At 69.3% G+C, this 56,003-nt stretch carries 56 protein-coding genes (2 of these 56 only partly in view); 35 read left to right on the forward strand and 21 right to left on the reverse strand.

Features of this window, described 5'->3' with window-relative positions; all coding sequences use genetic code 11:
- From ACIBG5_RS13300 to ACIBG5_RS13310, 3 genes are all read left to right on the forward strand, one after another.
- Nucleotides 1-964, forward strand: partial view of a methylmalonyl-CoA mutase gene (locus ACIBG5_RS13300; RefSeq protein WP_396391786.1) — the 3' portion only. It extends 617 nt beyond the left edge of the window; only the last 964 of its 1,581 coding nucleotides appear in the window; its start codon lies off the left edge, out of view; it ends in the stop codon at nt 962-964.
- Nucleotides 965-1,030: 66 nt separating this feature from the next.
- Nucleotides 1,031-1,660 carry a hypothetical protein gene (locus tag ACIBG5_RS13305; RefSeq protein ID WP_396391787.1) on the forward strand — a complete coding sequence of 210 codons (630 nt, stop codon included), beginning with the start codon at nt 1,031-1,033 and terminating at the stop codon, nt 1,658-1,660.
- An 80-nt stretch (nt 1,661-1,740) separates the two neighbouring features.
- Nucleotides 1,741-2,751 carry a hypothetical protein gene (locus ACIBG5_RS13310; protein ID WP_396391788.1) on the forward strand — a complete coding sequence of 337 codons (1,011 nt, stop codon included), beginning with the start codon at nt 1,741-1,743 and terminating at the stop codon, nt 2,749-2,751.
- Nucleotides 2,752-2,755: 4 nt separating this feature from the next.
- Here ACIBG5_RS13310 and ACIBG5_RS13315 read toward each other — a convergent pair whose 3' ends face one another.
- A complete protein-coding gene (locus ACIBG5_RS13315; protein WP_360438817.1) occupies nt 2,756-3,943 on the reverse strand; it encodes an amidohydrolase in 1,188 nt (395 codons plus the stop codon).
- Nucleotides 3,944-4,176: 233 nt separating this feature from the next.
- On the opposite strand from ACIBG5_RS13315, the gene ACIBG5_RS13320 reads away from it, so the two are divergent.
- From ACIBG5_RS13320 to ACIBG5_RS13365, 10 genes are all read left to right on the forward strand, one after another.
- Nucleotides 4,177-5,238 (forward strand): BMP family protein, encoded by a 1,062-nt coding sequence (locus ACIBG5_RS13320; RefSeq protein WP_396391789.1) that lies wholly within the window; start codon nt 4,177-4,179, stop codon nt 5,236-5,238.
- 115 nt (nt 5,239-5,353) lie between these two features.
- Entirely contained in the window at nt 5,354-6,862 is a 1,509-nt protein-coding gene (locus ACIBG5_RS13325; RefSeq protein ID WP_396391790.1) for an ABC transporter ATP-binding protein, read from the forward strand.
- Nucleotides 6,862-7,971 carry an ABC transporter permease gene (locus ACIBG5_RS13330; RefSeq protein ID WP_396391791.1) on the forward strand — a complete coding sequence of 370 codons (1,110 nt, stop codon included), beginning with the start codon at nt 6,862-6,864 and terminating at the stop codon, nt 7,969-7,971. Before ACIBG5_RS13325 ends, ACIBG5_RS13330 begins: the two co-directional genes overlap by 1 nt.
- On the forward strand, nt 7,968-9,230 hold the full coding sequence (locus tag ACIBG5_RS13335) for an ABC transporter permease (protein ID WP_396391792.1): 1,263 nt from the start codon (nt 7,968-7,970) through the stop codon (nt 9,228-9,230). The genes ACIBG5_RS13330 and ACIBG5_RS13335 overlap by 4 nt, the downstream gene beginning before the upstream one ends.
- Before the next feature lie 4 nt (nt 9,231-9,234).
- Entirely contained in the window at nt 9,235-9,630 is a 396-nt protein-coding gene (locus ACIBG5_RS13340; protein WP_131516977.1) for a cytidine deaminase, read from the forward strand.
- Nucleotides 9,630-10,907, forward strand: a complete 1,278-nt coding sequence (locus ACIBG5_RS13345; protein ID WP_396391794.1) for a thymidine phosphorylase — start codon at nt 9,630-9,632, stop codon at nt 10,905-10,907. The genes ACIBG5_RS13340 and ACIBG5_RS13345 overlap by 1 nt, the downstream gene beginning before the upstream one ends.
- Nucleotides 10,908-10,962: 55 nt before the next feature.
- On the forward strand, nt 10,963-11,598 hold the full coding sequence (locus ACIBG5_RS13350) for a hypothetical protein (protein WP_396391795.1): 636 nt from the start codon (nt 10,963-10,965) through the stop codon (nt 11,596-11,598).
- A complete protein-coding gene (locus ACIBG5_RS13355; protein WP_396391796.1) occupies nt 11,592-12,551 on the forward strand; it encodes a hypothetical protein in 960 nt (319 codons plus the stop codon). The genes ACIBG5_RS13350 and ACIBG5_RS13355 overlap by 7 nt, the downstream gene beginning before the upstream one ends.
- An 88-nt stretch (nt 12,552-12,639) precedes the next feature.
- The gene (locus tag ACIBG5_RS13360; RefSeq protein ID WP_396391797.1) at nt 12,640-13,278 is read left to right on the forward strand and encodes a hypothetical protein; all 639 of its coding nucleotides are present in this window, start codon (nt 12,640-12,642) and stop codon (nt 13,276-13,278) included.
- Nucleotides 13,272-14,252 (forward strand): hypothetical protein, encoded by a 981-nt coding sequence (locus ACIBG5_RS13365; protein WP_396391798.1) that lies wholly within the window; start codon nt 13,272-13,274, stop codon nt 14,250-14,252. Before ACIBG5_RS13360 ends, ACIBG5_RS13365 begins: the two co-directional genes overlap by 7 nt.
- Before the next feature lie 48 nt (nt 14,253-14,300).
- Here ACIBG5_RS13365 and ACIBG5_RS13370 read toward each other — a convergent pair whose 3' ends face one another.
- The 4 genes from ACIBG5_RS13370 to ACIBG5_RS13385 form a co-directional block, all read right to left on the reverse strand.
- Nucleotides 14,301-14,897 carry a hypothetical protein gene (locus ACIBG5_RS13370; RefSeq protein WP_396391799.1) on the reverse strand — a complete coding sequence of 199 codons (597 nt, stop codon included), beginning with the start codon at nt 14,895-14,897 and terminating at the stop codon, nt 14,301-14,303.
- Nucleotides 14,898-15,021: 124 nt separating this feature from the next.
- Nucleotides 15,022-15,201, reverse strand: a complete 180-nt coding sequence (locus tag ACIBG5_RS13375) for a hypothetical protein (protein WP_396391800.1) — start codon at nt 15,199-15,201, stop codon at nt 15,022-15,024.
- Between the two features lie 57 nt (nt 15,202-15,258).
- The gene (locus ACIBG5_RS13380; RefSeq protein WP_396391801.1) at nt 15,259-15,432 is read right to left on the reverse strand and encodes a hypothetical protein; all 174 of its coding nucleotides are present in this window, start codon (nt 15,430-15,432) and stop codon (nt 15,259-15,261) included.
- Nucleotides 15,432-17,336 carry a hypothetical protein gene (locus ACIBG5_RS13385; RefSeq protein WP_396391802.1) on the reverse strand — a complete coding sequence of 635 codons (1,905 nt, stop codon included), beginning with the start codon at nt 17,334-17,336 and terminating at the stop codon, nt 15,432-15,434. Before ACIBG5_RS13385 ends, ACIBG5_RS13380 begins: the two co-directional genes overlap by 1 nt.
- 171 nt (nt 17,337-17,507) lie before the next feature.
- Here ACIBG5_RS13385 and ACIBG5_RS13390 point away from each other — a divergent pair, with 171 nt between their 5' ends.
- Nucleotides 17,508-17,813, forward strand: a complete 306-nt coding sequence (locus ACIBG5_RS13390) for a hypothetical protein (RefSeq protein WP_396391803.1) — start codon at nt 17,508-17,510, stop codon at nt 17,811-17,813.
- Between the two features lie 155 nt (nt 17,814-17,968).
- Here ACIBG5_RS13390 and ACIBG5_RS13395 read toward each other — a convergent pair whose 3' ends face one another.
- From ACIBG5_RS13395 to ACIBG5_RS13415, 5 genes are all read right to left on the reverse strand, one after another.
- Nucleotides 17,969-18,511, reverse strand: coding sequence for a hypothetical protein (locus tag ACIBG5_RS13395; protein ID WP_396391804.1), 543 nt, complete (start codon nt 18,509-18,511; stop codon nt 17,969-17,971).
- Entirely contained in the window at nt 18,511-20,415 is a 1,905-nt protein-coding gene (locus tag ACIBG5_RS13400; RefSeq protein ID WP_396391805.1) for a DUF6571 family protein, read from the reverse strand. The genes ACIBG5_RS13395 and ACIBG5_RS13400 overlap by 1 nt, the downstream gene beginning before the upstream one ends.
- A gap of 1 nt (nt 20,416) precedes the next feature.
- The gene (locus tag ACIBG5_RS13405; RefSeq protein ID WP_396391806.1) at nt 20,417-20,740 is read right to left on the reverse strand and encodes a hypothetical protein; all 324 of its coding nucleotides are present in this window, start codon (nt 20,738-20,740) and stop codon (nt 20,417-20,419) included.
- Between the two features lie 71 nt (nt 20,741-20,811).
- A complete protein-coding gene (locus tag ACIBG5_RS13410) occupies nt 20,812-25,368 on the reverse strand; it encodes an FtsK/SpoIIIE domain-containing protein (RefSeq protein ID WP_396391807.1) in 4,557 nt (1,518 codons plus the stop codon).
- 64 nt (nt 25,369-25,432) lie between these two features.
- Entirely contained in the window at nt 25,433-26,374 is a 942-nt protein-coding gene (locus ACIBG5_RS13415; RefSeq protein WP_396391808.1) for a hypothetical protein, read from the reverse strand.
- Between the two features lie 221 nt (nt 26,375-26,595).
- Between ACIBG5_RS13415 and ACIBG5_RS13420 the strand changes: the two genes are divergently transcribed.
- Genes ACIBG5_RS13420 through ACIBG5_RS13465 form a run of 10 tightly spaced genes read left to right on the forward strand, consistent with a single transcriptional unit; the run spans nt 26,596 to nt 35,590 of the window.
- Nucleotides 26,596-27,309 carry an SAF domain-containing protein gene (locus ACIBG5_RS13420; protein ID WP_396391809.1) on the forward strand — a complete coding sequence of 238 codons (714 nt, stop codon included), beginning with the start codon at nt 26,596-26,598 and terminating at the stop codon, nt 27,307-27,309.
- A complete protein-coding gene (locus ACIBG5_RS13425) occupies nt 27,310-28,110 on the forward strand; it encodes a hypothetical protein (RefSeq protein WP_360438760.1) in 801 nt (266 codons plus the stop codon). It abuts the gene before it with no gap.
- Complete coding sequence (locus tag ACIBG5_RS13430; protein WP_360438757.1) at nt 28,110-29,417, forward strand: ATPase, T2SS/T4P/T4SS family; 1,308 nt, start codon at nt 28,110-28,112, stop codon at nt 29,415-29,417. Before ACIBG5_RS13425 ends, ACIBG5_RS13430 begins: the two co-directional genes overlap by 1 nt.
- Nucleotides 29,414-30,298, forward strand: a complete 885-nt coding sequence (locus ACIBG5_RS13435) for a type II secretion system F family protein (protein ID WP_360438754.1) — start codon at nt 29,414-29,416, stop codon at nt 30,296-30,298. Before ACIBG5_RS13430 ends, ACIBG5_RS13435 begins: the two co-directional genes overlap by 4 nt.
- A complete protein-coding gene (locus tag ACIBG5_RS13440) occupies nt 30,295-31,212 on the forward strand; it encodes a type II secretion system F family protein (RefSeq protein WP_393393082.1) in 918 nt (305 codons plus the stop codon). The genes ACIBG5_RS13435 and ACIBG5_RS13440 overlap by 4 nt, the downstream gene beginning before the upstream one ends.
- 28 nt (nt 31,213-31,240) lie before the next feature.
- Entirely contained in the window at nt 31,241-31,450 is a 210-nt protein-coding gene (locus ACIBG5_RS13445) for a hypothetical protein (protein WP_396391810.1), read from the forward strand.
- 9 nt (nt 31,451-31,459) lie between these two features.
- Nucleotides 31,460-31,888, forward strand: a complete 429-nt coding sequence (locus ACIBG5_RS13450; RefSeq protein ID WP_396391811.1) for a TadE/TadG family type IV pilus assembly protein — start codon at nt 31,460-31,462, stop codon at nt 31,886-31,888.
- Nucleotides 31,875-32,315 (forward strand): TadE family protein, encoded by a 441-nt coding sequence (locus ACIBG5_RS13455; protein ID WP_360438742.1) that lies wholly within the window; start codon nt 31,875-31,877, stop codon nt 32,313-32,315. Before ACIBG5_RS13450 ends, ACIBG5_RS13455 begins: the two co-directional genes overlap by 14 nt.
- A complete protein-coding gene (locus tag ACIBG5_RS13460; RefSeq protein ID WP_360438739.1) occupies nt 32,312-32,761 on the forward strand; it encodes a pilus assembly protein TadG-related protein in 450 nt (149 codons plus the stop codon). The genes ACIBG5_RS13455 and ACIBG5_RS13460 overlap by 4 nt, the downstream gene beginning before the upstream one ends.
- Nucleotides 32,762-32,770: 9 nt before the next feature.
- Nucleotides 32,771-35,590: a BTAD domain-containing putative transcriptional regulator gene (locus ACIBG5_RS13465; protein WP_396391812.1), complete on the forward strand. Its 2,820-nt coding sequence runs from the start codon at nt 32,771-32,773 to the stop codon at nt 35,588-35,590.
- Between the two features lie 30 nt (nt 35,591-35,620).
- Here the strand turns inward: ACIBG5_RS13465 and ACIBG5_RS13470 are convergent, their stop codons facing one another.
- The 7 genes from ACIBG5_RS13470 to ACIBG5_RS13500 form a co-directional block, all read right to left on the reverse strand.
- Nucleotides 35,621-36,277, reverse strand: coding sequence for a hypothetical protein (locus tag ACIBG5_RS13470; protein WP_396391814.1), 657 nt, complete (start codon nt 36,275-36,277; stop codon nt 35,621-35,623).
- Nucleotides 36,278-36,376: 99 nt separating this feature from the next.
- Nucleotides 36,377-36,976, reverse strand: a complete 600-nt coding sequence (locus ACIBG5_RS13475; RefSeq protein WP_396391815.1) for a uridine kinase — start codon at nt 36,974-36,976, stop codon at nt 36,377-36,379.
- A 46-nt stretch (nt 36,977-37,022) separates the two neighbouring features.
- On the reverse strand, nt 37,023-38,480 hold the full coding sequence (locus tag ACIBG5_RS13480) for an FGGY family carbohydrate kinase (protein ID WP_396391816.1): 1,458 nt from the start codon (nt 38,478-38,480) through the stop codon (nt 37,023-37,025).
- A 10-nt stretch (nt 38,481-38,490) separates the two neighbouring features.
- Complete coding sequence (locus ACIBG5_RS13485; protein ID WP_396391817.1) at nt 38,491-39,957, reverse strand: mannitol dehydrogenase family protein; 1,467 nt, start codon at nt 39,955-39,957, stop codon at nt 38,491-38,493.
- Nucleotides 39,954-40,799 carry a carbohydrate ABC transporter permease gene (locus tag ACIBG5_RS13490; RefSeq protein ID WP_396391818.1) on the reverse strand — a complete coding sequence of 282 codons (846 nt, stop codon included), beginning with the start codon at nt 40,797-40,799 and terminating at the stop codon, nt 39,954-39,956. The genes ACIBG5_RS13485 and ACIBG5_RS13490 overlap by 4 nt, the downstream gene beginning before the upstream one ends.
- Before the next feature lie 76 nt (nt 40,800-40,875).
- A complete protein-coding gene (locus tag ACIBG5_RS13495) occupies nt 40,876-41,838 on the reverse strand; it encodes a carbohydrate ABC transporter permease (protein WP_396391819.1) in 963 nt (320 codons plus the stop codon).
- Between the two features lie 12 nt (nt 41,839-41,850).
- Nucleotides 41,851-43,191, reverse strand: coding sequence for an ABC transporter substrate-binding protein (locus tag ACIBG5_RS13500; RefSeq protein ID WP_396391820.1), 1,341 nt, complete (start codon nt 43,189-43,191; stop codon nt 41,851-41,853).
- A 150-nt stretch (nt 43,192-43,341) separates the two neighbouring features.
- On the opposite strand from ACIBG5_RS13500, the gene ACIBG5_RS13505 reads away from it, so the two are divergent.
- Nucleotides 43,342-44,295, forward strand: a complete 954-nt coding sequence (locus ACIBG5_RS13505) for a sugar-binding transcriptional regulator (protein ID WP_396391822.1) — start codon at nt 43,342-43,344, stop codon at nt 44,293-44,295.
- A gap of 4 nt (nt 44,296-44,299) precedes the next feature.
- Complete coding sequence (locus ACIBG5_RS13510) at nt 44,300-45,088, forward strand: phosphotransferase enzyme family protein (RefSeq protein WP_396391823.1); 789 nt, start codon at nt 44,300-44,302, stop codon at nt 45,086-45,088.
- Here ACIBG5_RS13510 and ACIBG5_RS13515 read toward each other — a convergent pair.
- A complete protein-coding gene (locus tag ACIBG5_RS13515; RefSeq protein WP_396391824.1) occupies nt 45,077-46,348 on the reverse strand; it encodes a sensor histidine kinase in 1,272 nt (423 codons plus the stop codon). The two genes, ACIBG5_RS13510 and ACIBG5_RS13515, sit on opposite strands and share 12 nt — an antisense overlap.
- Entirely contained in the window at nt 46,345-47,037 is a 693-nt protein-coding gene (locus tag ACIBG5_RS13520) for a response regulator transcription factor (protein WP_396391825.1), read from the reverse strand. The genes ACIBG5_RS13515 and ACIBG5_RS13520 overlap by 4 nt, the downstream gene beginning before the upstream one ends.
- Nucleotides 47,038-47,161: 124 nt before the next feature.
- Between ACIBG5_RS13520 and ACIBG5_RS13525 the strand changes: the two genes are divergently transcribed.
- From ACIBG5_RS13525 to ACIBG5_RS13550, 6 genes are all read left to right on the forward strand, one after another.
- A complete protein-coding gene (locus tag ACIBG5_RS13525; protein ID WP_396391826.1) occupies nt 47,162-47,422 on the forward strand; it encodes a hypothetical protein in 261 nt (86 codons plus the stop codon).
- Nucleotides 47,419-48,405 carry an AAA family ATPase gene (locus ACIBG5_RS13530; protein ID WP_396391827.1) on the forward strand — a complete coding sequence of 329 codons (987 nt, stop codon included), beginning with the start codon at nt 47,419-47,421 and terminating at the stop codon, nt 48,403-48,405. Before ACIBG5_RS13525 ends, ACIBG5_RS13530 begins: the two co-directional genes overlap by 4 nt.
- Nucleotides 48,402-49,343 (forward strand): DUF58 domain-containing protein, encoded by a 942-nt coding sequence (locus ACIBG5_RS13535; protein WP_396391828.1) that lies wholly within the window; start codon nt 48,402-48,404, stop codon nt 49,341-49,343. The genes ACIBG5_RS13530 and ACIBG5_RS13535 overlap by 4 nt, the downstream gene beginning before the upstream one ends.
- Nucleotides 49,340-50,278, forward strand: coding sequence for a VWA domain-containing protein (locus tag ACIBG5_RS13540; protein ID WP_396391829.1), 939 nt, complete (start codon nt 49,340-49,342; stop codon nt 50,276-50,278). Before ACIBG5_RS13535 ends, ACIBG5_RS13540 begins: the two co-directional genes overlap by 4 nt.
- A gap of 234 nt (nt 50,279-50,512) precedes the next feature.
- Nucleotides 50,513-51,217 carry a S1C family serine protease gene (locus ACIBG5_RS13545; RefSeq protein WP_396391831.1) on the forward strand — a complete coding sequence of 235 codons (705 nt, stop codon included), beginning with the start codon at nt 50,513-50,515 and terminating at the stop codon, nt 51,215-51,217.
- Between the two features lie 117 nt (nt 51,218-51,334).
- Nucleotides 51,335-51,847 carry a YkvA family protein gene (locus ACIBG5_RS13550; protein WP_396391832.1) on the forward strand — a complete coding sequence of 171 codons (513 nt, stop codon included), beginning with the start codon at nt 51,335-51,337 and terminating at the stop codon, nt 51,845-51,847.
- A 1-nt stretch (nt 51,848) separates the two neighbouring features.
- Here the strand turns inward: ACIBG5_RS13550 and ACIBG5_RS13555 are convergent, their stop codons facing one another.
- Both ACIBG5_RS13555 and ACIBG5_RS13560 read right to left on the reverse strand, forming a co-directional pair.
- Nucleotides 51,849-52,112 carry a hypothetical protein gene (locus tag ACIBG5_RS13555; RefSeq protein ID WP_396391833.1) on the reverse strand — a complete coding sequence of 88 codons (264 nt, stop codon included), beginning with the start codon at nt 52,110-52,112 and terminating at the stop codon, nt 51,849-51,851.
- On the reverse strand, nt 52,109-52,846 hold the full coding sequence (locus ACIBG5_RS13560; RefSeq protein ID WP_396392041.1) for a sulfite exporter TauE/SafE family protein: 738 nt from the start codon (nt 52,844-52,846) through the stop codon (nt 52,109-52,111). The genes ACIBG5_RS13555 and ACIBG5_RS13560 overlap by 4 nt, the downstream gene beginning before the upstream one ends.
- Nucleotides 52,847-52,934: 88 nt before the next feature.
- On the opposite strand from ACIBG5_RS13560, the gene ACIBG5_RS13565 reads away from it, so the two are divergent.
- The 3 genes in view from ACIBG5_RS13565 to pepN are tightly spaced (at most 25 nt apart) and all read left to right on the forward strand, a layout consistent with a single transcriptional unit that may run on beyond the window.
- Entirely contained in the window at nt 52,935-53,816 is an 882-nt protein-coding gene (locus ACIBG5_RS13565; RefSeq protein WP_360438676.1) for a LysR family transcriptional regulator, read from the forward strand.
- Nucleotides 53,813-54,301: a hypothetical protein gene (locus ACIBG5_RS13570; RefSeq protein WP_396391834.1), complete on the forward strand. Its 489-nt coding sequence runs from the start codon at nt 53,813-53,815 to the stop codon at nt 54,299-54,301. Before ACIBG5_RS13565 ends, ACIBG5_RS13570 begins: the two co-directional genes overlap by 4 nt.
- A gap of 25 nt (nt 54,302-54,326) precedes the next feature.
- A protein-coding gene (gene pepN, locus ACIBG5_RS13575; RefSeq protein ID WP_396391835.1) for an aminopeptidase N crosses the window boundary here: on the forward strand, nt 54,327-56,003 show its 5' portion. 765 nt of this gene lie beyond the right edge of the window; the window shows 1,677 of its 2,442 coding nt (coding positions 1-1,677); its start codon is at nt 54,327-54,329; its stop codon lies off the right edge, out of view.

The following is a 56,003-nucleotide window of genomic DNA, read 5'->3' on the forward strand; positions in this document are numbered from 1 at the left end:
GATCTCCGGCTACCACATGGCCGAGGCCGGCGCGACGCCCGCGCAGGAGATCGGCTTCACGCTCGCGGACGGGATCGAGTACGTCCGGGCCGCGGTCGCGTCCGGCCTCGACGTGGACGAGTTCGCGCCCCGGCTGTCGTTCTTCTTCGTCGCCCGGACCACGCTGCTCGAGGAGGTGGCGAAGTTCCGTGCCGCCCGGCGGATCTGGGCCCGGGTGATGCGGGACGAGTTCGGCGCCAAGAACCCGAAGTCGATGATGCTGCGGTTCCACACCCAGACCGCGGGCGTCCAGCTCACCGCGCAGCAGCCCGAGGTCAACCTGGTCCGGGTCGCCGTTCAGGGACTGGCCGCCGTACTCGGTGGGACGCAGTCGCTGCACACCAACTCGTACGACGAGGCGATCGCGCTGCCGACCGAGAAGGCGGCCCGGCTCGCGCTGCGCACCCAGCAGGTGCTCGCCTACGAGACCGATGTGACTGCCACCGTCGACCCGTTCGCCGGCTCGTACGTCGTCGAGTCGCTGACCGACGAGGTGGAGGCGGCCGCGGTCGAGTTGATGGATCAGGTCGAGGAGTACGGCGGTGCGGTGGCCGCGATCGAGAAGGGCTTCCAGAAGCAGGAGATCGAGCGGTCGGCGTACGCGATCGCGCTGGAGATCGACTCGGCCGAGCGTGTCGTCGTTGGGATGAACAAGTTCAGGATCGCCGAGGAAGAGCCGTACGAACCGCTCCGGGTCGACCCCGCGATCGAGGCCCAGCAGGTCGAACGCCTGGCCAAGCTCCGCGCCGAACGCGACCAGCCGGCCGTCGACGAGGCCCTGGCTGCCCTGAAGACGGCGGCCGAAGGCAACGCGAACTGCCTCTACCCGATGAAACGGGCCCTCAAGTCCCGAGCGACCGTGGGCGAAGTCTGCGACACCCTCAGGGATGTGTGGGGTGTCTACGTCCCCGCTGACACCTTCTGACTCCAGCCGATATGGTCCGCTCGAACGCTAGCGTTGAGTGGACCTGCGGGTCGAGAGGGGTTGGGGATGGGGCGTCGAGGTATGGCGGTCGTCGGGGTGGTGCTGGGCTTGCTGATGTCCGCCGGTTGCGGCCCTGGCGACGACGAGGGTGGCGGGCTGCCGACGCTCGGCTCGGACTCGAGCGGGCCGACCAGTGCCAGTACAACGATGGGCGAGACGTCCGCGACTCCGACCGAAGGGTCGTCCAGCGGCGGCCCGCCGAACACGATCGCGGTGCACCGGCGCAAGGTCGTGGCGGCGTCGACCTCGGACAAGGCTGCCGCGGACGCGTTCATCAAGTACATCGAGGTCCGGCTGACGGCGTACCACAAGGTCCAGGTGGACCTCGACGCACTGGGTAAGACCGCGACCGGGGCCGCGCTGAACGCCGTTCGGTCCGACGTCGCGGGACTGCGCAGTCGCGGCCAGCACACGGTCGGCGAGGTCTGGGTTGACGTCCCCAAGGTGACCGCGCGCGGGTCGGCCGCGACGCTGACCTCCTGCATGGTGAACACCACGGTCGACGTGGACGCGAAGGGCAAACCGCTCAGCGCGCCGAAGTCGTTCTACAACATCACCAGCACGCTCGAACTGGGCGGCGGGAAGATCTGGCTGGTCAAGACGATCACCTTCGGTGGCGACAGGCCCTGCCATTGACGCAACCGATCCGCGTCATAGAACGTCAGAACCCACGTCTCGATCGTGTGGTACCACCAGAAACTGGGGAGAGTTTTGCCATGAAGCGCACAGTATTCGCCACCGCCCTGGCGGGACTTGCAGCGGCGGCGGTCACGGCCGCGCCGGCGCACGCCGGCGGAGGGCTCGAGCAGTCCGGTGACGGTGGCTACAAGATCTCGGTCAGCGTGACGATCACCAGCGACTCCGGCGGCGTCGTGAAGAGCGGCGGTACGTCGCTGGCCGTCGCGCCGACCTGCTGGTGGGAGCTGTACAACCCCGACATCGGGGGGAACGACGCGACCACGCCCGAGGGCTTCCAGAAGTTCTACGACGAGTCGATCCCGCTGCTGAGCGGGCACGCCGCGGCTGGCCGGCTGTCGATACCGGACGCCGACGAGGTGAAGCGGGTGACGGAAGCAGCGAAGAACGGAGCGAAGTACCGCTGGTACAGCCTGCGGTGCCAGCAGGGCCACAACGGTGTTGACGAGGGCTACACCAAGTCCGGCGGCAACTACTACGGCACCGAGATCGGCATCGGCTTCGCGGCGTTCGTCGACGGCCAGGTGCCGGAGCCGTATGTCGCGCCGGAGGATCTGGCCACCTCGTTGTGGGACGTCGCCCAGCAGGGGCTGACCGACCCGGCCATCGACCGCAACCCGAAGGTCACAGGGAACGGCGGCGCCACACTGGTGAACGTGCCGACCTGGTTCTGGGTGACCAACCCGGCCACCGCGCTCGCCGACGACGGCAAGCTGCACCTGACCGCCACCGCCGGGAACACGACGGTGACGCTGGATGCGCAGAGCAACGGTGTCGCCTTCACCTCACCGGCCGGTTCCACGTCGTGCTCGGTCAACCAGGCCAAGTACGCGTACGGCTCGGGTGCCTCCGAGGGCTCGGCCTGCACGATCTCGTTCGACCGGTCGAACGCCGGCTGGCCGGTGACCGCCAGCACCACCTGGGGCGGCACCTGGTCCGGTAACGACGGCTCCGGCGCGGCGCTGCCGGAGGTCTACCACTCGACCACCGTCAACGTTCCGGTTGTCGAGGTTCAGGTTCCGAACCGCTGAGCCTTCAGTCCAAGAGGGCGCAGGACGCCAGAACCGTCATCCCGACGGTGATGGCGTCCTCGTCCGGGCAGAAGCCGGGCGTGTGCAGGTCGGCGGCCGCGTCCACACCGAGGGGACGAACCCCCAGCCGGGCCATCGCTCCCGGAACATGCTCGAGGTACCAGGCGAAGTCCTCGCCGCCCAGACTCTGATCGGTCGCGGCCACCGCGTCGGGCGTGATCGCCTCGCTGACCGCACGCTGGAACACCGCGATCGCCTCCGCATCGTTCATGACCGGGGGTACGCCGTGTGTGACCTCGGTGCTGACCTCGACGCCGTACGGAGCGATCAACTGCTCCGCCAGTAGGGGGATCAGATCGGCGGCCAGCTTCCAGGCGCTGACGTCCAGGCACCGCACGGTGCCTTCGGCCTCACCACGGGACGGTATGGCGTTCGCGGCCGAGCCGGCGGTGATCCGGCCCCAGACCAGTGACAGGCCGGCCCGCGGGTCGACGCGGCGCGACAACGCGGCCGGTAGCTCGGTGACCAGGGTGGACAGGGCGTAGACCAGATCGCCGGTGAGGTGGGGCCGGGAGGTGTGACCGCCTTCGCCGGTCAGCCGGACCAGGACACGGTCCGACGCTGCCGTCAGCGCACCGACCCGGAGCCCGACCTGCCCGACCTGCAGTCGGGGATCACAGTGCAGGCCGTAGATCCGTCGTACCCCTTCCAGACCGCCGGCCGCGATCACACCGAGCGCGCCACCGGGCATGACCTCCTCAGCCGGCTGGAAGATCAGCCGGACGCGGTGGGGCAGCAGCCCGTCGGCGGCCATCCGTGCGAGCACCTCGGCGGCGCCGATCAGGATCGCCGTGTGGACGTCATGACCGCAGACGTGCGCCACGCCTTCGTACGTCGACCGAAAAGGGGAATCGACACCCTCCGTCACCGGCAGGGCGTCGATGTCGGCGCGAAGCGCGACGCAAGTGTCGCCGGAGCCGATGTCGCAGATCAGACCGGTGCCCGTCGGCAGCACTTGCGGGGACAGTCCGGCTGCCACCAGCCGCTGCCGGATCAGCTCGGTGGTCCGCACCTCGTGCCAGCCGAGCTCCGGGTGCGCGTGCAGGTCGCGACGTACGGTCACGATCTCGTCCCGGACTGCGGCGACACGGCTCTGCAGGTCGCTGAGCAGCAGCTGCTGCGAAATGGTCATTGGGGAATTCTCGCATCGCAGCGGCGGAACAACGGCCCGGGCTCAGGCACCGGACCGATCCGGTCAGCGCCACCTCACCCGCCGCGTCGGCGTTCTGGCTGAGCGTCACCACCGAAACTACGATTGAGTAACGAGCATTTCAGTGACGCATCGTCAGTGGCTGGGGGGTCTCGCCGGGTCTATCGTTTCGCTGCGAACGCCTGCACGGGGCGATCAGGGATCGAGGAGGCATCTTGCGGCACACGAGCAAGTTGGCGGCGGTCGCCATCACAGTGGCGCTGATCTTGGCGGGCTGTGCGAAAAAGAACGAGGACGCGGCTGCCTCCGGGGGGAGCGACGAACTGTGCGCCGACAAGTCCGGGGCGGGTCCCAAGATCGGCCTGGCCTACGACATCGGCGGCCGTGGTGACCATTCCTTCAACGACCTGGCCGCGGCCGGTGTGAAGAAGTCCCTCGACGAGTTGGACGCCACCTGTGAGGAGTCCGAGGCTGCCGCACAGGAGCCTGACTCCGCGAAGGAAGAGCGGCTGCGCACCTTGGCCGAGGCGGGCTTCAACCCGATCGTGGCGGTGGGCTTCGTGTACACCGAAGAGGTGAACAAGGTCGCCAAGGAGTACCCGGACAAGAAGTTCGCGGTCGTCGACGGATTCGCCGAGGGCCCGAACATCACCAACCTGGTGTTCTCGGTCGAGCAGGGCTCGTTCCTGGTCGGTGTCGCCGCCGGTCTCAAGACCAAGGCGAAGCACGTCGGCTTCATCGGAGGTACCCGGGGACCGATCATCGACCCGTTCGCGGCCGGTTACAAGGCCGGCGTGGCCGCGGTCGACCCGAGCATCAAGGTCGACATGAAGTGGCTGTCCGACAAGGGCGACGACAAGGCGTTCGCGAACCCGGGCGGGGCGAAGACTGCCGCCACCGCGCTGTACGACGCCGGCGCGGACATCGTCTTCCACGCCTCCGGCCTGTCCGGTAGCGGCCTGTTCGACGTCGTCAGCACGAAGCCCGACGGCATCTGGGCGATCGGCGTCGACTCCGACCAGTACCAGACCGCGACGCCCGAGCAGCAGAAGCACATCCTGACGTCGTCGTTGAAGAAGGTCGACGTGGCCGTCTTCGACTTCGCGAAGGCGTTCAAGGACGGCACCACCAAGCCGGGCTACGACCTGTACGACATCAAGCGGGACGGTGTCGGGTACGCGACCAGCGGTGGCTTCCTCGACGACGTGACCCCCAAGATCGACGAGTACAAGGCGAAGCTGATCTCCGGCGAGCTCAAGGCACCGTCGAAACTCTGACGTGTGAAACCCTCGGGCTCGGGTCGATGACGCGGTAGCGTTGCGGCCCGGGCCCGAGGCTCGTCGCGGCGACAACGAGGTCGCCGCAGATCTGGGAGCGTGTGACATCGACACCATGACTCAGACGATGGCCGTCCGGCTGAGGGGAATCGGCAAGAGTTTTCCCGGTGTGGTGGCCAATCACGACGTCGACATCGAGGTCCGGACCGGCACGGTGCACGCCCTGGTGGGCGAGAACGGCGCCGGCAAGTCGACGTTGATGAAGATCCTGTACGGCGTGCAGAAGCCGGACGAGGGGACCATCGAGATCGGCGGCGAAGAGATTGTCCTGAACTCGCCGGCCGATGCCATCCAGCACGGCGTCGGCATGGTGTTCCAGCACTTCATGCTGGCGGACAACCTGACCGTGCTGGAGAACGTCGTCCTCGGCGCCGAGAAGCTGTACGGGATCGGCGACAAGGCCCGGGCCAAGATCAAGGAACTGTCCGATTCCTACGGCTTCGGCCTGTCGCCCGACCACCTGGTCGAGGACCTCGGTGTGGGCCAGCGGCAACGGATCGAGATCCTCAAGGTCCTCTACCGCGGCGCGAAGATCATCATCCTGGACGAGCCGACCGCCGTGCTGGTGCCCCAGGAGGTCGACGCGCTGTTCGGCAACCTGCGCGAGCTGAAGGCCAAGGGGTTCACGCTGCTGTTCATCTCGCACAAGCTGGACGAGGTGCTCGCGGTCGCCGACGACGTCACAGTGATGCGGCGCGGGACCACGGTCGCCGCCGTCCAGCCGAAGGACGTGACCGCCCGCCAGTTGGCAGAGCTCATGGTGGGCTCGGAGCTGCCCTCGCCCAGCACCGAGGAGTCGACCGTCACCGACGACGTCCAGCTTGCGGTCGAGAACGTGACGCTGGCCGTGGCAGAGCGGAACCTGCTCGACGACGTGTCGTTGCAGATCCACCGCGGCGAGGTGCTCGGCATCGCCGGTGTCGAGGGCAACGGCCAGACCGAACTGGTCGAGCTGGTGATGGGAATCCGGCCGGCGACCTCCGGCCGGGTCCTGCTCGGGACCGAGGACATCACCGGCTGGTCCACCGCGGCCCGCCGCAACGCCGGCATCGGGTACATCCCCGAAGACCGCCAGCGGCACGGCCTGCTGCTCGACTTCCCGCTCTGGGAGAATCGGATCCTCGGCCACCAGGACCGCCCGCCGACCGTGCGCGGACCGTGGATCAACAAGGCCGGCTCCCGCAAGGACAGTCAGCGCATCGTCGACCAGTTCGACGTCCGGACGCCGTCGATCGAGACCACCGCCCGGGCGCTGTCCGGCGGTAACCAGCAGAAGTTCATCGTCGGCCGGGAGATGAGCGGCGACCCGGTCCTACTGATCGCGTCCCACCCCACCCGGGGCGTGGACGTCGGTGCCCAGGCCGCGATCTGGGACCACATCCGCGACGCCCGGCGGCAAGGTCTGGCCGTGCTGCTGATCTCCGCCGACCTGGACGAGCTGATCGGCCTGTCGGACCAGATCCAGGTCATCCTGCGCGGCCGGCTGGTCGGCGAATTCGACCCTGACACGGTGACCCCGGAGCAGCTCGGCTCCGCGATGACCGGTGCCGGAGAAGAGGAGTGATGGGCAAGCTCGACCTACGGCGGATCGTCCTGGCGCTGGCCGCGCCGGTGCTTGCCATCGTCGTCTCGCTGGTGATCACCTGCCTGATCCTGCTGGCGGCCGGCAGCTCGGTCTCCGGCTTCCTGAGCACGATCTTCTCGGTCCCGGCCGAGCGCAACATCATCAACATCCTGAACAACGCGTCGATCCTGTATCTGTCCGGCCTGGCGGCCGCGATCGGGTTCCGGATGAACCTGTTCAACATCGGTGTCGAGGGCCAGTACCAGATGGCGGTCTTCGCCGCCGCGGTGTTCGCCGCCCAGGGCTGGTTGCCGGGGCCGATCAACGTGATCGTCTCCATCGTCCTGGCGATGCTCGTCGGCGCGATCTGGGCTTCCATCGCCGGTGTTCTCAAGGTCACCCGGGGCGTCAGCGAGGTGATCTCGACGATCATGCTGAACGCGATCGCCCTCTCGCTGACGGCGTACCTGCTCCGAAAAGTGGGCGTGTCGACCGGCAGCAACCTGGCCACCAAGGAGATCCCGAAGGACAGCTGGATGCCCGGGCTCAAGTTGTTGCCCGGGGCCCCGAACGAGCTGCTCGGCCTGTCCCTGCTGGCCCTCCTCGGCGGGGTCGGCTACGCCATCCTGCTGAACCGGTCGAAGTTCGGCTTCGCGCTCCGGGCCACCGGCACGTCGGCCAGCGCGGCGGTTGCCAGCGGCATCGACGTACGGCGGATGGTCGTCGTCTCACTGATGATCTCGGGCGCGGTGGCCGGCCTGATCGGGCTGCCGCTGCTGTTCGGCAACTCGCACAGCTACGGCACCACCTTCCAGGCCGGCATCGGCTTCGCCGGGATCGCGGTGGCACTGCTCGGCCGCAACAACCCGATCGGCATCGCGTTCGGCGCGCTGCTGTTCTCCTACCTGACCGAGCAGAGCAACCTGCTCGAGATCAATGCGCAGGTCTCGCCGGACATCGTCGCGATCAGCCAGGGCGTCATCGTGCTCGCCGTCGTCATCGCCTACGAGGTGGTACGCCGGTACCGAAACGCACTGGAACAGCGGCAGGTGGCAGCGGAACTCAGTAGCTCGGCTCCGGCCGGGGCGACCCCGGAGGCGACCCGATGACGATGGCTCCCGAAGAGCTCCGGCCCGCCGGACCCCCGTCCGAGGCATTCGTGCGGCGGCGGCAGATCAGCATCTGGGTCTGGCTGCTCGCCGGCGTGGTGCTCATCTCCGCGGTCCGCGTGCTGACCGGCGCCAACGAGGTCGACTCGGCCGGCACCATGCGCGAGACGGTCAACGCCTCGGTCCCGATCGCCCTCGCGGCGCTGGCCGGTCTGTGGTCGGAACGCGCCGGAGTGGTCAACATCGGCCTCGAGGGCATGATGATCCTGGGCACCATCGGTGCCGGGTACTTCGGCTACTGGTACGGCCCGTGGGCCGGGATCGTCGGCGCGATGGTGTTCGGCATGATCGGCGCCGCCCTGCACGCGCTCGCGACCGTGTACTTCGGGGTCGACCACATTGTCTCAGGTGTCGCGATCAACATCATCGCGCTCGGCACGGCCGCCTTCCTCGCCGACACCTGGTTCTCCGGCCTGCGCGGCGGTGGCCCGACCCAGTCGCCACCGCTGGACGCCCCGCTGTCGATCACGATTCCCGGGATCTCCGATGCGATGACGACATTGCAGGGCAAGCACTGGTTCATCGTTTCCGATCTGGCCTCGCTCGTGGCCGCCGTGACCACCGAGCTGTCGAGCATGACTGTGCTGGCAGTGATCCTGATCGTCGGCAGCGCGCTGCTGCTGTGGCGGACGGGGTTCGGCCTGCGGCTGCGGTCCTGCGGTGAGAGCCCGGTGGCGGCGGAGAGCCTGGGCGTGAACGTGTACCGCTACAAGGTCATCGCCGTCCTGACGTCCGGTGCGATCGCCGGGTGCGGTGGTGCGTTCATCGCGCTCGTCTCGTCCGGGATCTACCAGAACGGGCAGACCGGTGGACGTGGCTACATCGGCCTGGCAGCGATGATCTTCGGCAACTGGCGGCCGGGCGGTCTGGTGATGGGTTCTGTGCTGTTCGGCTACACCGACGCCCTCCAGCTCCGGGCCGGTGGTGAGGCCGTGCACGCGCTGCTGATCCTGGTCGCGGTCATCCTGCTGGGCGTGGCGGTGCTGCAGTTCCGGCGTGGGCTCAAGATCGCCGCCGCCACCTCGCTGGTGATCGGGGTCGGCTTCGCGGTCTGGTTCTTCACCACCGACACGGTGCCGGCCGACTTCACCCGGATGACGCCGTACGTGACGACCCTGCTGGTGCTCGGGCTGGCCGCCCAGCGGCTCCGGATGCCTGCCGCCGACGGACTCAGATATCGACGCGGTCAGGCAGGTTAGCGCCGTGCCGGGGGATGTCGACTGGCCGGCGCTGCGGGCGATCGCCGTCGAGGTGATGGGGCGCGCCTATGCGCCGTACTCCGGGTTCGCGGTCGGCGCGGCGGCGTACGTCGACGACGGGCGCATCGTTGCCGGGTGCAACGTCGAGAACGCGTCGTACGGACTGGCCCTGTGCGCCGAGTGCGGCCTGGTGTCCGAGCTGCACCGCACCGGCGGCGGCCGGCTGGTCGCGTTCACCTGCGTGGACCAGCACGGCGACCTGCTGACACCGTGCGGGCGGTGCCGCCAGTTGCTGCACGAGAACGGCGGGCCGGACCTGCTGCTGGAGACGCCGACCGGACCGCGGCCGCTGCGTGAGCTGTTGCCCGACGCGTTCGGGCCCGAGGACCTGGAGAAGTAGTGAGCTTCGACGCGGTGGATGTCATCCGCACCAAGCGGGACAAGGGCGAGCTGAGCGACGGTCAGATCGACTGGGTGATCGACGCCTACACCCGGGGCGACGTCGCGGACGAGCAGATGTCGGCGCTGGCGATGGCGATCCTGCTGAACGGCATGAACCGCCGCGAGATCGCCCGCTGGACGGCGGCGATGATCGCCTCCGGCGAGCGGATGGACTTCGCGAAGCTGTCCCGGCCGACCGCGGACAAGCACTCGACCGGGGGCGTCGGCGACAAGATCACGTTGCCGCTGGCACCTGTCGTCGCCGCGTGCGGCGTCGCCGTACCGCAGCTGTCCGGCCGCGGCCTCGGCCACACCGGCGGCACCCTGGACAAGCTCGAGTCCATCCCGGGCTGGCGCGCCGCGCTCTCGAACGACGAACTGATGCGCCAGCTGGACGAGGTCGGCGCGGTGATCTGCGCCGCCGGAGACGGCCTCGCGCCCGCGGACAAGAAGCTGTACGCGCTGCGGGACGTGACCGGCACGGTGGAGGCGATCCCGCTGATCGCCAGCTCGATCATGAGCAAGAAGATCGCCGAGGGCACCGGTGCGCTGGTGCTGGACGTGAAGGTCGGCTCCGGTGCCTTCATGAAGGATCTCGCCGACGCCCGCGAGCTGGCCGAGACCATGGTTGCCCTGGGCACGGACGCCGGTGTGAAGACCGTTGCCCTGATCACCGACATGTCGGTCCCGCTCGGCCTGACCGCGGGCAACGCGCTCGAGGTCCGCGAATCCGTCGAGGTCCTGGCCGGCGGCGGCCCAGCGGACGTGGTCGAACTGACGATCGCGCTGGCGGCCGAGATGCTGGCCGCGGCCGGCGTCACGGACGTGGACCCGGCCGAGAAGCTCCGCGACGGTACGGCGATGGACGTCTGGCGCACCATGATCGCGGCCCAGGGCGGCGACCCGTCCGCCGAGCTCCCGGTCGCCCCCGAGCAACACGTCGTACCGGCTCCGGCCACCGGCGTACTGTCCAAACTCGATGCCCTCGGCATCGGCGTCGCCGCTTGGCGCCTGGGTGCCGGCCGCGCCCGCAAGGAGGACCCCGTCTCTCCGGTCGCCGGCGTCGAACTCCACGCCAAGCCCGGCGACCAGGTGACCGAGGGGCAGCCACTCCTCACCCTCCACACCGACGACCCGGCCCGCTTCGACCGCGCCCTGGAGTCCCTGGCGGACGCCGTCGAGGTCGCAGCGTCGTACGACCGGACCCCGCTGGTGATCGACCGCATCGGGGCGTGACCTGGCCCTCTCCGACGGTAAGGTGTCCGCAGCGACCGGATAGTCGGAGGTGTCTGTGGTTCGCGCACGGCTTGCTGCCCTGCTGCTGGTGCCGATGATGGTGCTGCCCGCAGCCTGTGGTGGATCGGACGACACAGGTGGCCTGCCAGAGGCAAGTTCGGATTCGAGCGGTCCCTCGAGCAGTACCCCGGCCACGACGCCGGCCTCGGCCGCAACGCCTACGGCGGGGCCGACCACCAGCACCCAGAAGTACGGCGCGCTGACCCTCGTCATCAACCACAAGCCGGCCCCGCCGGCCGCCGCCGCCCTGGCGCTGCAGGCGTACGACGCCTTCGAGCGTGCCTCGCACAAGACCCAGGCGACGAACGTCGAGGATCCGACCCTGGCGACATGGGGCGCGGCCGCTGCCCTGCAGGACGTCCGAAGCATCCTGCAGAGCCAGAAAACGCAGAAGGTGCGCACCGGTGGCGCGATCACTGTCACCACCAAGGTGGTCAGGACGAGCGCTGCCGCCGCAGCATTGGACACTTGCTACGACCAGTCGAAGTCGGTGCTGGTCCGGGCCAACGGGACGACGTACGTGGGACCTGGGGCCAAGAAGGATCCCAAGCTCAGCGCGAGCGTCATCCTCGGCAACATCGCCGGTGTCTGGAAGGTGACCGAGTACAACCTCAAGGCGGAACCATGTTGATCCGACGACTGGCGATCCTGACCGCACTCGGAGTGGCGGGCGTGGTGACAGCAGCACAGCCCGCCTTCGCCGACCGCACGACGCCGACACCGGGTGCCGGCGGCAACACCATCAGCATCACCGTCACCGGGACCGGTGTCCGTAGCGGTTCGGGCGGACAGGGCGGGACCCAGACGGTGTCGACGCCGGTTCCTTGCATGTACATCCAGAGCCTGACCGGCAAGGAGTACTACGAATGGGTCAAGGGCGGCGGCACCATGGGCCGCGGACCCAACGGTGACACGATCGATCCGTACCCGGGGTACGAGAAGTACAAGGACGACGACAAGGGCCACTGGTACGGCGGCATGTGCTCGTCGGCGTCCTTCGGTGACGACCTGGATGGGTTCTTCAAGTACTCCGACGCCTGGTTCGCCGAACACAGGGGCGTCTACGTGCCGGCCGGTGGCACGCCCCCGATCCCGCCGGTGCCGCCCGAGATCCTGCGCAACGTTGCCTTCGACGCCCTGACCGTGCCGGCGCCGCGCCTGGACTGGAACCCGAAGCACAACGGCGATGCCGCGACCCTCGTCAACCTCGACACCTGGGTCTGGCTCACGGACCGCACCACCAACTACTACGTCGAGGCCTCGGTCAACTCGATGGTCGGCCGGATCTCGGCCCGCGTGGATGCGGACCTGACCGGCATGACCGTCTCGGCCCCGAACGCGGACACCGTCACCTGCCCGGACGCCGGCGTACCGTACGCCCCCGGCGCCACCGGCCAGTGCGCCATCACCTTCCACAAGGCCAGCGCCGGTGGTGGCACCAGCCCCGTGACTGCGAAGACCAACTGGCACACCACGTGGTCCTCCAACCCCGGCGGTCCCCAGGGCGACACCCCCGAGCAACTCGACCCGGCCCCCGGCACCACCAACATCCGAGTGGTAGAGGTCCAGGTCCCCAACCGCTGACGGTGTTCGGCCTCTGAACCCCGACGTCGTGGTGAACCGTTGAGCGGGTAACGTGTTCCCGGCTCTGTGCCTATCGACGGAGGTTTCTGTGTCCCGCTCGCGTCTGGCCGTACTACTGCTGGCCCCGCTCGCGGTACTGCCGGCAGCCTGTGGTGGCGACGACACCGGTGGCCTGCCGACGGTCACGGACTCGTCGGCTCCTACGTCGGCGACGCCGGGCACGCCGTCCGCGACCATGAGCGCGAGCCCAGCCCCGACGACGCAGCCGACACGCGCGGCCGCGAAGTACGGGAACCTGACGGTGGATCTGCGGCGACCCTCGGGACTGCCTGCCGCCGCCTCCGCGGCCGTCGTCACCTTCCAGCAACTCCATGTGGCCTTCGGTGCCCTGGCGGCGGGTGCGAAGCCGCCGCAGCCGATGTCGGGGGTCGCGGAGCCCGTGGTGGTGAAGTACCTCGACGCGGTGCTGAAGCCGCAGCTGGGGCGGAAGGAACGCTCGGGCGGCACGATGACCGTCCGCGTCACCAAGGCGCAGGCCGTCGGTGAAGTTGCCGCGGTCAACGGCTGCCTCGACCAGTCCAAACTGATCACGTATCGCGCGAACGGCACGAAGTACGTCGACGCGAGTATTCGAAGGAATCCCACCCTGACCATCCAGGCCACCCTGTCCCGCTCGACAGGGGTCTGGCGAGTGACCAACTACGCCCTGAAGGAAGCTCGATGCTGAAACTGCGCACCGCTCTGGTGACCACCGGACTCGGCGTCGGCCTGCTGCTGACGTCGGCCGGACCCGCCCTCGCCTTCGATCCGCCGCCCGGCACGACCCCCACCACGAGCGGCGGCACCATCGTCATCACCGTGAGCGGAACGGGGGTGCGGGGTGGCAGTGATGGGCACAGCGCGTCGCGGACCGTGTCGGTGCCCGCGCCGTGCTACATGGAGCCTGGGATGACCGGCAAGGAGTACTACGAGTGGGTCAGCAGCGGGAAGGCCAACGCCGACTGGCATCACACCGGTGGTGAACTGGACGGACCGTTCACGCCGTACCCCGGATACGAGCAGTACAAGGACGACGACAAGGGCCACTGGTACGGCGGCGTCTGCTCGTCCGAGACGTTCGGCGACGACCTGGACTCGTTCTTCAAGTTCACCGACGAGTGGTTCGCCAACCACAAGTCGGTGTACGTCCCGGCCGGACAGAATCCGCCCACCCCGCCGGTCCCGCCGCAGCTGCTGCGTGACGTCGCGTCGCGCGAACTGACCATCCCCGAGCCGGCCATCGACTGGAACCCGAAGCGCACCGGCGACGGGTCTACGCTGGTCAACCTGGACACCTGGGTCTGGGTGAAGGACCGGGTCGACGATCTGTACGTCGACGCCACCGCGAACTCGGTGACCGGCACGCAGACCGCCCACGTCGACGCCAAGCTGTCGACGCTGACGGTTTCCGCGCCGGGTGCGGGATCGACCACCTGCAACGGCATGGGTACGCCGTATGCCGCAGGCGCCGCCAACCCGTGCACCATCCAATTCACCAAGGCCAGCCCGCTCGGCGGCACCACGCCGGTCACCGCCACCACTACGTGGGGCGCGACCTGGTCGTACAACGGCACGGACATGGGCGCGATCCCGCAGCAGCCCGCGCCGCAGAGCTACACCACCAACATCGGCGTGCTGGAGGTTCAGGCCGTCGCTCGTTGATCCAGGCAACAGGACCCGGCCCGGTAGCTCCGAGCCGGGTCTTTGCTGTTATTCGGCGGCGGTCTTCTGGGTGAGGGCTTGGGCGTCGGCGGGGAGGGTTGCCACTGGGTCGGCGGCGACGTCGGTGGTGGTGTGGGTGACGAGGACGGAGACGATGCTGTCGGTGCCTCGGCGGGACCAGGCGCGCTCGGAGTGGGCCACCTGGCTCTTGGTGCGGAGAAACGTCTCGTAGCCCGTCACGGTCGCCGGCAGGTCCTCCAGCAGGCCGTAGCCGCCGTTCGGGGGACCTGTCATCCGGCCGACGCAGCTCTTGTTGCCGGCGACAAGGAGATTCCAGTCCTTGGCCAGCAGCGCCGCGTCCTGGTAGGTGTAGAGGAACGACTTCACCACAGTCCCGCCGGCCAGGGCGTACTGGACGAACTGCGTCTGATCCGCGTGCTCCTGCAGACTCATCGCGCCGCCGAGCGTGCACCCGTTCGGCGGTACGCCGTCCTCGCCCAACGGCTCCTGCTGCGGCGAGCCCGGCAGATCACCCGACTTCACCAGACCGGCCACGGGCGCGGGCGGTCCCAGCGTCGGTGGCTGGTCGTTCCCACAAGCGGTCAACACCGTCGCGCCGGCCAGGATGAGGGCGGGCAGCACCACACGTCGCGACGCACCAATCACTGGCGGGTCGCAACTTTCAGCGCGAGTTTCCTGGTAGCCATCGAGAAAATTATCGGCCTTCAGCCCGCCGACGTACAGGACCCCCGACAGAACGTGACCTTTGTCAGCGCGGTGCCGGAAGATCAGGGCAACCGGCGACCTCGGCGATGTGCTGGGCCAGGGGCTTCATGAGTTGGACGCGGTCCTGCGGGCGGCTCTGGACCGCGCCCAACGCGTTGTCGGCCGCCGCGCTGTCCCTCAGGCGGACGGTGAAGTCACCGATCTGCTTGCCGTCGGAAAACACCCGGCATTCCGTCCGCGGCAGGCCGGTTCCAGGGTCGACGGGATACTCGATCGGCAGCTACGCGCCGCTGATCGTCCCCACCAGCCCCGGTGCGCCGCTCGCGTCGAACCACCAGGAGGCCATCGTCACACCGCAGATCTTCGCATCGGCGGACGGCGGCTGCGCCTCCTGTTCGCAGGCGGTCAGGCCCAGCAGCAGTACCGCTGCGGCGACACCGAGGCGGCGATCCATCAATTGTCGCCGTACTTCTTCTGGTAGGCGTCAAAGGCGTCGTCGATCTCCCCGGTGACGTCCGAGGTGGTTCCGGTCTGGGCGTCGGCCTCGGCCAGGACGCGCCGCAACTCCTTCTCGCTCAGCTGCTCCGGTGCTTTGGGATGACCGTTCTCCTCTGGCCAGTCCTTGATGCCGGTGGGAACGTCATGCTTCTCCATTGCGTACAAGGCCTGCAGTTGCGTCAGGGACATGGTGTGCGCCTGGCCCTCGTTGGCCGACTTGATCGCGTCGGAGGTCTTGTCGGCCGTGTAGCCGTCGACAATGGCGTCCTTCACCGCGCCCTTGACCAGGTCGCCGATCACCGGGACCTTGTCGGTCTTGACCAGGTCGATCGGCGACGTGAAGAGCTGTGCGATCTTCTTGCGCTCCTTGGCCGCTTCCTCCTGGCCGTCGATGTCGCCGTTGACCAGCCCGTCCGTCATGAACCCGGCCAGCGTGGCGCTCTCATGACCCGCTTTGTGCATGGACCCCTTGTCCTCGGCCTGGTGCTCGGCGGCGTAGTCGAAGCGCGCGGCGTTGAGGATCGACGTGGCCCTGCCGACCGCGGACGCAGCGGCCTCGTTGCCGCCGATGTCCTCCAACGCGCCACGCAGGTGCTTCTGGTCCAGGTTGATGCCGAACTCCGGGATACCGGACTCCTTGCCGAGACCGTAGCCGTAGGGATATTCCCCAGCACCCCACGAGTGAACTCCAGGGGTCTTCTCTCCGGCGCTCTGGTCGTGCACCCGGTCGGCGTCGGCGATGTAGGTCGCGATGATGCCGCCGACTTCTTCCTTGATGCCGTCGAGCGGCTTTCCCTTGTCGCCGATGTCGTACAGCAGGTCCGAGGAGATCTCGGCGGCCTTCTTGGCCACGTCCTTGTTCTCGCTGTACGCCGCGTCGGTGGTGGCGACACTCAGGACCTTTCCGGCCTGGGTGCTGAGGTGGTCGGAGTCCTGGCGCTCGACGGTGAAGTAGTGCCTCAGGTCCTTGTTGCCCATCACGGCCTGGGCGTCGCGGGTGCTGTTGTCGGCGACGTTCAGGTACTCGCGCAGCGGGTTGATCTCCTTGAAGCTGTCCTCGCCGAAGTGCCGGTAGTCGGGATCGTTGTAGATCTGGCCCCAGATGGTCGGATCGTTGTGCTCGCGGTCCTTGAGCGCGGTACCCATCGACTCGAAGATGGCCGGGTCGACGTCCTTGCGGGACTTGTCGATGTAGTGCAGCAGGATCGCCGCTGCCCACGGGTCCTCGGCGACCTTCGTGCCCCACGACGGGTCCATCTTGTCGGAGGCGGTGGAGAACATGCCGGCCAGGCCCTTGCCCATCTGCTCCTGCAGATCGATCAGCGCCGTGTGCTCGTCGCCGACGTTCATGGTCCGCTGCCAGTACCCGTTGCTGTTGCGGCCGAACACATCCTTCAGCTTGTTCATCACGTCGGTCAGGCCCTTGGGGCCGAGACCGTTCATGACCTGGCCCGAGACGTCCTTGTCGTCCTGATAGCGCTGCAGCAGCTTGGCCAGCGCCGCGGCACGTTTGCGGTCGTCGACGCTGTCGATGTCGAGGTCCTTGAGCTGCTTGCCCATCTCGTCACCGAGCGCCCGCTTGACCGCCGCCAGCGTGTCACCGTCCTTGACCGAGTACGTCGCCTGTCCGTCGCCGTCGACGTCGAGCAGCCGGGCCAGGTCGAGCCGGGTCTGCAGCTCGGGCTTCTGCTCGGTCAGCCACTTGGTGGTCTTGCCGAGGTCCCCATCCTCCAGTGACGACAGCGAGATCGGCGTGTTGCTGCTCGCCGACTTGCGGTTCGAGTCCACGGCAGAAACCAGGTTGTCCAGTTTCTTCAGTGCGGAGTCGAGCAACTTGATGTCGATCTTGATGTCAGCCATAGCACCCCTCGTCACATTCGGTCACACAAGGTTACGGGCGAGGAGGTTCAGCCGACCCCTGAAAAGGTCATTGGTGGCAAGCGCCACACAGCCGCGGGATGACCCCTCGGAGCCGTATGTTTTTCTTATTCGAGGAGGTCTCACGAGGGGGCCCCTGATCGGGAGGTTGAGATGGCGCAGGCCAACATTGCGGATCTGGAGAACCTGTACGACAAGCTGGTCGCGAGCATGAACTCGGCCGACCAGATCGTGACCGATGTCGACGGTGCACACTCCCGGGCCGCCGAGGAGTGGCACTCGAAGGGTGCTACCGAGTTCGCGACGGCGTGGGTGGACTTCAAGAGCTCGCTGACGAACATGTGCCAGGCGTTCGCGGCCGCCGCGAACGACGTGGCGTTCCAGCAGCAGCACTTCAAGATCGGTGCGAAGGAAGAGGGCCAGCACCGCGACCTCCCGAAGGTCACCTCCCCCCGCTGATCCAGTCCGTCGAGAGGCCCTGCACACCAGGTGGTGTGCAGGGTTTTTCGTTGTGTCAGGCACCGGCTAGGCGCCACGGCGTACCGCGGTGGAGACATGAGAAAGGTCCCGCACACCAAGCGGCGTGCGGGACCTGGGCCCGGGAAGCTGTCAGGTCAGCTAGGCGCCGCGGGGCCGGGACAGCCGGCGATCGGTGCGATGTGCTGGGCGAGGTCCTTGACCAGTTGGTCGCGGGTGTCCTTGTCCTTGGGCGCGAAGAGCTCGACCTTCAGAATGGTGGTCTTGCAGGTCCACCAGGCCCGACCGACGTCTCCGGTCTCGGGCTCGACCGCACCCGATCCGTCGGCGACGGTGAACTTGCCCGCATCCGGGTACTTCCTGATCGATCCGTTCGTCCCCTGGATCTTGATCTTGGTGGTCAGCTCGGCCCTGAAATTCGCGACTTCCTTGCCCTCGGAGAAGACCCGGCACTCCGCCGACTTGTAGGTACCGTCGGTCTGCCCGGGGTTCGTCAGCGGCACGTTGCCCTTGCTGACGCCCTGCAGGTCCGGCGCCCCGGTGGCATCGAACCACCAGGTCGTCATCGTCTTGCCGCAGATCTGCGCGTCGGCCGCGGGAGGCGCAGCCTCCTTGTCCCCACAAGCGCTCAGGCTCAGCAGAAGCGTGCCTGTCGCTGCGAACAGGAGGCTGCGACGCATCAGTTGTCTCCGTACTTCTTGTTGTAGTCGTCCCAGGCGTTCTCGATCTCGCCGGTGACGTCCGAGGTTACCCCGGTCTGGCCGTCGGCCTGCGCCAGGACCCGCTGCAACTCCTTGTCCGTAAGGTGCTCCGGACTCTTCGGCTGACCGTTCTCCTGCGGCCAGTCGTCGATGCCGGTGGGTACGTCGTGCTTCTCCATCGCGTACAGCGCCTGCAGCTGGGTCAGCGTGATGCCCTTGCCCTGCTGGTCGTTGGCGTCCTTGATCGCGTCCGAGGTCTTGTCCGCCGTGTAGCCCTCGACCAGCGCGTCCGTGACCTCGCCCTTGATGAAGTCACCGATGACCGGGACCTTGTCGGTCGGGATCAGGTCGATCGGCGACGTGAAGAACTCCGCGACCTTCTTGCGCTCCTCGGCCGCGTCCTCCTCGCTGTCGATGTTGCCGTTCACCAGCGAGTCCGTCATGAAGCCCGACAGGGTGGAACCTTCGTGAGCGGCTTTGTGCATGGCGGTCGGGTCGCTGCTCTGGTGTGCGGCGGCGTAGTCGAAGCGAGCCTGGTTCAGGATCGACGTAGCCTTCCCGACCGCCGACTTGGCGGCGTCGTTGTCGCCGATGTCCTCCAGCACACCGCGAAGGTCCGCCTGGTTCAGGTTGATGCCGTACGCGGGGATGCCGGACTCCTCGCCGAGTCCGTAGCCGTAGGGGAAGTCCTTGTCCCCCCACAGGTGGTATCCGGGATCCTTCTCGCCGGTCCCACCCTCGTGGACGCGGTCGGCGTCGGCGATGTAGGTGGCAATGATGCCGCCGACCTCTTCCTTCACGCCGTCGAGCGGCTCCGCGTCTCCACCGAGCTGGTGCAGCAGGCTGGACGAGATCTTCGCAGCGTCCATCGAGTACTGGTAGTTGTCGCTGTACGCCGCATCCACCGTCGCGACCTTCAGCACCTTGCCGGCCTGGTCGCTCAGGTCGTCGTAGTCCATCCGCTCCGACGTGAAGTACTGCAGCAGATCGTCGTTGCCCATCACGGCCTGGGCGTCGCGGGTGGAGTTGTCGGCGACGTTCAGGTACTCGCGCATGGGGCTGAGTTCGCTGAAGTGTTCGTTGCCGAAGTTCCAGTAGTCCGGGTCGCTGTACATCTGCGACCAGATCATCGGGTCGTTGCGCTCGCGGTCCTTGAGCTCGGTGCCCATCGCCTCGAAGACCATCGGGTCGATGTCCTTGTGGGCCTTGTCGATGTAGCGCATCAAGACGCTGGCCGACCACGGGTCCTCGGCGATCTTCTTGCCCCAGTCGCCGTCCATGTACACCGAGGCGCTGGAGAACATGCCGGCCAGGCCCTTGCCCATCTGCTCCTGCAGGTCGATCAGGGCGGTGTGCTCGTCGCCGGGGTTGTCGGAGTTCTGCCAGTACTGGCTGCCGTACTGGCCGGTCATGTTCCGAAGCTTGTTCATCACCTCGGTCACACCCTCCGGGCCCAGGCCGTTCATGACCTGCCAGGGGATGTCCGGGTCGTTCTGGTAGCGGTTCAGCAGCGAGGCCAGCAGGGCCGCCCGCTTGCGGTCGTCGACGCTGTTGACGTCGAGATCCTTGAGCTGCTTGGTCATCTCGTCGCTGAGGCCGCGCTTGACCTCCCACAGCTGGTCGCCGTACTCGACCTTGTACGACGCCTGGCCGTCACCGTCGACGTCCAGCAGTCTGGCCAGGTCGAGCCGGGTCTGCAGCTCGGGCTTCTGCTCGGTGAGCCACTTGGTGGTCTTGCCGAGGTCGCCGTCCTCCAGGGACGGCAGTGAGATCGGCGTGTTGCTGCTCGCGGACTTGCGGTTGGAGTCCACGGCAGAAACCAGGTTGTCCAGCTTCTTCAGCGCCGAGTCGAGCTTGTTGATGTCGATCTTGATGTCGGCCATCTCACATGTTCCTCATCGACCACTGCTTGGGCCAGGCGTTGCCTCGCCAGTCGTTCTCCGGCACCTCGTCCGGCTCCTTGCTCCACGCCGCGTTGACCACGCTGACCGCGTCGTCGAACGCTCCGAGGATGGTGCCGGTCTTGCCGCGCAGCGTGTTCGAGAACTCGGTTGCGCTGGTGCAGGCCCAGCCACCCGAGGAGAGATCACTCAGCAGGCTGTCGGCCGGGTTGCCGGACCCGTGGTAGATCGCGTCCCGGGCGTTCGGGATCACCGAGGTCTTGCAGTTGTTGAGCGTGCCCTTGTACGCGTTCTGCTCTTCCGCCATGCCCACCCCTCCGTCGTCAGGTATGCCACAGATTAGTAAAAGCCAGGGTCAGATCGCCGGGTTCTCGCAGGTCAGCCCTCGATCGGCACCTGCGCCCAGCTCCAGCCGCCCGGCCGTGCGAACACACCGCGGCCGATCGGAAGGCTGGCGGTCGCCGATCGCGGCAGCCTGACGTTGAGGATCTCACCGTCGCTGGACGATCGCGGCGCCAGCAGCAGGCCGGTCCGGCCCTTGCGGATGTCCGCGGTCAGTCCGCGGTAGTAGCCGCCGACCTCGTCGATGCCGCAGGCCACGATCACGGAACTGCCGGAGTCGCGGAGGGTCTGGTAGTGCGTCGCGACGGCCGTGCTGATGGCGTGATCCGGGCCGAGGACGTCGAAGTCGTCGAAGACGACCAGATGGCGGGGGCCGAGGGACCGCAACGCGTCCTCGAGGTCGCCGACGGAGGCGTCCGCGTGGAACTGTCCCCGGGTCTTGCGGCCCTTGAAGTTGCGCAGGGGCGACAGCCGGGGGGTGATGATCAGGGTCCGCCAGCCCTTGGCGTCCGCCTCCCGCAGCATGAACTCCACGGCCGTGCTCTTGCCGGATCGGGGCGGTCCGCTGATCAGGAACCCGGCGCCGTCCTGGAGGGCGTCGTACCTGAGCAGCGTCAGCGTGTCGCCGCCCACGCCGACGGAGATCTGGCTCTGCGCCGGCTGGCTGGTGGACAGCTCCATCGCCTGGGCGGTGGTGATGCTCAGGGGCAGCTCGTCGACGCGGCGCGGTTTCAGAGGGAGTGGGATCTCGCCGGCCAGCTCGGCCGCGTTCCGGCCGATGTCCTGCAACGCACCGACCTGCGCGACACCGGTCGGATCCTCGGTCAGCAAGGCGATCTGGACCTCTCGCGGCCGCTCGCCACCGCGGAACGCGCGCCCCGGCGGCATCGAGGTCGGTACGTCGCGACTGCGCATGCCGATCGCGGAGAAGTCCCCGGCCTCGGGCATCCGCAGCATCAGCCGGTCCTCGACGAGCGCGGAGACCCGGCCCAGGACACCGCTCCGGTCGGTCCCCAGGACCACGCGAATGCCGACGCCGGCACCCTCCTGCAGGACCGAGATGAGCAGGTCGATCATCGTGCCGCCGTCGACGGACTCGTACGCCGCGGTGAAGCCTTCGAGGCGGTCCAGCAGCACCACCAGGTACGGCAGCCGATCGTCCTCCGGCACGGCCGCGCGCTGCTCGGTGATGTCCGCGAAACCCTGCTGGGCCAGCAGTTGCTGGCGGCGGGTCACCTCGGAGTTGAGCAGGTTCATCAGGCGGTACATCCGGTCCACCTGGTTGCGCTGGACAACGGCTCCGGTGTGCGGCAGCGACAGCATCGGCAGCAGCGCGCCGTTGCCGGCGTCGATGCCGTACAGGTGGACGTCGCGCGGGTCACAGAACCGGCCGATCGCACCGGCGATGCAGCGCAGCGCGGTCGAGCGGCCCATCCGGCCGGCTCCCGCGATCACCAGGTGGCCCGACTTGCCGAGGTCCCACACCTCGGTGGCCTGGGCCTGCTGGTGCGGGATGTCGGCGAGGCCGATCGGCAGCGGCGGCACCACGCCGGTCTTCCGCTCCGGCAGGCTGAGGTCGTCGAGCGTGAGCTGCTCCTCCAGCGCCGGCAGCCACGGCGAGGGGATCGGCGGGATGGCCATCTGTGCGGTGGCAGCGTCGATCGCCCGGACCAGGCTGGTCAGGTCGGTCGGCGTGGTGATGTCGTCCTCGTCCTCGACCACCTGGACGGCCTGGTTCCGCGCCGCTGAGTCGGCGTCGAACGGGCGTACGGCGACGTCGCTGCGGACCTGCACTCCCCGCGGCCGGCCACCGACGCGGGCGGACTGGAACGGGATCAGGGAGGAGTGGCCGAGACGGGCCAGCGCGCGGCCCGGTGTCGACTTGGAGATGTGCGCCGCGTCGGAGGCGTCGATGACGTCGGACGAGTCCTGCTGGTCGGTGACCCGCAGCGCGATCCGCAGGTTGGTGTTCGACTTGATCTCGGCCGAGACGACGCCGGACGGACGCTGCGTGGCCAGGATCAGGTGTACGCCGAGCGACCGGCCCCGGCGGGCGATGTCGACGAGACCGTCGACGAAGTCGGGCAGCTCCTGGACCATGGCCGCGAACTCGTCGATGACCAGCAGCAGCCGCGGCATCGGGGCGTCGCCGTCCTCCTTGGCCGCCAGGTAGTCGTCGATGTCCTTGGCGTCGGCGTCCGCGAGCTGATGCTCCCGGCGGCGCAGCTCGGCGCCGAGCGACTCCAGCGCGCGCGTCGTCAGGTGGCCGTCGAGGTCGGTGACCATACCGACGGTGTGCGGCAGCAGCTTGCAGTCCTTGAACGCCGCACCACCCTTGTAGTCCACCAGGACGAAGGTGAACTCGTCCGGACGGTTGCCGACGGCAAGCGAAGCGATGATGGTCTGGAGCAGCTCGGACTTACCGGAACCGGTGGTACCGGCGACCAGACCGTGCGGACCGTCGGTGCGGATGTCGAGGCTGAACGTGCCCTCCACACCTTCACCGACCACGGCTCGGGTGGTGCGGCCGCCGCTCTTCCACCGCTGCGCGATGTCGTCCCCGGTCGGGTCGTTCAGACGCAGTACGTCGAGCAGCCGCGACGAGTCCGGCAGCGACGACGCGGCGCCGTCGGCGGTGGCGTCCCGCACCGGCGCGAGCGCCCGCGCCAGCCGGTCGCACCAGCTGGCCGGCACCAGGTCGGGCTGGATCGCCTCGACAGTCGCCTCCTGGGTGGTCGCCAGGCTCACGCCGTACTGCGTGCCGATGACGAGCGCACGGCACTCTTCGGGGAGCTGCCGCTGGTCCTCGTCGAGACAGATCGCGAAGATGCCGTACCGCGGACCCTGCCGGAGCAGGGTGACCACGCCGCTGTTGCGCCGCAGTTCGTTCGCGCCGTCGAGTACGACGACGATCTGGTCGGGGAGCGGGACCTGCTGCTCCTCGAGCTCACGCCGCTGGTCGATCTCGGCGAGCAGTTCGTTGACGCGGCGCGATGCCGTCTCGGCGTCGGTGGCGACGGAGGCGACGGCGACCCCGGCGTCGCGGCGGCGCAGGTGCGGCAGCCAGGGCGTCCACGACCACGCGTCCCGGTTGGCGCCGTACGTGATGACAGCCATCCGCAGGTTCGCCGGGCTGTGCAGGGTGGCGAGCTGGAGCAGGATCGACTGCGCCACGGTCTGCCGCAGCTCCGGCGGTCCGGCGATGCCCACGACTCCGGCCTTCGCCAGCGGCAGCACAGCCGGTACGTCGGGAGCGGTCCAGCGCAACGGACCCTCGTGCTGCATCCGCGACGAGTCCTTCACGGTCACCGCGCTGGGCACGTCGGCGGTGCCGACCCGGACCACCAACCAGTCCGGGTCCTGCGGCCGGCGTTCCCACAGCCGGGCCCGGGGTCCGTTGGCGAACAGCAGCAGCGCGGCGGGATCCGGCCAGTTGTGCCGGCGGGAGGAGCGTTCGTCCAGCAGGCTGTCGAACGCGTCCTGCTCCACCCGGCGGAGCTGCTCGTGGTACTCGGCCAGCTGGCGGGTGTACTGGACCTTCTGCATCCGCCGGGAGCTGGTGAAGTTCGCGATCATCATCAGCGGGGAGATCGCCGCGAACATCAGCGTGTACGTCGAATGCGTGATCAGGTACGTCGCCCCGCTCATGAACACCGGCGCGATCACGATGAGGAACGGGATCGGCATCTTGTCCGGGCGATGCGGCACACCGGGCAACGAGAACTCGGTCTTCCGCTCCTCCGGCAGCAGCCGGGGCGGACGGCTGAAGTCCATCGTCGCGCCCTCCGCGGTCGGGACCAGCGACGCGTCCGGAGTGGTCACCGGCGACAGCTCGAAGTACTGGTGGCCGATGCCGAGCACGCTGCCCGGCTCCCACTCGACCTCCCCGGTGACCGGCTCGCGGTCGATCCGCAGATAGGGCAGCGCGTCCTGTGGGCTGATGGTGTCGCGGGACGTGCTGAGCCGCTCCATCGCCTGCTTCTTGCGCTGCCACCAGCGCTTCTTGGGCGGAGGCGGGAGCTGGTCACCGACGATGATCGGACCGTCCAGCGGGACCCGGCGGTCCGGCGCCGGGACGGTGCCGAGCTCTTCCATGCCAGGCCGGATCATGACCCGACCGTCGACGCCGACCTCCAGGTACGCGGCCACTTCGGGGGAGTCCTCGACCAGCGGCAGGGCCGAGTGATCCATTCCGAGGACGTACGAGCCGACGCTGAGCCGGTGCACCAGGCCGGCGCCGTACCCGCCGGTGCAGCACAGGTCGACGATGCCGCTCGGCTCGACGCCGGGGTCGGCCACCGGAGCGCCGATGCCGATGACCGCACCATGCCGGACCGGGGATGCCTTCAGCAGACCGTTGTCCGGCAGTTGCCGGCCGCGCAGGAACAAGGGCGGACGGGAGGCGTCGAAGCCGTTGGCGCTCGGGGCGCTGCTGAGCAGCCGGATCGAACCGTCGTCGGAACCGGCCGGCGGGCGGCCGTCCGGCGCCAGGGCTCCCGCCAGGTCGCCGATGGTGGTGTCGTCCTCGGCGTCGATGGTGAGATCCCGGGCCACACCGGTCCGGGCGTCTACGGCGGTCAGGAACAGCAGCACTGTCAGGGCTCCCTCATCGGCCTCTCGAACCTCCGCAGTCTAGGACCGTGCAGGGGGCGCGGGTTCAGCCGGACAGCAGGGCGGTCCGTTCGGCGGTGAGCGCCTCGGTCTCGGCGAGGATCTCGGTACGGCGGACGGCGAGGTCGTCAGCCACTTGGCGGACCACGTCCCGGGTGCGGGGGATCTGCTTGCGCGTCTGCAGTACGAGGACGAACGCCCTCATGTCGTGACCAGGGCGGTCCAGCCAGACGTCGAGCAGCCGAGCGCCGGCATCCAGCGGCAGCCCGGACCGCAGTGGCCGGCGTTCGCCGTACGTCCGGAGCTCGTCGCTCAGCTTGGACAGGCAGCGGTCGGCGTACGCCGCGGCGCTGTCGACGGCCTGCAACTCGTCGAACTTCGCCTTGCCGGCCAGGATGCCGCCGCCCGCCAGGTCGCCGGCGGCCGCCGGCATCGCCCGGCCCACCAGGAACTCGAGGGTGTCCAGGGCGCGATCCGACCCGCCGACGCTGGTGAGCAGGTCGTCGGTCTCGCGCAGCCGGACGGCGAGGTCCTCGAGCTCGGTGGCGATCACCCGCAGGCGGTCGGCGGTGTCGTCCCCGGCCGTGAGCAGGCCGGATTCCTTGTCGTCCAGCGCGGCCGCGTAGTCGTCGGCGACCAACTGCAGGTCGTCGTGCCGGTCTCGTGCGTCGTCCAGTTCGGTGCGGGTCTCCTCGAACCGGCGGCGGGCGTCGTCGTACCGGTCCTCGGCCTCGTAGAGCTCCGCGCGGAGGGCGTCGAGTTGCTGTTCCTGGCCGCGGCCGAACAGCGATCCGAGCCAGGATCCGGTCCGCCGCTCCAGCCGGTCCAACTGGTCGTAGCCGTGGGCAACCTTCTTGTCCCAGTGCCTGGTCTCGGCGTACAGGCCGTCCATCCGGCGCTGCAACCGGTGGATCGTCTCGCTCAGCGGCTGCAGCTCCGCGCGGGCAGAGCGGCCCGCCGCGATGCGTTCGTCCATGCGATCCGCCATACCGGCCATTCGACCATCGCGCGGGTCCACCGCCCGGATGACCCCCGGAAAGCGATGACGGAGAGTAAGATCACGGGTGCTGAGGGTGCCCGGTTTCGGACTCCGGGTCCGGTGCGAGATGACCCCGGACAGGCGGTAGGGTCAGAGGCTGCCAGACGAGGGCTAAGCGCCGAATCCGGTGCCGGAACGGCCCGTGAAGGATCCAGAAGGAAGTAGGGCAGATGTCCACCACCGGCACCGAGATGGTCGACCGGCAGCGCCAGCGTGCCAACCGAGCCTCGAACCGTACTCCGGGCGGAAGACTGCCGACCGCGTCGAAACGGCGCCGGCCGACCCTCGCCGCGCTCGCGGCTCTGCTGATCGTCGGCGGCGCGCTGATCGCCGGTGTGCTCGCGGTCCGGATGGACGAGCGGGTCGCGGTGGTGCAGGTGGCGCGCGACGTCAGCGTCGGGTCGAAGATCACCAAGGAGGACCTGGCCCAGACCCGGGTGTCCGGTGACAACCTGAACCTGATCCCGGCCGACGACGTCGACAAGATCCTCGGCAGGTACGCCAAGGTCAACCTGGTCAAGGGCCAGTTGCTCGACGGCCTGCAGACCACCAAGTCCTCCCCGATCGCGGACGACAAGGCCGCGGTCGGCGTCGTCCTGCTCGACGGCCGGGTGCCGGCCACCGGACTGCTGCCCGGCGACGAGGTCCAGCTGATCAGGATCGGCCAGGGCAACACCCCGCCGGCCGAGCTGGGCGATGCCGTCGTCCTGGACTCGCCGCAATCCGCCGACGAGGGCAGTGGCCTGGGCAAGGACACCGCCGACGCGCAGACCGCGACGATGCTGGTCGACCGGGCCGACGTCAAAGCCATTACCGATGCCTCAGGCAACAACCGGATCGCGGTCGCGCTGCTGAAGAGCGGCTCGTCACTGGGAGACAAGTAGATGGGCTTGTACGTCATCGCCTCGGCGAAGGGCTCGCCAGGGGTTACTACGACGTCCGTGGTCCTGGCCGGCGCTTGGCCGGTGGAGCCGGTGCTGGCGGACCTCGACCCGGCCGGAGGCGATGTCGCCCTGCGGTATCGGGACGAGGCCGGCGCGCCGCTCGACCCGGATCGGGGACTGCTGTCGCTGGGCGCCGGCGTCCGCCGGGGTAGCGGCGAGGCGCTGCTGACCGACCATGTCCAGCGCGTCTCTGGCGGCCTGCAAGTGCTGACCGGTGTGACGTCGCCGAGCCAGGTGCAAGGCCTCGGCCCGGCGTGGCTGCACCTGGCCCGCCTGCTGCGCTCGGACCCCGAGGGCCGCGACGTGATCGCGGACTGCGGCCGATTGATGCCAGGCTCCGCGACCGTGCCGGTGCTGCAGAACGCGGACGCCGTACTGATGGTGGCCCGTCCGACGGTCGAGGGGCTCGCGCATCTGCGGGAGCGGCTGCACAGCTTCGCCGACGTACTCCAGTTCGGTCAGTACGAGGCAGTCCCGGTGGGCGTCGCGCTGGTCGCGTCGTACCGGGACGGCCGGGTGACCGGCGACGTGCAGTCGATCCTGGAGCGCTCGCGGTTGCCGGTCTCCGTGCTGGGCATCATCGCCGAGGACGAGAAGGCCGCCGAGGCCATCCGGCTGGGCGACGGCCACCGGGCCCGCAAGTCGCTGCTCGTGCGGTCGGCTGCCGAGGTGGCCGAGCGGCTGCACCGGCTCGGCCGCCCGGCGCCGACGCCACAGAACGCGGAATGGGGTGTCGCCTGATGGACCAGTCGCTGGTACGCCGCCTCCGTGAAGAGGTCGCCGAGGTCCTGGCCAGGCAACGCCGGGAGGACGCCGCCAACGGCCTGCCACAGATGTCCGCGGAGGACGAGCGCCAGTTCGCCCGGGCGGTCGTCGGCCGGGTGATGGAGACGCACGCCCGGGCCGAGATCGCCGCCGGCCGGACCCCACCGGGAGCGGCCGAGGAGCACGACCTTGCCGACGGCATCCATGCCGCACTGTTCGGCGTCGGCCGGCTGCAGCCGCTGCTCGACGACCCGATGGTGGAGAACATCGACATCAACGGCTGTGACCGGGTCTTCATCGGGTTCGCCGACGGCCGCGAGGAGCTGGGCGACCCGGTCGCCGAGTCCGACGACGAGCTGGTCGAGCTGATCCAGACGCTGGCGGCGTACTCCGGCCTTGCCAGCCGGCCGTTCGACTCGGCCAACCCGCAGCTCGACCTGCGGCTGCCCGACGGCAGCCGGCTGTCGGCGCTGATGGGTGTCTGCCCCCGCCCGTCGGTCTCGATCCGTCGCGCCCGGCTGAGCCGGGTGTCGCTGGAGATGCTGATCGAGTACGGCACGATGACGCCGGACCTGGCGTCGTTCCTGTCCGCGGCCGTCGCGGCCCGCAAGAACATCATGATCGCGGGCGCCACGAACGCCGGGAAGACGACGCTGCTGCGGGCGCTGGCCAACGAGATCCCGCCGGACGAGCGCCTCATCACGGTCGAGCGTTCGCTGGAGCTGGGCCTCGGCGAGTTCGAGGACCTGCACCCGAACGTGCTGGCGACCGAGGAGCGCCTGCCGAACAGCGAGGGCCAGGGCGCCATCGTGATGGCCGAGCTGGTCCGCCGGTCGCTGCGGATGAACCCCAGCCGGGTGATCGTCGGTGAGGTGCTCGGCGACGAGATCGTCACCATGCTGAACGCGATGAGCCAGGGCAACGACGGCTCGCTGTCGACCATCCACGCGAACTCGTCGCTCGAGGTGTTCAACCGCATCTGCACCTACGCGATCCAGTCGGCCGAGCGGCTGCCGGCCGACGCCACCATGATGCTGATCGCGGGCGCGATCGACTTCGTCGTGTTCGTTGAACGACGCAACGACTTCTCCTCCGGTGGCGGGCTGCGCCGGATCATCACCTCGGTCCGCGAGGTCAACGGTGTGGACGGCCGGGTGCTGTCCAGCGAGATCTTCCAGGCGGGGCCTGACGGCCTGGTCCAGCCGGCCGCGCCGATCAGCTGCCTGGCCGAGCTCCAGGCGGCCGGGTACCAAGCGAGCGCTCCGGCCGGGTGGGCCTCGTGACCGTCCCGTCATTGGACCTGATGCTGATCGTGCTGCTGGGCGCGGTCGTCGGCGGCGCGATCCTGATGCTCGTCTGGGCGCTGATCCCGCAGGCCGGACCCGAGGTGATGCGGGGGCCGTCGTCGATCGTCACCCATCTGCGGACCGCGGGCACACGGCTCCCGGTCGCTGTCGGTGCGGCGCTGCTGGTGCTGTTGCTGACCCAGTGGCCCGTCGCGGCCGCGGCGACCGGAGCACTGGCCTTCGCCTGGCCGGCCCTGTTCGGTGGCGCGGCGGCGGAATCGAAGGCGATCGCCCGACTGGAGGGGCTCGCGGCCTGGACGGAGTCCCTGCGTGACACTGTGGCCGGCGCGGTCGGCCTCGAGCAGGCGATCCCGGCGACGGCGTACGCGGCATCTCCCGCGATCCAGACGGAACTGACCGCGCTCGCGGATCGTCTCAGGGTGCGTGTGCCACTCCCGCAGGCGTTGCAAAGGTTCGCCGACGAGATGAACGACTCCAGTGTCGACCTCATCGTCGCCGCGCTGATCTTGAACGCGCGTCTGCGTGGCCCGGGCCTGCGCGACGTACTGAGCTCGTTGTCGGAATCGGCCCGTGCGGCTGTCGAGATGCGGCAGCGGGTCAACGCCGGCCGCCGTAGTACTCGGCGCAGCGTCCAGATCGTCATGGTCGTGACCGTGGCGTTCGTGCTCGGCCTGTCCCTGTTCAACCGCAAGTACGTCGAGCCGTACTCGACCGCACTGGGTCAGCTCGTGCTGATGATGATCCTCGGGCTGTTCGCGGTCGGCTTCCTGTGGCTGCGCCGGCTGGCCAGCTTCGAGACCCCGCAACGCTTCCTGCATGCGCGGGACCGGGTGCCGGACGGAGGTGGTCGCGGATGACGCTCGTCATGCTCGGCGGCGCTCTGGCCGGACTCGGAGTGCTGGTCCTGATCCGTCTGGTCGGCAACTCCGCGCCCAGCGGTGCGGCCGGTCTGTTGCAGCTCGACGCGGACATGCGCCGCTACCGCAACGAGGTCAGCCTCACAGCCGATCGGCGGCACCAGGAGGAGTCGCTGCGGATGCGGCGGCTGGGTTCTGGCATGCGCCGCGCGCTCGAGGCGCGGGGCATCCGGGTGCCGGTGTCGCTCTCGGCCGACCTGGGCATCGCCGGCCGGTCGCTGGAGACGCATCTGGCCACCAGCCTGGTCGGCGCCGTGGTGGGTTTCGTCGCGCCGACGGTGATGCTGGTTCCGCTGAGCATCGTCGGCGCCGGGCTGCCGGGCTTCGTGCCGATCTGGCTCGGGATCGTCGGTGCGGTGGTCGGTGCCATCCTGCCGACGCTGCAGCTGCGGACCAAGGCTGCGGACCGGCGCCGCGACTTCCGCCATGTGGTCAGTGCCTTCCTGGACCTGGTCGCGATGAACCTGGCCGGTGGCCGCGGTGTGCCGGAGGCGTTGTCGTCGGCGTCCGGGATCAGCGACGGCTGGGCGTTCGTCCGGATCCGGGACACGTTGGAGACCGCCAGGCTGCAGGGGGTCACCCCGTGGGCGGCGCTCGGCGAGCTCGGCGACGAACTCGCGATCGACGAACTGCGTGACCTGTCGGCCGCCCTCGCCCTGGTCGCCGAGGACGGCGCCAAGGTGCGGGACTCGCTGGTCGCCCGTGCGGTGTCGATGCGCCGGCGCGAGCTGGCCGACACCGAAGGCCGTGCCCAGGCGCGGTCCCAGTCCATGTTGATGGCCCAGATGTTGCTGTGTGTCGGCTTCCTGCTCTTCCTGACGTATCCAGCTGTTGCCCGGGTGGTCGGACTGTGAACCGTCCCACCGGTCCCGAGGAGGGAAAATGATGATGCTCAACCCCAACAACCCGACCGTCATGTTCATGCGGGTGCTGATCGCCGCGCGCATCCAGCGTGCCCGCCGGCTCGAGGGTGGTGCGTCGGCGCTCGAGTGGGTGCTGATCTCGGCGCTGCTCATCGGTGTCGCGCTGGCGGTCGGAAAGATCATCCTGGACAAGCTGACCAAAAAGGCCGACAGCCTGGACCTGGGCTGACCGACGGCGATGACGGTTCGGCGGTGGGCCCGGGCGATCCGGGGCAGGTGCACCCGTACACGGCGGGACGAGCGCGGCGCGAGCAGCGTCGAGCTCGTTCTGTACGCGCCGATCCTGATGCTGGCGATCTTCCTGACCATCCAGTTCTCGCTGATCTACCTGGGCAACCAGGCGGCCTCGGCCGCGGCGCGGGAGGCGGCCCGGGTGGCCCGGACCTCGCTCGACCGGGGCAAGGCGGAGGCCGCCGGCCGCGCCTACACCGACCACATCGGCCAGGGAATCCTGGAGGACGTGCAGGTGACCGTGACACCGGTCGGCACCGATCAGGTGCGGGTCGAGGTCACCGGGCACGCGCAGAAGATCACGCCGTTCCTCGATCCACCGACCGTCACCCAGGTCGTGCAAGGCCCACTGGAGGAGTTCCGTGCGGACAACTGACCTGAGCCGTGTCTCCGGTCGTCGCCGCCGTCGCCGGACCGATCGCGGTTCGATGGCGGTGGAGATCGTGCTGCTCGCGCCGGTGATGATGGCCTTCATGATGCTCGTCGTGGCCGGCGGCCGGTACGTCGCGGTCCGCGGCGACATCGAGGCGGCCAGCCGGGACGCGGTCCGCGCCGCCAGCCTGGAGCGGACGGAGGCAGCCGCCCGGGCCACCGCCGTCGACACCGCCGACGCCCAGCTGCAGGACGTCGGCCAGTGCCAGAACGCCACCCTGAGCGGGAACTTCGTGTCCGGCGGGACCATCACGGTCAGCATCACCTGCCAGGTCTCGTACGACGGCCTGGGCCTGATCGGGCTGCCCGGGTCGAAGTCGGTCACGATCGAGAGCTCGGCCCCGATCGATCTGTACCGGAGGACCGGATGAACAGGCTGCTCCGGCGGCTCCGCCACGCCGCCGCCCGCGGGCGGGCGCGTGGTGAGCGTGGATCCGCCACCGTCTTCATGCTCGGCTTCGCCGCCGTCCTGCTGGTCGGCGCCGGGCTGGTCGTCGACGGCGGCCTGGCCCTGAACCAGCGCAGCCGGCTGACCGACGACGCCGAACAGGCCGCCCGCGCCGGCGCCAACGCGATCGACGTGCCCGCACTGCGCGACCGCGGCGAGCTGGTGGTCGACTCCGGCCAGGCGCGCGCGGTGGCCACCAACTTCCTCGCCGGGCGCGGCTACACCAACATCCGGGTCACCGTGAACGGGAACCAGGTGACCGTATCCGCCGACACCACCGTCGACACCGCGATCCTCGGTCTGGTCGGTATCAACAAGTTCGATGTGCACGGCACCGCTGTCGCCGAGCCCGAGACCGGAATCGGCTAGGAGACACCCATGACTCAGCAGAAGGCCGGCCGATTCGTCGCGAGCCCACCGGACCCGTCGCGCTTCCACCAGCAGCGGCCGCCGGAACCGCGTTCGGCGGGCCAGACCGCGCTCGCCGCGCTCGCACTCCTGCTTCTCGTGATCGGCGTACCGCTGGCCCTGTGGGTCCTGACCGGCCCGCCGCCGTTGCCGTCGGGCTGGCCGAGCCGCGAGGACCTGACCGCACCGATCGGTGTGGACGCACTGCTGACGGTGCTGCGCGCCGTCGTGTGGATCGCGTGGTTGCACTTCGTCGTGTGCGTGATCGCCGAGATGGCCAGTGCCGTCCGTGGCCGTGGTGTCCCGGTGGCAGTCCCGCTCGGCGGCGGCAGCCAGCGACTCGCACGCATCCTCGTCAGCGCCCTGTTGCTGACCGGTATCGCGGCCGGCCAGGCCGCGGCGGCGACCGGGCACGGTTCCAGTGGGCCGACGGAGAACAAGTCTCAGGTCACCATCAGCGCGACGACGCAGCAGCAGCCCGCGCCGGAGGAGAACGCGCAGGTCGACCACAACCGCTTCGGTGGAGCTCCGACCACGACGACGGCGACGAACCAGAACAATCCGCTGGCCGGCAAGAAGGTCTACACGGTCAAGGCACCGGTCGGGCACCACCACGACAGCCTCTGGGACATCGCCGAGAAGCACCTCGGTGACGGCCGCCGGTACAAGGAGATCTACGAGCTCAACAAGGAGCGGGTCCAGCCCGACGGCAGTAACCTGCACCTGGCCCGGCTGATCATGCCGGGGTGGGACCTGATCATGCCCGAGGACGCCGTCGGCGTCAGCCGGGTGCCGCTGGAGACCGCGACGCCGCCGGCCACGGTGACGACGCACACCGAGCAGCCCGGCAACACCACCACGACAGAGTCCGGTTCGACGGTCCAGCAGGGGGCGCAGACTCCGACGATTCAGCAAGGCGAGGAAGCCGGTACGACGACTGCCGGGGACCACCACGCGGTCCACGCCGGCGACGCGCAGGAGGACGCGCGCTGGCGGCTGCCCGCCGACCTGCTCGGCGGCGGACTGGTCGGCGCCGGACTGCTCGGCCTGCTGCTGATCGAGCGGTACCGGCGGCGCGGACGTGATCCGGAGGCAACGGCCACCACAGCCGAGGTGGCGCTGCGGGTCGGTGCCGACCCCGAGCGCTCCGACGCACTCGACCGCGTGATGCGGGCGCTGGTGCGGCAGTGCGAGGCGGCCGGTCAGCCGTTGCCGCCACTGTTCGGTGCGCTGGTTGACGACGACGGCGTGGAGCTGCTGCTGGCTCCGGCTCAGGGCAACCCGCCCGCGCCGTGGCAGGACATCGACAACGGCCGGCGCTGGCGGATCTCCGGGACCGACATTCCGACCGACCGGTCCGGCCCCGCGCCGTTCCCCGCTCTGGTCTGCCTGGGCCGGGACGAGTACGACCGCGACGTCCTGGTCGACCTCGAGGCGGCCAGCGGTGCGCTGAGCCTGGAAGGTGACCCGGTGGTGGCCCGTGAGGTCGCCACGTCGGTCGCGGTCCAGCTGGCGACCAACCCGTGGACCGACATGCTGCGCGTGACGACCTCCGGTCTGCCGGAGGCGATCGAGGACGTGCTCGGCGAGCGCCTGCGGGTGGTGGACGACATCGAAGCGGTCATCCCGGACCTCGAGCGGGGCACGGTGGAGACCGAGGTGCTGGCCGGCCGGGTCAACCGCTCGGCCGACGCTGCCCCGCAGTACGTCGTACTCGGTGCACCGCCCCGCGAGGACACCGCGAACCGGCTGGGCGCGCTGGCGGCGCGGACGCGGGCCGGGTTCGGCCTGATGGTCGCCGGTGCTGTGCCGGGCGCGCGGTGGCAGCTGCGGGTGGACGAGTCGGGCACGTTGCGCATCCCCGCGCTCGGCCTGACGCTGTCGGCCAGCCGGCTGTCCGAGCCGACCGTCGACTCCCTCACCGAGCTGCTGGGTGCCGCGCGGACTCCGACCCCGACGCCGACCGGGTCGAGCCGGGTCCGGCTTCCCGGCAGCGGCCGGACCGGCGACGACTCGAGCTGGTCGACCGCAACCGTGCGGATCGGCGTCCTCGGACCGCTGGACGTCCGGGCGCCCAACCGGCTGGAGGCGGAGCGGGTCCCGCTCGCCACCGAGATCGTGGCGTTCCTGGCCCTGCACCCCGGCGGCGTGCACCCGAGCGTGCTCGGCGCCTCGGTCTGGCCGCGTGGGGTCACGCCCGAGGTTCGGGACGGTGCCGTGGAGCGGGTGCGCCAGTGGCTGGGTACCGACACCGTCGGCGGTCACCACCTGCGCCAGGACGCCTCGGGCCGGCTCGCGCTGGGTCCGGAGGTCGCTGTCGACTGGGACTGCCTCACCGAGCTGGCCCGACGCAGCCGGACCGCCCAGACTGTCCGGGACGAGCGCGAGCTGCTGCGTCGCGGCCTGCATCTGGTGCGTGGCGCTTTCCTCAGCGACCGTCCCCGCGGCGGCTACTCGTGGATCGCCCGGGTGCATCTCGAGCGGCTGGTGCCGGACGTCGTCGTCGACGCCTCGCACCGGCTGTGGGAGCTGGCGATGAACGCGGACGACCCGGCGGGTGCCGTGAGCGCCGTACAGGCCGGTCTGCGCCTCGCCGAAAGCTCCGACCTGCTGTGGCGCGACCTCCTGACCGCCGAGTTCCGGTACGGCGGTACGGCGGCGGCCGAGCGGATCGTCGAGGCACTCGGCGACCGCATCCAGCGGTACGGCCTGGTCCTCAGCCCCGAGACCGAGGCCCTCATCGAGGACATCCTGCCCGCAACGGCTCCGCGCTCCCGCCACGCCGGCTGACGAGTACGCCGGCCCGATCCGGGCCGGCGGTCAGCTGTTGCTGGTGGTGAGGCGGGCCCGTTGTTCTCTGGCGATGGCCTTGAGCAGGGCGGTGTCGGGCTCGGGATCGGTGCCCAGGGCACTGGCCTGGCGGACGCTGAGCTGGACGACCAGGGTGTTCACCACGAAGCTCACCTCCGCGATCGCCTCGGACTGCCCGGTTCCGCCGTCGTACTGGACCTTGGCGTCGCTCAGCGCGCCCGGGACACCGAACGAGTGCTCGTGGGTGTCCTGGTCCCAGAAGCCCTGCTGCAAGGTCTCCGCCTTGGCTGCTGAGGCCGCCTTGAACAGTTGCACGGTGAACTGCTTCTTCTTGTCCGCGCTGACCCGGGACGCGCGGTAGCCGTCGGCGAAGCCGGCGTTGAGCAGCAGCGCACGATCGACAGCGGGTACGGCGGACCAGTTGGACAGGAACGTGGTCGCGGTGAACGGCCCGGCAGCACTGCGCGGATCGGCGACATATCCGCGGGGTAGGACGACCAGCCCGGCCAGAGCGCTCTTCGGCGCCTTCTGCACCGCGGCACCCGAGGACTTCGCGGCCGGGGTCTGCACGGTGCCGACCGTGGCTCCGGCGTCGTTCCCGCAGCCGGTCACCCCCAGCAGGAGTGCGGTCACTACAGCGGCAACGCTTGGCGCAGTCCGCGTCACGGTGTTTCTCCGTCCGGCTTCTCGCCCCCGAGAGCTTCAGAAGGTCTCCGGGCCAGATGTCATCAGAGCCAGGTGAACGGATGGCGAACGCCTTGCAAATCAGAGGGATCGCGACTCGGTGAGCAACGTCTCGATCCGGCGCCGGGCGGCCTTCGGGTGCAGGGGTTCGCAGCCGGCGTCGATGCAGCGGCGGACCACCTGGGGATCGTCGCGGAGCAGCAGCAGACCGCGGCGGAGAAGGGTGAACGGCGGCTTGCGATGTTCGCGCAGATCGCGCTGGAACCGCCGGGCGAAGGTGACGAGCCGGTGGTGCCGCAGGCAGATGGCAGCGGCCAGTAGGCCGCGATCACGCAGCCGGCCGGTGATCTGGTCGGCGAAGATGCCTTCGGCAATGATCAGCGGCGAACCCTTCGTGCTGACCGGCCGGTGACCGACCGTGCCGTCCGCGGCGATGTCGTAGATCGGCAGTTCGGCCGAGCCCGTCGTACACAACTGCTCGAGGGCTGCGATCGCGCGGTCGCCGTCCCACGAGCGGGGGTCGTCCCAGTCCACGATCCCCAGCGGGGAGCGCGGCATCGCCTCGTCGTCGCCGTCGCGATAGAAGTCGTCGAGCCGGACCACCGGCAGCCCGACCAGTTCGGCCAGCCGCGACTTCCCTGCTCCGGAAGGCCCGGCCAGCAACACCACACGCGAACTCACCGCCACATTCTCCGCTACACCCCGGTCAGCCCCCCGGGGCGGGGAGCTACCGGTTGTACGGCGTGGACAGCAGCGGGACGGTGTTGGTCAGGACCTGGCCGTAGAGGGCGCGGACCTGCGCTGCGTCGGCGTCGGACATCACCGACGGCTCGGGCTTGCCGACCGGGACCTGCCAGGTCGGCGGGGCATCGGCACCGGACAGTGCCCAGGCCGCTTGCCGGGCAGCACCCAAGGCGACGTACTCGGCAGGCTCCGGGAGGATCACCTCGGCGCCCAGGAGCGCAGGCGCCAGTGCCTGGACCGCGCGGGACCGGGCGGCGCCGCCGAGCAGGAGCACACGGTGGACCGGGAGGCCCTGAGCGCGGAGGGCGTCGACAGCGTCGGCCAGGCCACACAGCAGGCCTTCGACCGCGGCGCGGGCCATGGTCGCGGGCTGGGCGGTGGCGCGGGTGAGGCCGTAGATCAGCCCGGTGGAGTGTGGGAGGTCCGGCGTACGCTCGCCGTCCAGGAACGGCAGCAGGACGAGGCCGTTGCTGCCGGACGACGTCAGCGCGGCCTCATTGAAGGCGTCCAGGTCCAGGCTGAGCAGTTCGGCGGTCGCGGACAGGACGCGGGCGGCGTTCAGCGTGCATACGAGCGGCAGGTACTCGCCGGTGGCGTCCGCGAAGCCGGCTACCAGAGCGGTCGGGTCGGCGGTCGGGTGGGTCGAGCGGGCGAACGCCGTACCGCTGGTGCCGAGGGACACGGCGACGTCACCGGGCTGGAGGTCGAGGCCGAGCGCGGCTGCTGCGTTGTCGCCCGTGCCGGCGGCCAGTACGGCGCCGGACGCGGTGTGGCCCACGATCTCCGCCGGACCGGCCACCCGCGGGAGCTTCAGCGAGCGGCCGAAGGCGAGCTCGACCAGGTCCGGCCGGTAGCTGTTCGTCGCGGGCGACCACCAGCCGGTGCCAGAGGCGTCACCGCGGTCGGTGGTGATGCCGTCGATGCCATGCCGATCGGCCGCCAGCCGATGCGTCATCCAGTCATGCGGCAGCACGACTGCGGCCGCACGGGCCAGCGCCTCGCGCCGTGTCGCGTCGCCGGGAGCAGTTGCGTCGGCATCCCGCACCCACCGCAGCTTGGTGACGGTGAACGAAGGCACCGGGACCGACCCGACCGCTTCGGCCCACGCACCCGGCCCACCGAGCTCCTCGACGAGCTCGATGGTCGCGTCCGCGGAGCTGGTGTCGTTCCACAGCACCGCCGGGTGGACGACCTCGCCGGCCTCGTTCAGCAGCACCATGCCGTGTTGCTGGCCGCCGACCGAGATCGCCTCCACTCCGTCGAGCAGCCCGTCCGACGCGATCTCCCAGGCCTTCCACCACTCGGCCGGATCAACCTGGGTCCCGTCCGGGTGCGGTGCCCGGCCTTCCCGCAGTACGGCGCCGGTCGCTGCATCGCACACGACGACCTTGGTCGCCTGGGTGGAGCAGTCCACACCCGCAACCAGCCTCGACTCAGTCATGACGTCCAGACTAGAGGGCTTCGAGAGTGGCGCGGGCGCCGATCTCGTGCAGCGACTTCAGGGCGGCGGTGTACTGCGTCACGAACGCGTCGTTCGACGCCAGGTCACCGAACAGATCCGGGTCCGAGATGAACACCAGCGGGACCTCGCGGTTGTGCTGTGCCCGCTCGACCAGCTTGTCGCGCAGCCGGTCCACCACCTCGATCGGTTCGCCCTGCTCGTCGGCGCCCTCGGCGTACCGCGCCCACGACGCGACCACCAGCACCGACCGCGTGATGCTCCGCCCGGCCGCGAGTTGTTCGCGGACGACCGGCAGCAGCCACTTCGGGATCCGGTCCGAGCTCTCCGCGCACAAGCGGGCCAGGGTGTCGCGGACCTCGGGGTTCGCGAACCGCTCGATCAACTGGTGCTTGTACCGGTCCAGGTCGACCCCGGGCACCGGCGGCAGCGTCGGCGTCCCCTCGTCGTCCATGTAGCGGAGCAGGAAGTCGACGAACAGCTTGTCCTGGCACACCTCGTGCGCGTACCGGTAGCCGGCCAGGTAGCCGAGGTAGCACAGCGCCTGGTGACTCGCGTTCAGCAGTCGCAACTTCATCAGCTCGTACGGCTCGACGTCACCCACGATCTGTACGCCGACATCGTCGTACGGCGGCCGGTCGCCACCGAAGTCGTCCTCGAGCACCCACTGCGTGAACGGCTCGCACACCACCGGCCAGCCGTCCTCGATCCCGAACCTCTCGGCCAGCGCGGCCCGGTCGGCATCCGTGGTCACCGGCGTGATCCGGTCGACCATGCAGTTCGGGAACCGCACCTCGGTCTCCAGGAACTCCGCGACCGACGGATCCTTGAGCCGGGCGAACGCTGCCAGCATCTTGCGGGCGACATGACCGTTGCCCGGGATGTTGTCGCACGACATCACCGTGAACGGCGGCACGCCGGCCGCTCGCCGGCGCGCCAGCGCCTCGACGATGAACCCGAACACGCTCGCCGGCGTCGCGCCCGGCTCCAGGTCCGCGGCCAGCGCGGGGTCGGAGGTGTCCAGTTCGCCGGTCACCTGGTTCACGTTGTAGCCGCCCTCGGTGATCGTCAGCGACACGATCCGCGTCGCCGGATCGACGAGCCGGTCCAGTACGGCGGACGGGTCGTCCGGCGCGAACAGGTAGCCGACGACCGACCCGATCACCCGCGGCTCGAGCGTCCCGTCCGGGTGCTTGATCACCAACGTGTACAGGTGGTCCTGCGCGGACAGGACGTCGTACATCCTCCGGTCCTGGGGAAGGACGCCGACGCCGACGATGCCCCAGTCGAGGGCCTTCCCGTCGTTCATCAGCCGGTCCAGGTACATCGCCTGGTGGGCCCGGTGGAAGCCGCCGACGCCGAAGTGCACGATGCCTGGCCGCACCGCCGTACGGTCGTAGCCCGGTGTGGCGACGTCGTTGCCCAGAGCATCCAACGCGGTGAGGGTCAGTGCCGTCACTTGACCGCCCCCAGCGACAGACCCTGGACGAGCTTGTCCTGGGCGGCGAACCCGGCGATCAGCACCGGCAACGACACCACGAGGGACGCGGCACAGACTTTGGCGAGGAACAATCCTTGGCTGGTCACGAACCCAGTCAAGAACACCGGAGCCGTCTGCGCCACTGTGCCGGTCAGCACCCGGGCGAACAGCAACTCGTTCCAGCTGAAGATGAAGCAGATCAGCGCGGCCGACGCGATCCCCGGTGTCACCACCGGTGCGACCACCGACCGCAGCGTCCGGCTCAGCGACGCACCGTCGACCGAGGCCGCCTCGAGGATCTCCACCGGTACCTCGGACAGGAAGCTGCGCAGCATCCAGACCGCGATCGGCAGGTTCATCGAGGTGTAGAGGATGATCAGCAGCCAGATGTTGTCCAGGAAGTTGACCGACTGCGCGAACAGGTAGATCGGCAGCAGGCCGGCCACCACCGGCAGCATCTTGGTGGACAGGAAGAAGAACAGTACGTCGGTCCACTTCTTCACCGGCCGGATCGACAGCGCGTACGCCGCCGGGAACGCGAGCAGGAGGACCAGCGCGGTGGACAGGATGCTCGCGGTCAGCGAGTTCGCGATCGACGGCCACGGCCCGGAGTCGAAGAACGCCCGGTAGCCGTCCAGCGTGAGCGGCGCGCCGATGTCCGGCGGGTTCTTGGCCGCGTCCTCCTCGGAGTGGAACGACGTCAGCAGCATCCACAGCACCGGCAGCACGAACAGGATGCCGACGATCCAGGCCACCCCGCCCAGGACGAATCCACCACCCCGGTTCTTCCGGCCGGTCACGATCGTCACCTGCGAACTCATCGACGTCCTCGCTTCGCTCCGGGCGCCGACGAGGCACAAACCACGCTGTGCTTGATTGTGAACTCGCTTCGCTCCTTCATCGACCCGTCTCCTCTCGGAACAGCGTGGACACCGACCGCAGCGCGAGGGTCGCGATGATGATCGTGCCGATCACCACGATCACGCCCGCGGCCGAGGCCCGGCCGTAGTCGTGGGCGGTGTAGAAGGTCTGGTAGATCGTGTACGGCAGGTTCGCCGTCCCGAGGCCACCCGACGTGATGGTGAAGACGGCGTCGAAGTTCTGCACGACGTAGATCGAGCCGAGCAGCGCGGACAGTTCCAGGTACTGCCGCAGGTGCGGCAGCGTCATGTACCGGAAGATCTCCCACTGGTTCGCGCCGTCGATGCCGGCCGCCTCGATCACGTCGAGCGGACGGCTCTGCAGGCCGGCCAGCAGGATCAGCATCATGAACGGTGTCCACTGCCAGACCAGCGCGAAGATGATCGACCACAGCGGCTGGTTGCTGATCCAGTCCGGCTGCGGCGCGTTGTCACCGAAGATCCACTTCAGCACGCCGTTGAACAGACCGTACGTCGGGTTGTAGAGCGCGTGCTTCCACAGCAGGGCGGCCGCGACCGGTACGACCAGGAACGGCGTGATCATCATCGTCCGGACCGCACCCCGGCCGCGGAACTTCCGGTCCAGCAGCAGCGCGATCAGCAACCCGAGGACCAGGCTGAGCAGGACGACGCCGGCCGTGAGCATGACCGTCACCCAGATCGCGTGCCGGGTGTTCGCGTCGGTCAGCACCCGGCGGAAGTTGTCGATGCCGGCGAACCCGCGCTCGTCGGGGTAATAGGCGTTCCAGTCCATGAAGGACACGATGATCGTGACCACGAACGGCAGCTGGGTCACGATGATCATGAACACCAGCGCCGGCATCAGCGGTGCACGCCGGGCCCAGTCGCCGGCCCTGCGCATCATCGTGCCCTCGGACCCGGGCGGCGCAGCCTTCCGGCTGGGCTGGGTCTTGGTGTCAGGCTTCGCATCCACAGACATGGCAGCCATCCCTCACTTCGCAGCGCGGGAGCGATACCGCTCCGCGACGTCGTCGGCGAGCTCCTGCCCGCGTTTCAGCGCTTCGTCCACACTCATCCGCCCGGCGATCGCCGAGCTCACGTCCTGGCTGACCTGCGTGCCGAGGTCCGGGAACTCCGGGATGTCGACGAACTGGATCCCGATCGCCGGCCGCGGCTGGGTGCCCGGGTTGCGCGGGTCGGCGGTCTCGATCGCTTCCTTGGTCGGCGTCGCGAACGCCGCGGCCTCCTTCAGGTACGACGGGTTGTCGTACGTCGAGGCCCGCTTGCCGGCCGGGACGCGAGACCAGCCGAGCTTCTCGCCGACCAGCGTCTCGTAGTCCTTGCCGGAGGCCCAGGAGATGAACTTCCAGGCGTTGTCCTTCTTCTTGCTGGCTTCCTGGATGCTCCACGACCACGCGTAGAGCCAGCCGGAGCTATCGGTCTTCACGACCGGTGCCGGCACGTAGCCGATCTTGCCCTTCACCGGCGAGTTCGGCGCTTCCAGCGAGCCGGCCGCGGAGGTCGCGTCGTACCACATCGCGACGTTGCCCTGGATCAGGTTGTTCAGGCACTCGGTAAAGCCGGCCTGCGGTGCGCCGAGTTCACCGTGCGCGCGGACCAGGTCGACGTAGAACTTGGTCGCCTCGGTGAACTCCGGTGAGTTCACCTGCGCCTGCCAGTCCTGGGTGAACCAGGTGCCGCCGAAGGTGTTCACCACGGTCGTGAGCGGGGCGAAGATCTGGCCCCAGCCCGGCTGGCCGCGCAAGCAGATGCCGCGCATCCCCGGCTGGGCGTTGTCGACCTTGGCCGCGATGTCGGCGACCTCCTGCCAGGTCGGCTTGGCCGGCATCGTGACGCCCTTGGCGGCCAGCACGTCCTTGCGGTACATCAGGAACGACGACTCGCCGTAGAACGGTTCGCCGTACACCTTGCCGTCGTCGGCCGACAGTGACAGTGTCATCGGCTTCAGTACGTCGTCCTGGTCGAAGGACGGGTCGTTGGCGATGTAGGCCGACAGCGGCGCGATCCACTTGCTCTTGGCGTAGATCGGGATCTCGAAGTTGCTCAGCGACGCCACGTCGTACTGACCGGCCTGGCTGGAGAACTCCTGGCTGATCTTGTCCCGGACGTCGTTCTCCGGCAGCACGGTGAAGTTCACCTTGATGCCGGTTTCCTTGGTGAAGTTGTCGGCGGTGAGTTGCTGCAGGTCGACCATCTGCGGGTTGTTCACCATCAGCACGTTGATGCTGTCGGTCCCGCCGCCACCGGCGCCGCCGCCCCAGCCGGCGCAGCCACTGACCGCACCCAGCAGGAGTGCGACCCCGACAGTCATAAGCCTTCGTCCGGGCACGAGCCGCTCCTTCGATCCGCTCATTTGAGCACGCGTCTGCTCACACCACGAGTGAACCGGGAACGTCCTTGACCTGTCAAGAGTCTGTGCAACACTAGTGCGCAGGAGTGCTCATATGAGCGGGGAGGCCTTATGGAGCCCATCACGGGCGGTCCGGCACAGCTCGTGCTGACGGCGTCGATCGCGCGGCGGTACTACGTCGACGGCCGGTCCAAGGTGGAGATCGCCGACGAGTTCCGGCTGAGCCGCTTCAAGGTGGCGCGGCTGCTCGACCAGGCGCGCAGCAGCGGGCTGGTGCGGATCGAGATCAGCCATCCGGGCGCCATCGACCTCGATCTGTCCGCGCGCCTGCAGGAGTCCCTCGGGCTGCGCCGCGCGATCGTGGTGGATACTCCTGAGGAGGACCCGGCCGCGCTGCGGCTCCAGCTCGGGAAGGCTGCCGCGGACCTGCTGTCCGAGATCGTTACCGCGGACGACGTGCTGGGGCTCGCGTGGGCGCGGGCGGTCACCGCGATGACCGAGCAGCTGACCTCACTCGCTCCCGTGCCCGTCGTCCAGCTGACCGGTGCGCTGACACGTCCGGATGTCGAGGCGAACTCGGTGGAGCTGGTCCGGCACACCGCTCGTTTGTCCGGCGGAGCGGCGTACCTCTTCTATGCACCGCTGGTCGTGCCGGACGCCGCGACCGCGCGGGCTTTGCGGCAGCAGCCGGAGGTCGCTGAGGCGATCAGCCACTTCGACTCGGTCACCAAGGCCGTGGTCGGGCTCGGGTCCTGGGCAGCCGACCAGTCCACGCTGTACGACGCGATGGACGAGAAGGCGTGTGATCAGTTGCTCCGGCGCGGCGTGGTCGCGGACATCTCCGGGGTGTTCGTCGATGCGGACGGCGTAGCGGTGCAGAGCCGGGTGACCGACCGGGTGATCGCGATCAACGCCGAGCAGATGGACGCGATCGACGAGGTGATCGCGATCCCGTACGGGCTGGCCAAGGTCGGCGCGGTGCGCGCCGCGGTCCGCAGCGGGCTGGTGAACAGCCTGGTGACACACAGTCCACTTGCGAGGGCCCTGCTGGACGAGACAACCTGACCTGATGGTCGAGGTCGAGACCCCCCTGCTCGGTGGTACCGCCAACCGCGGACTGGTGGTGCGTGTCAGCGACACCGTACGCCGTCCGCTGCGCGGAAACAGCGAGGCGATCCATGCCCTGCTCCAGCACCTGGACGACGTCGGGTTCGAGGGTGCGCCGACGATCCTGGGGATCGACGGGCAGGGGCGTGAGGTGTTGTCGTACCTGCCCGGTGAGACGGTGACGCCGCCGTACCCGGCCTGGTCGATGACGGATGCCGCACTGGACAGCGTCGCCGCGTTGCTGCGTGAGTACCACCAGGCGGTCGCAGGCTTCCGGCCTGACGGCTTCACCTGGTCCGAGCCGGTGCCTCCGGCGTACGTCGAGGACATCGTCAGCCACAACGACCCGAACCTGGACAACATCGTGTTCCGGGACGGCGTCGCGGTCGCGCTGATCGATTTCGACCTCGCCGGTCCTGGCTCGGCATTGTGGGACGTGGCCGCCGCGATCCGGTTGTGGGGGCCGCTGCGCCCGGCCGCCGACATCCACGACGCCCGCCGCGGCCGCACGTTCGCCCGTTTCCGCCGGTTCGCCGACAGCTACGGCCTGTCGGAGGCCGACCGGCTGCGACTGGTCGAGGCGGCCGCCGACAATCACGTCTGGTGCATGGACTACGTCCGCCGAGGCGCCGAAACCGGTCACCCCTGGTTCCACCAACGCTGGACCACCGGCGAAGCCGCGCTCACCCAGCGCACCAACCACTGGTTCACCGCTCACGCGGACGCGCTGCACCAGGCGCTACTGGCCTGAGCCCGGGCGGGGACCGAGAGGGTCTTCATCGGGTGGAGTGGGGGTACGGCGGGTGCTGTTGGTGAGGGAGCGTTCGGGGAGCCAGATGATGAACGTGCTGCCGATGCCGAGCTCGGAGTGGAGGGCAACAGTGCCGCCGTGGGACTCGGCGATCTGGCGGACGATGGCCAGGCCAAGGCCTGCTCGGCGTTGCCCGGTCGAGGGGATGGTCGCCGGCGGCTGCCGCTGGCCGCCGCGGAAGAAGCGGTCGAAGACGCGATCAGCGTCGTCCGCCGCGATCCCTGGACCCTCGTCGCGCACCGCGATCCAGGCCCAGCCGTTGCGGCTGCCCACCGCGAGCACGAGTTCGCTTCCACCGCGCGCCAGCCGGACCGCGTTCGAGAGCAGGTTGTCGACCGCACGCCGCAGCGCCGACGCGTCCCCGGCCGCGGTCGGCCCGGGGGACAACCGGCGTACGACGTGAAGCTCGCGATCGGCCGCGAGCAGTTCGTACTCCTCAGCCGCCTCGCCCGCGATCGCGGCGAGATCGACGTCCGCGTCGACGAACGCCGGGGAGGACCGGCGGGCCGAGGCGAGCAGATCCTCGACCAGCCGCGTCATCCGCTGGATCGCCCGGCTCACGATCGCGGTCGCCTGGGCCCGGTCCTCCGGCGGGGTGTCGTCGTGCGCGAGAACCGCGTCCACGTTCGCCTGGATCACCGCGAGCGGATTGCGCAGCTCGTGCGATGCGTCGTCGACCAGTTGCCGTTGCGCGACGAACGCCGACTCCAGCCGGCCGAGCATGTCGTCGACGGTGTCGGACAGGTTCCGCAGCTCGTCGTGCGGTCCGCGCAGCGCGATCCGGCGGGACAGGTCGGTTGCCGAGATCTCCTGCGCGGTCGCGGTGATCCGCCGTACCGGCCGCAGCGCCCGGCCGGACAGCCACCAGCCGGTACCGAGGCTGACCAGGAACAGGACGCCCATGCCGGCGGCCGAGTAGTTCCGCAATGTCTGCAGGGTCTGGTAGTTCACCGCCGACTCGACGCTGGAGATCTCAGCGGCCTGGATCACCTGGCCCTGCTTGAGCTTGAGGTTGCCCTCGGCATCTTTGTAGACCTTGTTGACCTGGATCTGGTCCAGCGGCTTGGGGTCCAGGAGCTGCGACAGGGTCAGGTAGACGCCGCCGAGCAGCAGTGCGGAGAGCGCGATCAGTACGGCGGAGTACGTCAGCGTCAGCCGGAAGCGGATCGTCTGGGCCCAGAGCGGGCGGGGGATCTTCATGCGTCACCTCGAAGCCGGTAGCCCCGGCCGATCACCGTTTCCAGCACGGGCTCCTCGCCGTCCTGGGTGAGCTTGCGTCGCAGCGTTCCGACCGTCACCCGGACGCTCTGGGTGAACGGGTCCGCGTTCTCGTCCCAGACGTGCTCGAGCAGTTCCTCGGCCGACACCACATGCCCGGGCCGCGACATCAGATACCGCAGTACGCCGAACTCCTTCAACGTCAGCGGGAGTTCGCGGCCGGACCGGGTGGCGAGGTGGCGGGAGGAGTCCAGCACCAGGCCACCGACGTGCAGCTGCGTGCTGCCGTTGGTGACGTCGCGGCGCAGCAGCGCACGGATCCGGGCGAGCAACTCGACCAGTGCGAACGGCTTGGTCAGGTAGTCGTCCGCGCCTTCGTCCAGCCCGCGGACCCGGTCCGCCAGCGAGGCGCGCGCGGTCAGCATCAGCACTCGCAGTTCGCGGCCGGACGCCACCTCGATGTCACCCCGGCGTACGGCTCGGCACAGGTCGAGGCCGCTGGTGTCCGGCAGCGTGATGTCCAGGATCGCCAGGTCGTACGCCGTGGTCGCGAGCTTCTCGGTCGCCTCGGCACCGGTCAGCGCCGTGTCGACGGCATAGCCGGCCCGGCCGAGTCCGGAGCGCAGCGCGCTGACCAGGCCTTCCTCGTCCTCCACCACCAGTAGTCGCACGCAACCAAGGTAGCCGGATGACCCGCATCCTCCGGCCTGCTCTTTCGGCGGACTTTCGCTCCGCTTTCCTGCCGTTTTCGCACTCCTTTGATGGTCTGGAGGCCAATCGAGCGAAGGAGTTTCCATGAACATCCCTGGCAAAAGGCTCATCCTCGGTACGGCGGTCGCCGTGGCGGCACTCGGCGTCGGGGGGATCGCGTACGCGGCCGGCAACGACCCGGCACCTGAGCAGGGGTATGTGACCGTCGAGGACGGCGCCACCACCCCGTCGCCGCAGCAGAACGGGACGCGGGAGGACTGCCCGGAGAAGAACGGCGGCGGTCAGGGCCAGAACCAGCCGTCCCAGCCGTCGCAGCCTGAGCAGAACCCGGCCGGGAACGCATGACCGCGGCCGATCTCGAGCACGCGCTGTTCGAAGTGAAGAAGGTGGTCGTCGGGCAGGACCACCTGGTCGAACGGATGCTGGTCGGGCTGCTGGCCCGTGGGCACTGCCTGCTGGAAGGTGTGCCGGGCGTCGCGAAGACGCTCGCCGTACGGACGCTGGCGGAGGTGATCGGCGGTCGGTTCGCCCGGCTGCAGTTCACCCCGGACCTGGTGCCCGGCGACATCACGGGCACGCGGATCTGGCGGCCGTCGACCGAGGCCTTCGACACCGAGCTCGGCCCGGTGTTCGCCAACCTGGTGCTCGCCGACGAGATCAACCGCGCGCCGGCCAAGGTGCAGTCCGCCTTGCTGGAGGCGATGGCCGAGCAGCAGGTCAGCATCGGCGGCACCAGCTACCGGCTGCCCGAACCGTTCCTCGTCCTCGCGACCCAGAACCCGATCGAGTCCGACGGTGTCTACGCACTGCCCGAGGCACAGCGGGACCGGTTCCTGCTGAAGATCACGGTGGACTATCCGAGCCCGCTCGAGGAACTCACCATCCTGCAGCGGATGAGTGCGCACCGGCCACACGCCAACGCGGTGCTCAGCCCGGAGCAGGTCGCCCAGTTGCAGGAGGCAACGGAAGACGTCTTCGTCCACAATGCCGTGGCGGAGTACGTCGTACGCCTGGTGCATGCGACTCGGGCACCCCAGCAGTACGGGATCCACGACCTGAGCGGCGTACTGGAGTTCGGAGCCAGCCCTCGGGCCACGCTCGGTCTGGTCGCGGCCGGTCGGGCGCTGGCGTTGCTGCGTGGGCGGGACTACGTCCTGCCGGCCGACGTGTACGACGTCGCGCTCGACGTGATGGCGCATCGGCTGGTGCTCACGTTCGACGCGCTCGCCGACGGAGTCGACCCGCGGGCGGTCGTGTCGCGCATCCTGCACACCATCGAACAGCCGCACGTGGTGCCGGCCGATGACGCGCAGGGGTCGGCGGCATGAGCACTGGCCCTGATCTGCTGGCTGGGCGGGAGCGGGCACTGCGGGCGCTCGAGTTGACGGTGAAGCGAAAGCTGGAAGGGTTCCTGCACGGCGAGATCACCGGCCTGCGCAGCGGTCCCGGCAGCGAGCCCAACGAGGCCAGGCCGTACCAAGCCGGTCAGGACGACGTACGCCGGATGGACTGGAACGTCACCGCGCGTTCACTGGAGCCGCACGTCCGCGCGCCGCTGGCCGAGCGTGAGCTGGAGACCTGGGCACTGCTGGACGCGTCGGCCAGCATGGACTTCGGTACGGCGCTCAGCGAGAAGCGGGATCTCGCCATTGCGATCGTCGGAGCGGTCGGGCTGCTGGCCGACCGTCCCGGCAACCGGCTCGGCGTCCGTGTTGCGATCGGCAACGAAGTACGCCGGCTTCCCGCAGCGGCCGGTTCGGTCCAGCTCCGTCGATCGTTGCGGTCGCTACTGTCGTTGCCCAGAGCAACTCCAGGCGAGTTTCCGCGGACCGACCTCGGCCGCGCGATCACCCGGCTGAACCGCGAGCATCCTCGACCTGGGCTGCGCATGGTCGTGTCCGACTTCCACGACGACGGCTGGGCCGATCCGCTGCGCCGGCTGTCGGCGCGGCACGAGGTGATCGCCGTCGAGGTACTGGATCCGCGGGAGCTCGAACTGCCCGAGGTCGGTCTGCTCACCCTGGTCGATCCCGAGACCGGCCGGCGGCGGGAAGTCCAGACCGGCAGCCGCAAACTCCGCCGGCGGTACGCGGATGCGATGACCGCCCACCGTACCCAGACCACCCAGGCGATCCGGGCCGCCGGTGCCGCACACCTCGTGCTGCGGACCGACACCGACTGGGTCCGTGACGTCGCCGCCTTCGCCACCGCCCGTCGCCGGTCGAGTATCCGGCGGCACCCGACCGGGAGGACCGGTATCCGATGAGATTCGAGCAACCGCTGTGGCTCTGGCTGCTGGTGCTGGTGGCGGCCCTGATCGCCGCCTACCTGATCGCCCAGCGCCGCCGCAGCAAGTACGCCGTCCGGTTCGCGACACTGCCGATGCTGGAGAAGGTCGCGCCTGTGCGGCCTGGTTGGCGCCGGCACGCACCGGCTGCGGCCTTCCTGGCTGCGTTGACCGTGCTGACGATCGCGATCGCGCGTCCGGTGGCCGACGTACGGGTTCCGCGGGAGCGGGCCACTGTGCTGGTCGCGATGGACGTGTCCAACTCGATGGCGGCCACTGATGTCGCGCCCAACCGGTTCGAGGTGGCAAAGCAGGCGGCGGTGCAGTTCGTCCAGGACCTGCCGGAGAAGTTCAACGTCGGGCTGGTGTCGTTTGCGCGGACCGCGACTGTGGTGGCGACGCCGAGCACGAACCACCAGGCGACGGTTGATGCGATCAATGGTCTGGAGTTGAGCGACAGTACGGCGATCGGGGAGGCCGTGCTGACCAGCCTGCAGGCGGTTCGGACGATCGACCCGGATGATCCGCCGCCGAGCCGGATCGTGTTGCTGTCCGATGGTGGGAACACTGCTGGGCGGCCGATCGACGAGGCGGCCGATGCCGCGGCACAGGCCGGCGTACCGGTCTCGACGATCGCGTACGGGACGCCTGAAGGCACTGTGAACCTCGAAGGGCGCGACATCCCGGTTCCTGCCGACACGGAGTCGTTGCAGGGGCTCGCTGATGCGACCAGCGGGTCGTTCTATGCCGCCGAGAGCGACGAGCAGTTGCGCGACGTGTACTCCGACCTCCAGTCGTCGATCGGCTGGACCACCGAACCACGCGAGATCACCAACCTGGTGGCGGGAATCGCCCTGGCCGCGGCCCTCCTGGCCGCCTTGGCGTCCCTCCTCTGGTTCTCGCGCCTCCCCTGAGGAGCCACCATGCCCCCACACCTGGGCCACCCCTTCCGAGGCCCCCACTACTACCCCGGCCCCCCACCCTCTGTGACACCCCAACCCACTGCACCACCCACCTTCCCCGTCACCCCGGTTGCCGCTGCGTCGGCACCCCCCTCTCCGGCGGCGGCACCTCCGACCGGGGTGACGGCCCCTCCTTCTACCGCGAGGTCCGGACGCCGCGCCGGGATCCTGGTTGCGACCGTCGCGATGTCGATCGTGGCGGGCGGGCTCGCCGGCGCGGTGACAGGCTCGCGGGACCCCGACCCGGCGGCGATCGACCTGCCGCAGGCGGCGGCACCGCCCGCGGCTGCGCAGGGGTCGATCTCGGCCGCGGCCGCGAGTGTGTTGCCTGGTGTGGTGTCGGTGCGTGCCGGGCGGGCGACCGGGTCCGGGTTCGCGATCGACCAGGAGGGGCACGTGGTCACCAACGCGCATGTGGTGGAAGGAGCGAGCGATGTATCCCTGGTCCTGTCGAACGGCCGCCGGGTCGACGCCGACGTCATCGGTTCCGACGCGGACAACGACCTCGCCGTACTCCAGGTCTCGGGGGCGGATGCCGAGGGACTGCGCGCGCTCACGCTCGGCCGGTCCGCACAACTGCGGGTCGGCGACCCGGTGCTGGCCGTCGGCTCACCGCTCGGCCTGGAAGGAACGGTGACGGCGGGCATCGTCAGCGCGGTCGACCGGCAGGCACGCTTCGGCGACAACGGCAACCGCCAGTCGGCCATCCAGACCGACGCCGCCATCAACCCCGGGAACTCCGGCGGCCCGCTCGTGAACGCCGCCGGCCAGGTGGTCGGCGTCAACACCGCCATCGCCACCCTCGGCGCCAGCCGCTCCGGCAACATCGGCATCGGCTTCGCCATCCCCGTCGACCGCATGACCACCATCGTCGAAGACCTGGTGGACTGAAGACCCGGACCGCCAGCCCATCACGATCGCACCGACCAGCCGCGCCCAAGCGTGACGCCACGGCCTTGCCACGGTTGTGATGGCCTGGCGGTCCCCCTCGTCCTCTAGCCTGGGTGGATGGTGTGGTTTGGCGGGCTGCTCGGGTTGATCGGGATCGGGACGCTGGTGTTCCGGGACGCCGATGTGGTCGGCGTGCCCGCGGCCGGGTTCGGGGTCGGTCTGGTGATTGTCGGCGCGGTGGTGGCCGGGCTGGGAGTGGTACGGCGCCGTGCGGTACGACGGCGTCGGGCGGCTCGGGGAGAACCGGAGCCGGTGGGGAACGTGTTCGAGCGGGCGGCTGCGTTGCCGCGGCTGGTGCGGGCGGCGCGGCAGGGGGCGTATCCGGACTTGCCCAAGAGCCGGATGACCTTGTGGGTGCTGGCGTTGGTGTATCTGATCTCGCCGATCGACATCCTTCCCGAGTTGTTGCCGATCATTGGTGTGGCCGACGATGCCGGAGTCGCGGTGTGGCTGCTCACGAGCGTGTCGACGGCGACAGGCCTCTACCTCGGTCGCGAGCGAGACCAGCAGAGGCGAGGAGACCAGCAAAGGCGAGGAGACCAGCTCGGGCGCGAACCCGGGACGAGGTAGCTCAGCCTGAGGAGCGCAGCCAGTCCGCGACATCCGCGGCGGCTTCCTCCGGGTGCTCGTACGCGAACAGCTGGAGAGCGTCGGCTGGAGGGTACGGCGCCGGCTCAGCCAACCGGGACGCGGCCGACAACAGCCGTTGGGCTGCCGCCACCACGAGTTCAGCCTGGTCGCGAGCCTCGGCCGGACTCGTGAGAGTGACCGCCGAGCGGGCCAGGTCGGCCACCTCGCACGCCTGACAGGCCATCGCGAGCTGCGCCCGGTTCATCGGGCCGCCCGCACGAAGAACACCACGGTCATCGCCACCGCGGTCGTGAGAACGAGGGCCTTGAGCAACGATGCGGGCAGTCGCCGGACCAGATGCGCACCGGCGTACCCGCCGACGACGGCCCCGATCAGCAGAGCCACAAGGCGAATCGGCTGATCCAGAACGTCGGCGGCGAAGAGGAAGATGACGGTCGCCGTGAGGTAGACGGCCGCCACCTGGATGACGCGCAGGGGGTTTCCGCGAGCCGGGTCGAGTGTCGTGGTGGCGGTCCAGAACGCCAGCATCATCAGCCCGACCGCGCCACCGAAGTACCCGCCATAGATCGACAGCAGGAACTGGCCCGCCAGGATCGCGGCCGGTCCCGGGGCGCCGAGGCGGAGCGCCCGGGTCAGCCGCCGTCCGAACGCGAGCACGATCGTCGCGAACGCGAGCAGCCACGGCACTGCCGCGTCGAACGACTCCGACGGCAACACAAGCAGCAACCCCGCGCCGATCGCCCCACCGGCCACGCTGGCCAGCGTCAGCCCGAGCGTGGACGGTCGCGCGAAGGCCTCCAGCTCCCGCCGGTAGACCCAGGCGCTGGTCGCGTTCCCGGGCAGCAGAGCGACGGTCGTGGTCGCGTTCGCGGTGACTGGGGGCATGCCGGTCGCGACCAGTGCGGAGAGTGCGACGAAGCTCCCACCGCCGCCGACGGCATTGAGAGCGCCGGCGGCGACACCGGCCAGGAGGATCATCAGCACCCTTCGAGGATCACGGCTCGGCGAGCACTCCACAATGCGCGATCCCCGTAGCCAGCCTCAGGCTGAGACGTAGGCTGGGGTCATGCGGTACGACTTGGACGACCTCCGGCTGTTCACCCACGTTGCAGCAGAAGGCTCGATCACCGGTGGAGCCCGGCTGATGCACCTGAGTCTGCCTTCGGCCAGCGCGCGGGTCAGGGCCCTCGAAGCGCAAGCCGGCGTACCGCTGCTCATCCGCGAGCGCCGCGGCGTCCGGCTCACCCCGGCGGGCGCGACACTCGCCCGGCACGCCCGCGAGGTCCTGGCCGAGACCACCCGCCTGGACAGCGCCGTCGCGTCGTACGCCGTCTCCGGTTCGGCGCCGATCCGCCTGGTCGCCGGTGGTTCCGCGATGCATCAACTCGTCCCAGCCGCGCTCGCCACCTTCCTGCGCGACCATCCGGAGTACGACGTGAACGTCAGCGAACGCCGCACGATCCGCAGCGTGCGCCTGCTGGCCGCCGGTGAGGCCGATCTCGGCGTGATCCTCGACGACGAACCCACCCCGCTCCGGACCGAGCCACTCGCCGACGACTCGCTCGTGGTGATCGGCCAGGCCGGCGGCGTCCTCTCCGGCCGCGCCTCGATCGCGTACGCCGAAGTCGCCGAGCACCCGCTGGTTGGTCTGGACCGCCGTTCGCCGTTGACGCAATGGATGGACGACCGCCTCGGTCCGCACGCCCCCGCGCCCCGCTTCCGCACTCTCGTCCCGACTCTGCACACCCTGATCACGCTCGCCACCGCGGGCGCCGGTCTCGCGATCGTTCCCCGCCGGGCCGTCGATACGAACACCGCCGTCGAGATCTGCCCGCTGCAGGACTCCTGGTCCACCCGCCAGCACCTGCTCTGCTACGCCGCGAACGCACCCGCATCCGCCCACCTCCTGGCCACCCACCTGCACGCGGCCGCTAGCGTGCGGGTATGACTGCCGATGAGGTTGGCATCCCCCTGCAGGCGTTCAGCGCGCTGCTGCACAGCGACAACATCGCCACGGTGTGCAGAGCCCTGAACATGTACCAGGTGGCCGCCTCCTACACGCGGTTGAGCGGTGGGAATCCGCTCGAGCCGCTCGCCCAAGACGTCCGTCAGGTCGCGCGCAAGGTGCTGTCCGCGCCGCCGATGGAAGCCGATGAGGAACTGCGTGCTGCCTTCGACCACCTGAGTGCGCTCAACGTCCTGACCAGCTTGGCCGCGGCCGAGGACGCGGAACTGATCGCGACGATCCTCGAAGACACCACGGACGCCGACGTTCGCGCGACCGCGCTCCTCGCGGCAGCCGCCGTACCAGCCGATGGGACGCCCAACCCGCGACTGCTCCAAGTCCTGGAGACCATGGCGGACAACCAGGCGCTCGACGAGCGCGACCGGGGCAGGGCCAAGCTCGTGCGGGAGAAACTGACGGGTCCGTAGAACGGCTCTCGGATAGCGTGCACATATGCGCGCTCTGACAGTGGAAGAGGCCCGGCAACGGGCGACAGACCTTGCCGTGCGGTCGTATCGGGTCGAGTTCGACCTGACCGGACCCGGCGACACCTTCGTGACGACCAGCCGGATCTTGTTCGCGGCGGGGACCGGCACGAGCTGGGTCGACGTGAAGCCCGAGCGATTGCTCGCGGTGGAGCTGAACGGCACGGCGCTGGACGTCGGTCTGCTCGCCGAGGGTCGCTTTCCACTGACCGATCTGCGGGACGAGAACGAGCTCGTCGTGACGGCCGAGCTGAAGTACTCCGCGGACGGCGAGGGCCTGCAGCGCAGCGTCGACGCCGCCGACGGCAAGGTCTACACCTACGGCATGTCGTCGCTCGAGTCGGCGCCGCGGTACTTCCCGTGTTTCGACCAGCCGGATCTCAAGGCGCCGTACACGATTACTGTGACGTGCCCCGAGGACTGGGTTGTCCTGGGCAACGGTGCGGCGACGCAGGTCGGCCCGGGGGAGTGGCGGCTGGCCGAGACGAAGCCGCTGTCGACGTACTTCGTCACGATCCTCGCCGGGCCGTACCACCTGATCCGCAGCGAGCACGACGGGATCCCACTCGGGCTGGCCTGCCGGCAGACGCTGAAGGAGCACCTGGACCGGGAGGCCGAGGACCTGTTCCGGACCACCGGCGAAGCGTTCGACGAGTACCACCGGATGTTCCGGCAGCGGTACCCGTTCGGTGAGTACTGGCAGGCGTTCGTGCCGGACTTCAACCTCGGCGCGATGGAGAACCCGGGCTGCGTGACGTTCGCCGACCACCTGGTCTTCCGCGGCCCGGTGACCGAGGCTGAACGCAGTACCCGGGCCCGGATCGTCGACCACGAGATGGCGCACATGTGGTTCGGCGACCTGGTCACCATGCAGTGGTGGAACGACATGTGGCTGAACGAGTCGTTCGCGGAGTACATGGCGCACCGGGTCGCGGAGGACGCCACCAGCCACGGCGGCAACTGGACCGACTTCGCCTTCGTCCGCAAGTGGTGGGGCCTGCGCACGGACCAGAGCAGCTCGACCCACCCGGTCGCGCCGGACAGCCTGAAGAACGCCCGGGAGTCGCTCGACGACTTCGACGGGATCTCGTACGCCAAGGGCGCCGCGGTGCTCAAGCAACTGGCGAAGTACCTCGGCGACGACGTGTTCCTGAAGGGTGTGAACGCGCACCTGGAGGCGCACGAGTACGGCAACGCCGACCTGGCCGAGTTCATCGCGAAGCTGACCGAGGCCGGCGCGCAGGACCTGGCCAACTGGTCGGACCAGTGGCTGCGGACGTCCGGTCTGGACACCATCTCGATCGAGCGCACCGCCGACGGCGTCGTCCTGCACCGCAAGAGCCCGGACGGTTCGCGCCGGCCGCACAAGCTGAGCGTCGGTGGGTACGACGCCAGTGGCGCGGCCACGATCGTGGATGTGATGCTCGACCAGGATAGCGTGGAAGTTGCGCTGAGCAACGAGTACGCCGTGATCGTGCCGGACGCGAACGACGACACGTGGGCGAAGATCCGTCTCGACGCCACGAGTCTGGCCAACCTGCCCGCGGTCCTGCCGAAGATCGCCGACGGCACCACCCGCGCGGTGATCTGGAACTCGATCCGCGACTCCACCGCCGACGCCGAGCTCGATCCGCGGCAGGCACTC

It is taken from the genome of Kribbella sp. NPDC050241 (assembly GCF_044459685.1).
In the GTDB taxonomy this organism is placed as follows: domain Bacteria; phylum Actinomycetota; class Actinomycetes; order Propionibacteriales; family Kribbellaceae; genus Kribbella.

Excerpts from the sequence above, each read along its gene's own strand:
- ACIBG5_RS13380 (WP_396391801.1), bottom strand. The coding sequence starts at position 15,432 with ATGGATCGCCGCCTCGGTGTCGCCGCAGCGGTACTGCTGCTGGGCCTG.
- ACIBG5_RS13545 (WP_396391831.1), top strand. The coding sequence starts at position 50,513 with ATGTCGATCGTGGCGGGCGGGCTCGCCGGCGCGGTGACAGGCTCGCGG.
- ACIBG5_RS13450 (WP_396391811.1), top strand. The coding sequence starts at position 31,460 with ATGACGGTTCGGCGGTGGGCCCGGGCGATCCGGGGCAGGTGCACCCGT.
- ACIBG5_RS13500 (WP_396391820.1), bottom strand. The coding sequence starts at position 43,191 with ATGACTGTCGGGGTCGCACTCCTGCTGGGTGCGGTCAGTGGCTGCGCC.
- ACIBG5_RS13535 (WP_396391828.1), top strand. The coding sequence starts at position 48,402 with ATGAGCACTGGCCCTGATCTGCTGGCTGGGCGGGAGCGGGCACTGCGG.
- ACIBG5_RS13560 (WP_396392041.1), bottom strand. The coding sequence starts at position 52,846 with ATGATCCTCCTGGCCGGTGTCGCCGCCGGCGCTCTCAATGCCGTCGGC.
- ACIBG5_RS13355 (WP_396391796.1), top strand. The coding sequence starts at position 11,592 with ATGTTGATCCGACGACTGGCGATCCTGACCGCACTCGGAGTGGCGGGC.
- ACIBG5_RS13400 (WP_396391805.1), bottom strand. The coding sequence starts at position 20,415 with ATGGCCGACATCAAGATCGACATCAACAAGCTCGACTCGGCGCTGAAG.
- ACIBG5_RS13305 (WP_396391787.1), top strand. The coding sequence starts at position 1,031 with ATGGGGCGTCGAGGTATGGCGGTCGTCGGGGTGGTGCTGGGCTTGCTG.
- ACIBG5_RS13505 (WP_396391822.1), top strand. The coding sequence starts at position 43,342 with ATGGAGCCCATCACGGGCGGTCCGGCACAGCTCGTGCTGACGGCGTCG.
- ACIBG5_RS13415 (WP_396391808.1), bottom strand. The coding sequence starts at position 26,374 with ATGGCGGATCGCATGGACGAACGCATCGCGGCGGGCCGCTCTGCCCGC.
- ACIBG5_RS13565 (WP_360438676.1), top strand. The coding sequence starts at position 52,935 with ATGCGGTACGACTTGGACGACCTCCGGCTGTTCACCCACGTTGCAGCA.
- ACIBG5_RS13395 (WP_396391804.1), bottom strand. The coding sequence starts at position 18,511 with ATGCGTCGCAGCCTCCTGTTCGCAGCGACAGGCACGCTTCTGCTGAGC.
- ACIBG5_RS13325 (WP_396391790.1), top strand. The coding sequence starts at position 5,354 with ATGACTCAGACGATGGCCGTCCGGCTGAGGGGAATCGGCAAGAGTTTT.
- ACIBG5_RS13465 (WP_396391812.1), top strand. The coding sequence starts at position 32,771 with ATGACTCAGCAGAAGGCCGGCCGATTCGTCGCGAGCCCACCGGACCCG.
- ACIBG5_RS13460 (WP_360438739.1), top strand. The coding sequence starts at position 32,312 with ATGAACAGGCTGCTCCGGCGGCTCCGCCACGCCGCCGCCCGCGGGCGG.
- ACIBG5_RS13405 (WP_396391806.1), bottom strand. The coding sequence starts at position 20,740 with ATGGCGGAAGAGCAGAACGCGTACAAGGGCACGCTCAACAACTGCAAG.
- ACIBG5_RS13440 (WP_393393082.1), top strand. The coding sequence starts at position 30,295 with ATGACGCTCGTCATGCTCGGCGGCGCTCTGGCCGGACTCGGAGTGCTG.
- ACIBG5_RS13480 (WP_396391816.1), bottom strand. The coding sequence starts at position 38,480 with ATGACTGAGTCGAGGCTGGTTGCGGGTGTGGACTGCTCCACCCAGGCG.
- ACIBG5_RS13515 (WP_396391824.1), bottom strand. The coding sequence starts at position 46,348 with ATGAAGATCCCCCGCCCGCTCTGGGCCCAGACGATCCGCTTCCGGCTG.
- ACIBG5_RS13430 (WP_360438757.1), top strand. The coding sequence starts at position 28,110 with ATGGACCAGTCGCTGGTACGCCGCCTCCGTGAAGAGGTCGCCGAGGTC.
- ACIBG5_RS13445 (WP_396391810.1), top strand. The coding sequence starts at position 31,241 with ATGATGATGCTCAACCCCAACAACCCGACCGTCATGTTCATGCGGGTG.
- ACIBG5_RS13385 (WP_396391802.1), bottom strand. The coding sequence starts at position 17,336 with ATGGCTGACATCAAGATCGACATCAAGTTGCTCGACTCCGCACTGAAG.
- ACIBG5_RS13490 (WP_396391818.1), bottom strand. The coding sequence starts at position 40,799 with ATGAGTTCGCAGGTGACGATCGTGACCGGCCGGAAGAACCGGGGTGGT.
- ACIBG5_RS13530 (WP_396391827.1), top strand. The coding sequence starts at position 47,419 with ATGACCGCGGCCGATCTCGAGCACGCGCTGTTCGAAGTGAAGAAGGTG.
- ACIBG5_RS13550 (WP_396391832.1), top strand. The coding sequence starts at position 51,335 with ATGGTGTGGTTTGGCGGGCTGCTCGGGTTGATCGGGATCGGGACGCTG.
- ACIBG5_RS13570 (WP_396391834.1), top strand. The coding sequence starts at position 53,813 with ATGACTGCCGATGAGGTTGGCATCCCCCTGCAGGCGTTCAGCGCGCTG.
- ACIBG5_RS13390 (WP_396391803.1), top strand. The coding sequence starts at position 17,508 with ATGGCGCAGGCCAACATTGCGGATCTGGAGAACCTGTACGACAAGCTG.
- ACIBG5_RS13365 (WP_396391798.1), top strand. The coding sequence starts at position 13,272 with ATGCTGAAACTGCGCACCGCTCTGGTGACCACCGGACTCGGCGTCGGC.
- ACIBG5_RS13510 (WP_396391823.1), top strand. The coding sequence starts at position 44,300 with ATGGTCGAGGTCGAGACCCCCCTGCTCGGTGGTACCGCCAACCGCGGA.
- ACIBG5_RS13525 (WP_396391826.1), top strand. The coding sequence starts at position 47,162 with ATGAACATCCCTGGCAAAAGGCTCATCCTCGGTACGGCGGTCGCCGTG.
- ACIBG5_RS13555 (WP_396391833.1), bottom strand. The coding sequence starts at position 52,112 with ATGAACCGGGCGCAGCTCGCGATGGCCTGTCAGGCGTGCGAGGTGGCC.
- ACIBG5_RS13310 (WP_396391788.1), top strand. The coding sequence starts at position 1,741 with ATGAAGCGCACAGTATTCGCCACCGCCCTGGCGGGACTTGCAGCGGCG.
- ACIBG5_RS13540 (WP_396391829.1), top strand. The coding sequence starts at position 49,340 with ATGAGATTCGAGCAACCGCTGTGGCTCTGGCTGCTGGTGCTGGTGGCG.
- ACIBG5_RS13425 (WP_360438760.1), top strand. The coding sequence starts at position 27,310 with ATGGGCTTGTACGTCATCGCCTCGGCGAAGGGCTCGCCAGGGGTTACT.
- ACIBG5_RS13420 (WP_396391809.1), top strand. The coding sequence starts at position 26,596 with ATGTCCACCACCGGCACCGAGATGGTCGACCGGCAGCGCCAGCGTGCC.
- ACIBG5_RS13335 (WP_396391792.1), top strand. The coding sequence starts at position 7,968 with ATGACGATGGCTCCCGAAGAGCTCCGGCCCGCCGGACCCCCGTCCGAG.
- ACIBG5_RS13495 (WP_396391819.1), bottom strand. The coding sequence starts at position 41,838 with ATGTCTGTGGATGCGAAGCCTGACACCAAGACCCAGCCCAGCCGGAAG.
- ACIBG5_RS13330 (WP_396391791.1), top strand. The coding sequence starts at position 6,862 with ATGGGCAAGCTCGACCTACGGCGGATCGTCCTGGCGCTGGCCGCGCCG.
- ACIBG5_RS13315 (WP_360438817.1), bottom strand. The coding sequence starts at position 3,943 with ATGACCATTTCGCAGCAGCTGCTGCTCAGCGACCTGCAGAGCCGTGTC.